The sequence below is a fragment of the Synechococcus sp. W60.3 genome, from assembly GCF_047502615.1.
Taxonomy (GTDB): Bacteria; Cyanobacteriota; Cyanobacteriia; order Thermostichales; family Thermostichaceae; genus Thermostichus.
The window spans coordinates 2,463-54,736 of sequence record NZ_JANSHJ010000017.1 but is presented as its reverse complement, the minus strand read 5'-3'; the positions used below and the strand labels follow the sequence as shown (position 1 = coordinate 54,736).

Sequence of the window (52,274 nt, the reverse complement as noted above, 5' to 3'; positions counted from 1 at the left end):
GTTGATCAGAGCCGCCAGCAACGCGGTTACAAAAGTAACTTCATAGGCGGAGAGGGCCACGGGAGCCGTCGCGATCCGCCAAAACTCCGCCCAGCCCACGCTGCTGGACTTGGCAATCAAGGCAGCCAGCGGCAGAATCAACATCAAGAAGAGATAGCCCAGGGTCAGCCGCCACGGCCAAGACAGTTGAGACAAAGCTTGCAGCAACGTTTCTCAAGCTCCCACCGGCATTGCGGTCATCTCGGTTTTTTTGACGGGAAAGGCTTTCACCACCTTGGGGCGCACATAGACCTGCTGCCCCACCTGCAGGGGTTGGTTGGCATATTGCTCGCGGCTGAGATGGGCCCACAGGGATCCGCCGTCGCTCAGAACCAGCTCTGCCTGAATCTCCCGCCCCAGGTGAATGATCTCTTTCACCCAAGCAGAGACGCCGCTGCTACTGGGGTTAACTTCAATCTGCACATCGTGGGGGCGCAAAAAAAGCTGATGCGGGCCGGCCTGCACCTCGGGAAGCTGGCAAAAGAGTTGGGAGCGGGGAGAAAGCTCGTTGACCGGGCCGACAAAGCTCATCACAAAGGGTGTAGCTGGATGGTCATAGATTTCTGCCGGGGATCCCACCTGTTCGATCCGCCCCTGGTTCATCACCACGATCTGATCCGCCACCTCCATGGCTTCCTCTTGATCATGGGTTACAAATACCGTTGTCACATGCACCTCATCGTGCAGGCGCCGCAACCACTTGCGCAGCTCTTTGCGGACTTTGGCATCCAGGGCCCCAAAGGGCTCATCCAACAGCAACACCTGCGGCTCCACCGCCAAAGCGCGGGCCAGGGCCACCCGCTGCCGCTGCCCCCCCGAGAGTTGAGAGGGGTAGCGATCCCCGAACCCCGATAGCTGCACCAGCTCCAGCAGCTCATCCACCCGTGCCCGAATCTCGGCCCGTGAAGCCTTGCGGATCTCCAAGCCAAAGGCGATGTTCTGCCGCACCGTCATGTGCTTGAACAGGGCGTAGTGCTGAAAAACAAAACCAATGTTGCGCTCCTGGACGCTGGCATGGGTAGCATCCCGCCCGGTGAGGGAAATCCGCCCCGTATCCGGCTTTTCTAGGCCGGCAATCAGGCGCAGCAGGGTGGATTTGCCAGAACCCGATGGCCCCAAGAGGGCAACCAGGGATCCCGTGGGAATGGTGAGATCGGTGGGGTGAAGGGCCTGAAACTGCCCAAAACGCTTCGATACCCCTTCGATGGTGATACCCATAGGTTCTGCCTAGCTAGTGGTTTGCCTGAGAAGTTGCTGGATGGTTGCCGGCTGAGTCTTCTGGAGAGGGTGAGGGCAGTTAAACCCGCGGCTAATCTACGGTAAACCTGTCAACAAACCGTTGATATAGCTCCCAAGATAACTTAGAATGGGGATCCAAAACAAGGGAGACTCCCTACAACTGAGCTTGGATGCGGTCAAACAAGGCCCCATCGGCAAAAAAGCGGCTTTGGACAACCTCCCAGCCTCCCAGGTCGGCGACGGTAACCCGCTTCTCAACAGGAGGGTAACGCCAGGCAAACTCTTGGGCCACCGTCGGCTCCACCGGGCGAAAGCCCACCTCGGCAAAAGCCCGCTGCGCTTCTGGGGTGAATAGGTAGTCCACAAAGGCTTCGGCCACGGCACGGGTACCTTTGCGATCCACATTGGCATCCACCACGGCTACGGGGTTGTCGATGGAAATGTTGGGGTCGGGCACCACATAGGACAGGGATTGGCCGCGCAAGCCCGCCAGGATCACCTCATGTTCGTAGGTAATCAGGGCATCCCCTTGCCCTTTCTGGAAAAAAACATCGGTGGCCTCTCGTGAGTCCCGCGGCAAAATGCGGACATTCTTGTAGACCTGGGTGGTGAAGGCCAGAGCCTGGGGTTCAGGGACAGCGCTCCAGAGGGCTAAAAAGTTCCAGCGGGCGCCCCCTGAGGTCTTGGGGTTGGCGGTAACCACCTGCAAGCCGGACCGAGCCAGATCTTGCCAAGAGCGGATCCCCTGGGGGTTGCCCTCCCGCGTTACAATTACTGCCACCGAACGGGTAACGATCCCTTGGTTGGGGGTACGGGCTTCCCACCCCGGCTGAATGAGACCGGCAGCCACGATGCGCTCCACATCCAAAGCCAGGGCCAAGGCCACCACATCGGCATCCAGCCCCTCGATGACCGCCCGCGCTTGCGTTGCCGAGCCAGCGTAGCTGCTTTCTACACGCACCCGTTGTCCAGTCTGGGCCAGCCAGTGGGCCTCAAAGGCAGGGATGATCTGCCGGTAGGCATCGCGGGTCACTGCAAAAGAAGCTAGCAGAATCCTCACTTCCCCCTGGGATCCCGCCCCGCCGCCGCAGCCACCCAGCCCCAGCAGAAGTCCCAGGAGCAGGGATCCCAGCCCCAGCCACCGCCCCACTCTCGCCGACCAGGCCACCGCGATGGGTAATCTGTTCACAGCCATCCCCAAAAGCTTCTCACCCCCAACCCCTCTCCCCAAAGGCGCGGGAAGGTTGGGCGTCAGGGATCTATTCTACGGTAAGCCGGTCGGTAAACCGTTTTTAGAGCCAGGGCTCCCTAGGCAGGGCGTGGGGAGCGCTGCATCGGCAGCAAGATCCAACGTGGCCCTGAGGAGGCCGGGATCCTCTGGGGAGGGGAGCAACTGGAACCCCAAGCGCCTACACAGGCGGCGCATGCCCTCGTTTTCGCTGAGCACCTCGCCGGCCAGGCGCTGGATCCCTTCGCAGCGGGCCACCTGAATGAGGCGGGTCAAGAGCTCCGTGCCGATCCCCTGTCTTTGGTAGGGATCCGCCACCAGCATGGCAAACTCTGCTTCTTGGGGAAAGCCATGTTTTCTGGAGAGGCGGCTGATGCCGAGGATTAAGGACTTCGTCCCGCTGACGCGATTGGCCTCTGGCTCCTGTTTTTCTGCTACTAAGGCAATCTCGCGGTCGTAATCGTTAAAGCAAATGCGGGTAAGGCGCTCGTGGGCGATGCGGGCGCTGTATTGGATGGGGTGGAAGTAGCGCAGATAGACGCTGTAATCGGAGACGTGGCGGTGAAAATCGATCACCAAAGGCTCGTCTTCGGGACGGATGGGGCGGATGGTGATGCCGTCGCGGAAGGGCCAGATGTACTGGCTGGGGTAGGGGCGGATGGCCAAGGGCACCTGGGGATCCTGCTCGGTTCGCAAAATGACGCGGGCATCCAAAGCCAGCAGGCCCTCGCTGGAAGCCAGCAGCGGATTGATGTCGATCTCTTTAATCTCCCGCTGCTCGGCCACCAGTTGGCTAAAGCGCACCAAGAGCTGTTCCAGGGCCTCCAGATCGACGGCTGGGCGTCCCCGCACCCCCTTGAGGGCTTTGTAGATGAGGGTATTCTCCATCAAGCGCCGCGCCAAGGTAGTGTTGAGGGGGGGAAGGCCGATGGAGCGATCTTGAAACACCTCCACCAGTTGGCCGCCGCTGCCAAAGAGCAACACCGGCCCAAATTGGGGATCCTCGCTGCTGCCCAGGATCAGCTCGTAGCCGTTGGTGGGAACCATGGGCTGCACCGTCACCCCTTGAAAGTGCTGGGATCCGGCTTTTTCGGCAACATTAGTCTGGATCTGCTGGTAGGCCCGCCGCATGGCTTCGGCATCGGGCAGGTTGAGCTGCACGCCGCCTACGTCGCTTTTGTGGGTGAGGGTGTGGGAGTAAAGCTTCAGCACCACCGGGTAGCCTATGGCCTCAGCAGCTTCCACCGCCGCTTCCGAACTTGCTGCCACCCGCGTCGGCACCACCGGGATCCCGTAGGCGGCTAGGATCTCCTTGGACTCGACCTCGGTTAAGAGCGTGCGACCTTGCTGCCGGGCTTGGCTGAGGATTTGGTGCACCCTATCCCGCTCGACCGCTCTTGCAGGGGGCAAAGTGGGAGTTTCGTAGAGGGCCTTGAGGTTGTCGCTAAAGCGCCACAAGTAGCTAAACACCCGTGCCGCCTGGTCTGGGTAGCGGTAGGTGGGGATCCCGGCCTGGTTGAGGATCTGCTCGCCGGCATCCACCAGGGCTCCCCCCATCCAACTGGCCAGGATGGGTTGGCGGGATCCGCTGCGCCGCCAGGTCTCCACCACTTTCTCAGCCGTGGCCGTGGGATCCGTCATGGCTTGGGGGGTGAGGATCACCAAACAGCCCTGGCTAGCGGGATCCCGCAGCACCACTTCCAGCGCCTGGGCAAAGCGCTCCGGGCCGGCATCGCCCAGGATATCGATGGGGTTGCCGTGGCTCCAGTGGGGCGGCAGGATCTGGTTGAGCTGCTCCAGGGTTTGGGGAGAAAGCTGGGCCAGGGATCCGCCGGCGCGGATGAGGGCGTCGGTGGCCAGCACCCCCGGCCCGCCGGCATTGGTGAGGATGGTGAGGTGGGGCCCTTGGGGACGAGGCTGTTTGGCCAGCACCTCCGCCATGTCGAAGAGATCTTCAATGCGATCCACCCGCAGCACACCACAACGGCGAAAGGCCGCATCCAAAACCGCGTCGCTGCCGGTGAGGGATCCCGTGTGGGAGGCCGCCGCCTGGGCCGCCGCCTGGGTGCGCCCCGCCTTGATGACGATGATGGGCTTGCTCAGCGCCACCTCGCGGGCCGCCGACAAAAACGACCGCGCATCCCCGACGGATTCCATGTAGAGGACGATGCTGTGGGTATGGGGATCCTGGCCCAGGTAGTCGATGAGATCCCCCCAGCCCACATCCAGCATTGATCCCAGGGAGATGAAGGCGCTAAAGCCCACATTTTCCCGCAGGCTCCAGTCCAGGATTGAAGTGCAGAGGGCCCCGCTTTGGCTGATAAACCCCACGTTGCCGGGTCGGGCCATCTGGGCGGCAAAGGTGGCATTCAAGCCAGTGTGGGGGTTTTGGATCCCCAGGCAGTTGGGGCCAATTAGGCGCAACTTGCCGCGGGCGGCCTGTTGGATGGTCTTTTCCAGGGCCAACCCCTCCGGGCCGATTTCCTTAAAGCCTGCCGAGAGGACAATGGCCCCCTTGACTCCGGCCTCGACGCATTCTTGGATAACCGCCGGCACCCCCGCTGCCGGGATGGCGATGATGGCCAGATCCACCGGCTCGGGCAAGGCGGAAAGCCGCTCGTAGGCCCGGATGCCCAACACCTGGTGCCGCTTGGGGTTGACCGGGTAGACAGTGCCGCCAAAGGGATGGCTAATGAGGTTCCACAGCACCGTGCGCCCAACACTGCCCTCGCGCTCTGTTGCCCCCACCACTGCCACCGAGCGGGGCAGAAAAATGGGAGCTAAGGGGTGGGATCTGGCCTTCCAGATGTCGAGGCTGGGATCGGGGCGGTGCAGCGTAGCCATAGCCGTTGCCAGGGTGGGGGTCACGTTTTGGCTGGGAGCAGAAAGGCGGCTCTTAGGCCAGAGCCGGCTCCGGCTGGTGGTAGAGAGCAGCCTCTACCCGGCAGCCCCGATAGGCCAAGATGTACAGCTCCTTCATGTCCTGGATGAGGGGGTAGCGGGGGTTGGCGCCGGTGCATTGGTCGTCAAAAGCCTGCTCCGCCATCGCTTCCAGACGGTCGTAGAACGCCTGCTCGCTCTCGCTGAGGGCCTCGCGAATGCTGGCCGGGATCCCCAGCTTCCGCTTGAGCTCCTCGATAGCCTCAATGAGGCGCATGACCTTTTCATCATCATTGGCTCCGCCCAACTGCAGGTAATCGGCAATCTCGGCATAGCGGTGCTTGGCGTTGGGGTAGCGGTATTGGGGGAAGATGGCCTGCTTAAAGGGGGCGTCGGTGGCGTTGTAGCGGATGACGTGGGTAATCATCAGGGCATTGGCCAGGCCGTGGGGCAGGTGGAAGGTGGATCCCAGCTTGTGGGCCAAGGAGTGGCACACCCCCAAAAAGGCGTTGGCAAAGGCCATGCCGGCAATGGTGGCGGCGTAGTGGACTTTTTCTCTGGCTTCTGGATCCTCGGCGCCCTTCTCGTAGGCCCGCGGCAGGTAGGTCATCAGCAGCTTAATCGCCTGCAGCGCCAGCCCATCGGTAAACTCGCTGGCCATCACCGAGACATAGGCTTCCAGGGCATGGGTAAGGGCATCGAGGCCGCCGTAGGCGGTTAGCTTCTTGGGCATCTTCAAAGTGAGATCCGGATCCACGATGACCATGCTGGGGGTGAGGGCGTAGTCCGCCAGGGGGTACTTGATCCCCACCCGGTCATCGGTCACTACGGCAAAGGGCGTCACCTCGGATCCCGTCCCGGAAGTGGTGGGGATGCAGACCAGTTGGGCCTTTTGCCCCAGCGGCGGCAGCTCGTAGACCCGCTTGCGGATGTCCATAAAGCGCGTTGCCAGGCCTTCAAACTCCAGCTGGGGCTGCTCGTACATCAGCCACATCACCTTGGCCGCGTCCATGGGGGATCCGCCGCCCACGGCGATGATGACATCCGGCTGAAACTGGCGCAGCTGCTCCAGGCCGCGGTTGACGGCGCTGAGGGTGGGATCCGGCTCCACGTCGTGGTAGACATCCCACTTGATCTGCAGTTCGTCCAAAACCCGGGTAACCGCCTGCAGCACGCCCAGCTCGAAGAGGGGCCTATCGGTAACCAAAAAAGCCCGTTTTTTGCCGGCCAACTCCCGCAGCGCCACCGGTAGACATCCCGGCTTGAAGTAGATCTTGGGCGGCACCCGAAACCAGAGCATATTTTCCTGCCGGTAGGCCACCGTTTTAATGTTGAGCAGGTGGCGCGGCCCCACATTGTCCGAGACGGAGTTGCCCCCCCACGTGCCACAGCCCAACGTTAACGAGGGATCCAGCCTGAAGTTGTAGAGATCCCCAATCGCCCCCAGCGAAGAGGGGGTGTTGATCAGCACCCGCCCTGTTTGTAGGGCATTCTCAAAGTAGGCAATATCGTCCCGATTGGCTGGATCGGTATACAAAACAGAGGTGTGACCCCGCCCACCGAAATTGACCACTTGGACGGCAATATCGACAGCGCTGTGGAAATCCTTGGCGCGGTAGAGGGCCAAAACAGGGGCCAATTTTTCGTAGGAGAACGGCTCCTCAGGCCCCACCTTGTCCACTTCTCCAATCAGGAGCTTCGTGCCTTCGGGTACTTGGATCCCGGCCAGAGCGGCAATGGTCTGCACCGATTGGCCGACAATAGCCGGATTGAGGCGGCCGTCTTTGAGGAGGAGGCAGCGCACCGCTTGCGTCTGTTCCGGATCCAAAAAGTAGGCCCCTCGATGGCAAAACTCCGCCTTCACCTGCTCATAAACGGCCTCCACCACGATCACCGCCTGTTCCGAGGCGCAGATCATGCCGTTGTCAAAAGTTTTGCTGAGCAAGATCGAGCTGACGGCTGTGGGAATGTCGGCGCTGGCGTCGATCACCGCCGGCGTGTTGCCCGCCCCCACACCCAGGGAGGGGTGGCCGGAGGAATAGGCCGCCTTGACTAGGGCGGGGCCGCCGGTGGCCAGGATCAACTTCACCTCCGGATGTTGCATCAAAGCCTGAGACAGCTCGATGGTGGGCTCGTCGATCCAGCCGATCAACCCCACAGGCGCACCGGCTGCCTCAGCCGCCTCCTTGACCACCTTGGCCGCGGCAATGGTGCATCGTTTGGCGCGGGGGTGAGGGGAAAAGATGATGGCGTTGCGGGTTTTCAGGGTGATGAGAGCTTTGAAAATGGTTGTCGAAGTGGGGTTGGTGACTGGCACAATGCCCGCCAAAAGCCCCACCGGCTCGGCAATGCGCTCGTAGCCAAAACTCTCGTCCCGCTCGATGACGCCACAGGTTTTCTCGTGTTTGTATTTGTTGTAAATGTATTCAGAGGCAAAGTGATTTTTGATCACCTTGTCTTCCACAATCCCCATGCCGGTCTCTTCTACGGCCAGCTTGGCAAGCGGGATCCGTTCGTTGTTGGCAGCCAGGGCAGCTTTGTGAAAGATTCGATCCACCTGTTCCTGGGTGAAGGTGGCATACTCAGCCTGGGCAGCTTTCACCTGTTGGATCAAAGCTTCCAGTTCCTCGAGATTGGTGACAGGCATAGATGGATCCCTCCAAAATCACATCCATACTGTTGAGAGTTAAGGCAATAGTTAGAAATTGCTGGAAGACTCAAGCGGGCTCACTGGCCGGCTAAGCGCCAACAGACGTAAGGATCTGGATCTCGGCGGTCATTTTTGGGGGATGGGTAAGGGTGTTGTGGATAATGCAAGCATCAACAGCTTTTTCCAGAACCCTTTGATGCCTTATGTCTTGGCCTTGGTTGACCAAAGGCTGATCGCTGAGGGTGTGATGGTCGCAGCTTTCGGCTTGAAATTGAATGCCATTTTGGTAGATTACGCGCACCCCCCTGGGGATCGCTCTCCCTCTATTTTGCGACTGCCAGAGTTGGCAAGCTCTTAGCCTGCTAAGTTCAACTAAGTTAAACCTAGCGCTACTTTGGAGGCAGCCTAAGAATTTTAGAGATAACTTTGGGATCAGGCTAATGCAAGTCACGATTGGCTCCGGTTTTGTTGCTGTCGCCACGGCGATAAACTAAACTGCCACCAATCCCCGCTCACGAAAGATCTGCAAAGCGTGGTTGATCTGTTCAGGAGTAGGCGGCTGAACATCGCTGAGGGTATAGGGCAAACCCAACTGCTGCCATTTGTATTCCCCTATCTTGTGAAAGGGCAAAACTTCCACCCGCTCCACGTTGGATAGGGTGGCTACAAACTCAGCCAATCCCTTAATGTTTTCCTTGGGATCCGTCAAGCCGGGAACCAGCACAAAACGAATCCAGGTAGGCTTGTGGATCTGGTCTAAATAGCGGGCCAGATTAAGAGTGGGTTCTAGCGAAACGCCGGTAACCTTTCGATACAGCTCCGGCAGATAAGACTTGATATCGAGCAACACCAAATCTGTATGATCCAACACAGGTTTTGCCGCTTCCAGTTGAACATAGCCAGAGGTATCCAAAGCCGTGTGCAAGCCCAACTCATGGCAGCGGCGGAAAATCTCAGCCACAAAGGTGGGCTGCATTAACGGTTCTCCCCCGCTGGCCGTTACTCCCCCGCCTTTGAGGTAGTAATTGCGGCAGCGCTGGATCTCCGCCATGAGGGAGTCCACTGTCACCACCTGGCCAGCATTGGGATCCCGACAGTCCGGATTGTGGCAGTACAGACAGCGCAGAGGACAGCCCTGCAGGAAGATGACAAAGCGGATCCCTGGCCCATCTACCGTGCCACAGGTTTCAACCGAGTGAATGCGGCCGGTCACCGGCCTCGAGGGGTTGAGGGAGGTACCCATAACTTCTATTCTCAATGGCTTTTGCAAAATATCAATTAATCTTGAGGTTTTCTTCCAAATTGCTGGCTACGTTGCCCACCCCCTGGCTTTGACTTTGGGTTTACCTGGGCTGGGTTTTCTTAAGTTGAAAACCGATGGAAAGACCCCAAAGGGCCTACTGGGAGACACCTGACGAGATGTTGTGTAGGCGATGCGCCTTCGGATCAAAGCCCGCTGGGAAATGGGTATAGGCATCGTAATCGGCGTGATCCAGCAAAGCCCCCTCCAAGAGGGCACCGCGGAAATCGGTGCCGAAAAGCAGGCATCCCCGCAGATCCGCTCCCGATAGGTTGGCGCCGGTGAAATCGGCAAAGCTGAGGTCACACCCCCGCAGGTTGGCGCCTGCCAGGTTGGCCCCGCTGAAGTCGGCAGAGCGCAGGTCGGCACCGGCTAGGTGGATCCCTTGTAGGTCGGCCTGGAGCAGCTCGATCCCTTGGAAATCTCGCTGTCCTGCCGCGTAGTCTCTAACCAAGTCCAAAGCGCTATAGCTCATCGAACCTCCTTGCTGGGGGATCCCTTCCCTCGACCCTGCTACGGGCAGCCTTCCGGGATCCCCCACTCCGCCGTTTTCCGTTAGAAGTGTTGGTGGAAGGTGCGGTTAATCACATCCAGTTGTTGCTCGCGGGTGAGCTTGATAAAGTTCACCGCGTAGCCAGACACTCGGATGGTGAGCTGGGGATAGAGCTCGGGGTGCTCCATGGCCTGCAGCAGGGTCTCGCGGTTAAGGACGTTGACGTTGAGGTGAAAGCCGCCATCCCGCATGTAGCCGTCCAGCAGCCCCACCAGGTTGGCAACCCGCTCCTCGGCGGTGCGACCTAGGGCCGCCGGCACAATCGAGAAGGTGTTGGAGATGCCATCCAGAGCGTCGTCGTAGGGCAGCTTGGCCACCGAAGCCAGCGACGCCACCGCCCCCTTGGTGTCCCGGCCGTGCATGGGGTTGGCCCCTGGGGCAAAGGGCTCGCCCGCTCGCCGCCCGTCGGGGGTGTTGCCGGTTTTCTTGCCGTAGACCACGTTGGAGGTGATGGTGAGGATGGACTGGGTGGGGATGGCATTGCGGTAGGTTTTGTGCTTGCGCAGCTCCGCCATGAAGGTCTGCACCAGTTGCACCGCAATCTGGTCAACCCGGTCGTCGTTGTTGCCGTATTTGGGGAAGTCGCCCTCCACCGCGTAATCCACCACTAGGCCCCGCTCATCCCGGATGGCCCGTACCCGCGCGTATTTGATGGCGGATAGGGAGTCGGCTGTTACCGACAGGCCGGCCAACCCAAAGGCCATGGTGCGCATCACGTCCCGGTCGTGCAGGGCCATCTCCAGGCGCTCGTAGCAGTACTTGTCGTGCATGTAGTGGATGATGTTCATGGTGTTGACGTAGGTTTTGGCCAGCCAGGCCATCATCTGCGCCATGCGCGGCCACACCTCGTCGTAGTCCAGGACATCGGCGGTGATGGGGGCGAAAGCAGGAGCCACCTGCTCGCCGGAGATCTCATCCCGACCGCCGTTGATGGCATAGAGCAGGCACTTGGCCAAGTTCACCCGCGCTCCAAAAAACTGCATCTGCTTGCCGATGCGCATGGCCGACACGCAGCAGGCAATGCCGTAGTCATCTCCCCAGTAGGGGCGCATCAAGTCGTCGTTTTCGTACTGGATGGAGCTGGTTTCAATGGAGACCTTGGCGCAGTAGCGCTTGAAGGCTTCCGGCAGCCGCTCCGACCAGAGCACGGTCAAGTTGGGCTCGGGCGCTGGGCCAAGGTTGTAGAGGGTATGCAGCATGCGGAAGCTGGTTTTGGTAACCAAAGGCCGCCCATCCAGGCCCATGCCGCCGATGCACTCGCTAACCCAGGTGGGATCCCCGCTGAATAGCTCGTTGTACTCGGGCGTGCGCAAAAACCTGACCATGCGCAGCTTCATGACAAAGTGGTCGATGAGCTCCTGGGCCTCTTCCTCGGTGAGGATCCCGGCCTGCAGATCCCGCTCGATGTAGATGTCTAGGAACGTGGAGACCCGCCCCAGGGACATGGCAGCGCCATTTTGCTCTTTGACGGCTGCCAGGTAGGCCAGGTACAGCCACTGGATGGCCTCGCGGGCGTTGCTGGCCGGACGGCCCAGGTCAAAGCCGTAGCTGGCCCCCATTTCCTTGAGCTCGTGTAGGGCTTTGATCTGCTCCGAGAGCTCCTCCCGCAGGCGGATGGTTTCTTCATCCATCGTGTCCAGGTCGAGGCTGGCTTTTTGCGCCTCCTTGTCCTCAATCAGCCGATCCACCCCATAGAGGGCCACTCGCCGGTAGTCGCCGATGATGCGGCCCCGCCCATAGGCGTCCGGCAAGCCCGTGATGATGCCAGAGCGGCGGCAGCGGCGCATCTCCTCCGTGTAGGCGTCGAAAACCCCGTCGTTGTGGGTCTTGCGGTACTTGGTAAAGATTTCCTTAACCTTTGGATCCAGCTCGTAGCCGTAGGCCTTGAGGGCCGTCTCCACCATGCGGATGCCGCCGAACGGCATAATGGCCCGCTTCAGGGGCTTGTCGGTCTGTAGGCCTACAATTTGCTCCAGCTCCCGGTCGATATAGCCCGGCGGGTGGCTGGTGATGCTGGAAGGAAGGTCCGTGTCGGCATCCAAAACCCCCCGCTCCCGCTCCAGCGCCATCAAATCCTTAACCTTGGCCCACAGCCGCTGCGTGCGTTCGCTGGCCGGCGCCAAGAAGCTTTCGTCGCCGGTGTGGGGAGTGTAATTGCGCTGAATAAAATCTCGGACATCAATGCAGCGTTGCCACCGTCCCGGCAGAAAATCTCTCCCAATCGTTTGATCGGATACTTTGCGTTCTGTGGTTTTTTGGGCCTTCGATTCTGTAGATAAAGCTACAGAACGCTGCGCGCTTGCTATCATAACAATCCTCCCGGCTATTACGCCTAACAACTCCGCCAATAGGCTGGCGACAGGGCGAGGCGACGCCTCAGCAGCTGCCAAAAGCTACAACAATCTTTGCAAAAGGGAAGGTCTAGCCACTCACTTGAGGGAGAGCTTTTAGCAACTCTGCTGTTTCTTTTTTTAGATGTTGGCCCTACACCTCGCCCACTTCAATTTTAGTCTCTTGCCCTGGGAAGATGTTTTTGTGGGCGCATTTTTAACCGTGTTTTTTAATGTTGTCTTAAGAGTTTGCTGGAAAGAGTTTTGACCTTTTCCCTCGCCGAAGGGCCGACCTATGCTGAGGTAGGGCAGCCCCGGTTGCCCCACCAGAAGACCTGGTGTTCGCGTTAGCAGTGCGTTTTCTATGAAGTTTTCTATGAACCCGTCCATTCGAATTGTCCAAGGGATCCACCACCTGCACTTCTACCTTTGGGATCTGCCCCGTTGGCGGGAACACTTTTGTCGGGTTTGGGGCTTCCGGGTGGCAAGCGACGCCGGCAACACCCTGGAGCTGGAGCAGGGATCCCTGCGCTTGCGCCTGTCTCAGCCGGCACGGGCGGGGGACGAGGTGGACCGCCATTTGCAGCGGCATGGGCCGGGGGTGGTGGATGTGGCCTTGGCGGTGGGAGAGCAGGAGCTACCGGCCTTGGCGGAGCTGTTGCGGGGCCGAGGCGCCCAACTGGCGTGGATCCCGGCAGCAGCGGCGCTCTGCCTCCACACCCCCTACGGGATCCGGCATTCTCTGATCCCTGGCCCCTTGGATGCCGCCCCTGCCGAAGCGGGCCTGTTTTCCCACTGGGATCACGTGGTGTTGAACGTGGAGCAGGGATCCCTGCAGGCGGCAGCCGACTGGTATGGGCGGGTGCTGGGCTGGCGGCGGCTGTACCGCTACAGCATCGGCACCGCCACCTCCGGCCTGGAAAGCGTGGTGGTGGGGGATCCGGAAGCGGGGATCCAATGGGCCATCAACGAGCCCACCTGTGCCGCTTCCCAGATTCAGGAGTTTTTGCATGCCCATGGCGGCCCGGGCATTCAGCACGCGGCGCTGCACAGCTCAGACATTGTTGCCAGCCTGCGCCGGTTGCGGCAGGGGGGAGTGGACTTTTTGCAAGTGGCGCCGCAGTACTACACCAGCCTGGAAAGGGAGCTGGGGTTGGCGCTCCGTTCTGCCCTTGGGCAGGCCATCTCCTGGCAAGACCTGGTGGAGCAGCAGATCCTTCTGGATGCTACCCTGCCCGCTTCTGATGGCCAGGATCGCCCCCTTCTGCTGCAGACCTTTACCCAGCCCCTCTTTGGTCGGCCCACCTTTTTCTTTGAAGTCATTCAACGGCTAGGCGGGGCCACGGGCTTTGGCGAGGCCAATTTTCAGGCTTTGTTCGAGGCCCTGGAACGGCAACAGCGACAGCGACACCAGGCGCTGACCCCTTAGCTACAGCCGGCAGGGATCCGGAAAACTTTTCTCGGTTCCCTGGAAGTTTTATCCCAATAGTAAATGGCTATAGCTAAGAGTTCAGAGCAGTTGGGCGGCGATTGCTCTCAACAGGTGATTTTGGTCGATGGGCTTGGTTAAGTAGGCATTAGAGCCAAGCCGCAGCCCTTCTTCCATGTCTTCTCGGCTGGTTTTCGAGGAGAGAAAGACAAAGGGGATGTGGGCAGTGGACCGATCCCATCTCACAGCATCTAACACTCCATAGCCGTTCAGCTTGGGCATGACCACATCGCACAACACCAAATCCGGCAGGAGAGCGTGCACCATCTGTGATCCTTCCTCCCCATCGCTGGCCGCGACAGTGTCGTACCCAGCTCGTTGCAACACTTTCTGCAAATAGGTGCGGATGGCGGGTTCGTCTTCAATCACCAAGATGCGTTTGGACATGTGGCTTCGTAAAAAAGCAAACAAGAAACCCCCAATCCCTTGGGCTGGCCGTCGGCTTCCTGGAACAACCGAGAGCCGAGTTGATGCGGGAACGAACAGGGAAGCTACAGAGACAGCATAGAAAAACTCTGGGGAAAAAAGCTCCGCCAAATGGCTCATTCTGGTACCCTAACCCTCTGCAAAAATCCTGATACGGTGCAGAACCCCTTTCCTCATCCGCGGATTTGCGGCTATGGTCATTTCAAATAGCAATGCAACGTTTATCCCTAACTCCCCTCTCCCAGAGGGAGAGGGGCAGGGGGGTGAGGGTCTTATTCCGAGGTGAGTTGTCGCTCCATCAGCCTGGCCAGGGCAGCAGTGGGGGTGGTCTGTCCTTGCAACAACCGATGCACCTCCTGGGTGATAGGCACCCGGATGTTGTGTTGGGCGGCGATCTTGACCACGACAGGAGCGGTGTAAACTCCTTCGGCAGTGCCCTCGATTTCAGCCAGAACCTGGGACAAAGGCCTACCTTGGCCCAACCCGTAGCCCACCTGGTAGTTGCGGCTCAGAGGACTGTGACAGGTGGCCAGCAGATCCCCCAGGCCTGAGAGGCCGTTGAAGGTCTCAGGCCGCGCCCCTAAGCGGGATCCCACCCGGATCATCTCTGCCAAGCCGCGGGTAACCAGGGCAGCCCGAGCATTGGTGCCCAGGTGCAGCGCATCACACACCCCCACGGCGATGGCGATAACATTTTTCAGGATGCCTCCCAGCTCCACCCCCAGCGGATCGCTGCTGGTGTAGAGGCGAAAGCGCTCTGAAGCCAGGGCATGCTGCACCTGCACGGCTGCCCAGAGATCCCGGCTGGCTACCACTGCTGCTGCCGGCAAACCCTGGCGGATCTCGGCGGAAAGGTTAGGCCCGGAGAGCACCACCAACGGCTGGTTGGGGAAGGCAGCCCCCCAGATTTGGGCAGGAGTCAAAAGTTGGAGCGGATCCAGTCCCTTAGTGGCTGAGACCAAAATAACCTGCGGTGGGATCCCCACCTGGCGCACAACCTCGGCCACGGGGCGCACCCCTGCCATCGAGACTGCCGAGATGAGGATTTGGGATCCCTGGAGCACCTCTTTGAGATCCAGATCTTTGCGCCGGTCCCAAACCTGCACTCGGTGCCCCTGGGCCTGGGCCAGCAGAGCCAGCGTACTTCCCCAGGCTCCCGCCCCTAGAATGGCGATCTTCTGGGGGGATGTTGTGTTAGTTTTCATCTGACCTTTGCAGCCGCAGCTTCTCTCCCAGGATGCCTTAAACTCCCCGTTAGCAAGAGAGCGACAAAGGTTAGTATGGTTGGATACCAAATCATGGGTTCGGCCAAAGAGCAGACGAGATGACAGAAGCAGGGATCCGACGCCTTCCTGCTGAGGTAGCCGCCAAGATGGGGAGCTGGCGGCACGGCTATGCCCTCACCAATGGTATTCAACTGCACTACGTCACCCAGGGGGAAGGGGAGCTGGCCATCTTGCTGCATGGTTTCCCGGAGTTTTGGTACTCCTGGCGGCACCAGATCCCGGTGTTGGCGCAGCGGTTTTGCGTGGTGGCCCCCGATCTACGCGGCTACAACGATTCCGACAAGCCGGATCACGGCTACGACCTAGATACCCTCACGGCGGATGTCCGCGGCCTCCTGGATCACTTTGGGGCCAAGAGGGCGGTAGTGGTGGCCCACGACTGGGGAGGAGCCATTGCCTGGCACTGGGCGCAATTTTTCCCCGACGAGATCCGCAAGCTGGCCGTGCTCAACTCTCCTCACCCAGCTTGCTTTCGCCGGGAGTTCCTGACCAATTTGGACCAGATGCGCCGCAGTTGGTACTTGTTTTTCTTCCAGTTGCCCTGGCTGCCGGAGTGGGTGCTCCAGTGGAACTTGGGCGATTGGGTGCAGCGCATCTTCCGAGAGACCTCGGTGCGCAAGAGTGCCTTCACCCGACACGACCTGAAGATCTACCAAGAGGCTCTCGCCAAACCCAAGGTGCTCACCTCTGCCCTTAACTACTACCGCCACCTGTTTAGCCTGCCCACTCTGCAGAACCTGTTTTTACAGCCCCTGCGGCAGATCCTCGCCCCCACCCTGCTCATTTGGGGAGAGGAAGACTTTGCCCTCAGCCGCGAGCTGACCGAGGGAATGGATCCCTTTTTCCCCAACGGCATTCGCAAAGAATACATCCCCGAGTGCGGCCACTGGGCGCAGCAGGAGGCGCCGCAAACCGTGAATCGGCTGCTGATGGAGTTCCTCTAGGTGTCAAGTTGGGAGAGCTTTACCAGCCCCAGGGGTTCACCCTAGAATAATCCACTGAATTCTAGCAGGGGAAACGGCATGGCCCTGGAGTATCCGCCCCATCTGCGCTATGTGGACACCCACGAGTACATCCGCGTTGAGGATGACATTGCGGTGATTGGGATCACGGCTTATGCCGTCGATCAGCTCGGGGATATTGTCTTTGTCGGCCTGCCCGAGGAAGGAACAGAGATTGAAAAGGGCGAAAGCTTTGGCTCGGTGGAATCCGTTAAGGCGGTCGAGGATCTCTATGCCCCTGTTTCGGGGGAAGTGGTGGCAGTGAACAAAGCGGTGGTGGACAGCCCAGAGAGCATTGCCGACGATCCCTATGGCGATGGCTGGCTGATCAAGGTGCGCATGACCAACCCGGAAGATCTCGACGACACGATGAGCGCCGAGGCCTACGCCAGCTTGGTAGAAGGATCCTAAGACCTACAGCAACACTTCCCGGCTGCCCCCCTGCCTTTTGGCCTGGTAGAGGGCTTGGTCGGCTGCCGCTAGGAAGCTTTGTGCAGAAGTCTCTGCTGGAAGCCGGAGCAAAGAGGCGACACCGATGCTACAGGTGAGGGGAATTCCCCCCTGTAGGGGAAGGGATTGGACGGCCTGCTGCAGGCGCCCGGCCAACTGCAGGATCTGAGAGTCTGGGATCCCGCGCACCAGGAGAGCAAATTCGTCGCCCCCCATGCGGGCCAGCAGATCCTCTTGGCGAACCTGATCCTGCAGTTGGCGGGCCACCTGGATCAGGGCTTGATCCCCGGCCAAATGCCCCCAGCGGTCGTTGATGAGCTTGAAGTTGTCCAAGTCCAGGTAAAGCAAGTGGAGGGGAAAGCTATGGCGGCGGGCAAAGGCCATCTCCCTCTGCAGGTGCTCTAGGAAAAACCGACGGTTGTGCAGCCCCGTGAGCGGGTCGTAGAGAGCGGCGGCAGCGACCTGGAAAAAGAAAGCCTCCTCCAGCCGGTCATAGTAGGCAAACTGCAGGAGGCTATTCCCCAGCTGGATGCGATCCCTATCGGCCAAGGGAAGGCGAGTTACCCTCTGCCAGTTGACATAGGTACCGTTGAGGCTGCCTAGGTCGGTGAGGATGTAGGTTCCCCCTTCTCTCTCCAGCCGACAGTGCTGCCGAGAAACGGCGTGATCCCAGAGCTGAATGTCAGCCTGGGAGCTGCGCCCCACTACCGCTGTTTCCCCCAAGGGAAAGGTCATGCCCATATTGGCCCCCCAGAGCACGGTCAAAAAGGCGCCCACAGGCTCTCTCTCCACTCCCAGCCCATAGCACTCCAGGGAGATGCAGGTGGTCGGCTCTTCGAGAGACAAAGGGTAAGTATCCAAAGTTACAGGGATCCCACCTAGGCAGAGGTTATGGAAGGCTTAAGACGGCCTCTCTCCGTATTATGACGGTTTTGTCGAGCTCTGCCCACCCTCCTGCCTGCCCCGCCAGGACAAGAGGGATCCTCTACTCCAGGCCCAGCCGGCGGCGAAAGTAGGGGATAGTCAGCTCCAGGCCAAGCTGCAGAGGAATCTGGGGATCCCAGCCCAGCAGGGCGCGGGCCTTGCCGATATCGGGCCGGCGCTGCTTGGGATCATCTGTGGGCAGAGGCCGGTGGACGATGGGAGAAGAGCTGCCGGTGAGGGCCAAAACCTGCTGGGCCAGCTCCAGGATGGTGAACTCTTGCGGGTTGCCCAGGTTAAAGGGGCCGGGATAAGGGCTGTTCATCAGGCGCACCAGGCCCTCGATGAGGTCGGAGATGTAGCAGAAGCTACGGGTCTGGGATCCATCGCCATAGACGGTGAGGGGATCGCCGCGCAGCGCCTGGACGATGAAGTTGCTGACCACACGGCCATCGTCTTCCCGCATGGCGGGCCCATAGGTGTTGAAGATGCGGGCCACGCGGATCTCCGTCTGGTATTGCCGCTGCCAGTCAAAGGTTAGGGTTTCGGCCAGGCGCTTGGACTCGTCGTAGCAGGCCCGCGGGCCGATGGGGTTGACATGGCCCCAGTAGTCCTCCGGCTGGGGATGCACCTGGGGATCCCCGTACACTTCCGAAGTGGAGGCCAGCAGGAACCTGGCCCCCGTTTTCTGGGCCAGCTCCAGCAGGTGGTAGGTGCCCCAGACGCCGGTGCGGATGGTGCGGATGGGATCCGCTTGGTAGTGGGGGGGAGAGGCAGGGCAGGCCAGGTGGTAGATTTGCTCGATGCCAGCTTTTTCCAGCTCCGGCGGCAACGGCTCGGCCACGTCGTGCCACAGCAAGGTCAAGGCAGGGTTGTTGCGGTGGGCCTGCAGGTTCTCCTCCCGCCCCGTGTAGCCGTTGTCGAGGCAGATCACCGTGTGGCCCTCCTGCAGCAGACGGCTGACCAGATGGGAGCCGATAAACCCCAAACCACCCGTAACCAGGATCTTCACCAGCCCACTCCAATCAGGGTAATGCCCGCCTGCTGAACGGCCTGCCGGTCAAGGCAGTTGCGGCCGTCGAGGATGAGGGGCCGCCGCATCAGCTCGGCAAGGCGCCGGTAATCCAGCGACAAAAACTCCGGCCACTCGGTCACCAGCACCAGGGCGTCGCAATCCTGGGCCAGGCGGAACACGTCCGTTTCCACCACCACGTGGGCCAGGCCCTCCCGCATCCCCGAAGCCGACACAATGGGATCATAGGCTTTTACCTTGGCCCCCAGCCGGTGGAGCTGCTCGATGAGGGTCAGGGACGGCGCATCCCGCAGGTCGTCGGTGTGGGGCTTGAAGGTGAGGCCCAGAAGGCCGATGGTCTTGCCCTTGAGCACCTTGAGGGCCTGCTGCAGCTTTTCCAGCAGGCGCTGCCGCTGCTCGCGGTTGACCTCGACGGTGGCCCGCAACAGCTTGGCCTCATAGCCGTAGTCGGCTGCCGTCTGGATCAAAGCGGCCAGATCCTTGGGAAAGCAGCTCCCTCCCCAGCCTAGACCAGCGTTGAGGAAGGCGCGGCCAATGCGCTTATCGAGGCCGATCCCTTCGGCCACCTGGGTGATGTCGGCGCCAGTGCGCTCGCAGATGTTGGCGATCTCGTTGATGAAGCTGATCTTGGTGGCCAGGAAGGCGTTGGCCGCATATTTGATCATCTCGGCCGAGGCCAGGTCGGTGACCAGCAAGGGCACGGGATCCCCGCCCAAGCCTTGCTGGCGGCTGAGGATGGGCTCGTAAAGTTGCCGCAGGATCTCGATGGCCCGGGGGCTGTTGGAGCCAATCACGATGCGGTCGGGGTAAAAGGTATCGTGGATGGCGCTGCCCTCCCGCAAAAACTCGGGGTTGCTCACCACGTCGAAGGGCGGCACCCAGGGAGACTTGTCCAGGGTGGCCAGGGAGGAGGGGGTGGGATCCCCCCCAGCCAGGGCCATCTGTTGGCTGCTTAGGCGCTGCTGGACAGCCTCGGCGGCGCCGTCGAGGATGAGCATGCGCACCCAGTCGCCGGAGCCGATGGGCACGGTGGACTTGTTGACGATGACGCGGTAGCGGTTGTCCAGGTGCTGGCCGATCCCTCGCGCCACGGCCTCTACGTAGCGCAGGTCTGGCTCGCCGCTGGGCAAAGCCGGGGTGCCCACGGCAATGAAGATCACTTCGCTGGCCTTCACCCCCAGGCCCAGGTCGGTGGTAAAGTGCAGCCGGCCAGCCTCGGCGCCTTCCCGCACCAGCTCTTCCAGGCCGGGCTCGTAGATGGGCAGACGACCTCGCTGCAGGTTTTCGATTTTGACAGGGTTGTTGTCTATACAAATAACGCTGTGGCCCAGGTGGGCCAGACAGGCGCCGGTTACCAACCCCACATAGCCAGCTCCCACGACCGCCATGTCCATGGCCGCCTCCCCCTCGCGTCAGTGCTTGGTTCTAAAATACCCCGCCGGCCCGCATTCCCTATCCCCTCGAAGAAGGTCGGCCCCTAGGGGGAGTCGGTGGCAAAATAAAGCTGAACCGGCTTGGTCTGAGGCTCCCCAGCGGTGAGCTTCCCCGATTCTGCTGCCATAGCCAGCCGCCGTCAGCGCCAGGTGCAGAGGGTGCTCTATGTCACCCTAGGGCTCAATCTTTTGGTGTTTTCGGTCAAGTTGATCCTGGGATTGGCGACGGGATCCCTCAGCTTGGTGGCCGATGCCCTGCACAGTGTTACCGACAGCGCCAGCAACATTCTTGCCCTGCTGGCAGCCCGCTTTTCCTCGCCAGAGCCGGACGAAGACCATCCCTATGGCCGCAGCAAGTTTGAGGCCATTGGAGCGCTGGGGATCGCTGCCCTTTTGGCCATGGCCAGCTTCGAGATCCTCAGCGCAGCGGTGGGGCGGTTTTTTGCACCCCAGCCGCCGCAGCTCCGGATCGAGGGGTTGACCTTGACGCTGATGCTGGGCGTGCTGGGGATCAACCTCTTCGTGGCCGTCTATGAACGTTTCTGGGGCAGGGCGCTGGCCAGCTCGCTGCTCTTGGCCGATGCCCGCCATACCCTCAGCGATGTCTGGGTAACCCTGACGGTATTGCTGGGTCTGGCCGGGATCCATTTCTGGGGGATCCCTTGGCTGGACCAGGTGCTGGCGGTGCCGGTGGGGCTGCTGGTGTTCTGGAGCGGCTGGGAAGTGCTGCGGGAAAACGTTCCCTTCTTAACCGACCGGGTGGCTATCCCCCCCAAAACCTTGCGGGAGCTGGTTCTCAGCCTGCCCGGGATCCTCGACTGCCACGACATCACCTCCCGCGGCATCCCGGGGCAGATGATCTTTATCGAAATGCACATGGTGGTGGAGCCGCTGGATGTGGAGTCGGCCCATCGCCTTACCGAAGCGGTGGAGCAACTGCTGCAGCAGCGCTACGGGCCGGTGCGGGTCACCATCCACCTGGAGCCCTACTCCCACATCGAGGGATCCCGTTCCTAGCCACAATGGGCCTTGCATTCCTTGCTCTGCGTGGGTTTAATGGGGGTAGATTTCCCCCTTCGGGGGGATTCCTAGAAAGTGGAAAGAAAGTGGAAAGCCCGTCCTCATAGCCAAAAGCTCGGTAGTAGCGGGGAAACTCTGCCAATGCCTCGGGCTGGGGCACGTCGTGGTTGCCGGGCACCACAAAAGCCGGAAAAGGTAAACGGGCCAGCCGCTCTGCCAACCAAGCGTGGTTTTCTGGCTCCCCGTGCTGGGTCAGATCCCTCGGCAGCAGCAAAAAATCCAAGAGCAACTGCATCCGGTGTTGCAAAACCTGCTCCAGAGCCGGGATGCTTAGCTTCACCAAATGAAACCGGTTGAGATGATCCCAAAGGACAGATCCGGCGCAAGGCCCGATTGCCCCTGGGGGGATTCCGGTCTTTTGGCAGAGGATCTCCGGGATAACCTCGGCAAGGCCACCTTACAGGTGACGGCTGGGGAGGCCGACGGGGAGCAAATCGAGCTGAAAAAGCCCAATCTCTAACTCTGATTACCAACTTCGGCCGCGAGCCGGAGCAGCCTCAGCAGCCGAAGCCCACCCTGCCTGGGATTAGGGCCGGCTCTAACAGCAAGGGCTAGAAAGTGCCTCGGGATCTCGATCCACCACGTCGGGATCCTGTTGTGCTGAGCCGGCAGAGGGAAGGGAACCCGAGGTTTTACCGGAGTGAAGTGGGCTACCTCGCCTCTAAAGCTGTGTTAAGATTTTGCGTAACTTCAAGAGAGCTGGCGCCTTTCAGATCCGGTAGGGGATTTCGTCAGCGGTGCGTAGCACTATGGGCAAGGTTTTGGTTTTAAATGCCTCCTACGAGCCGCTCAACATCACCAGTTGGCGCAGAGCTGTTGTCCTTTTGCTCAAGGGCAAGGCCGAGCAAATCGAGCACAATGGCAAAGTAGTCTACGGCAACATCCCTCTGCCCACCGTCATCCGCCTGCGCCACTACGTTCACGTTCCCCACAAGGAGATCCCCCTGACGCGGCGCAATGTCCTCTACCGCGATGGGCACCGCTGCCAGTACTGCGGCTGTTACGGCGAAGACCTAACCCTGGATCACGTGATCCCGCGCTCCCGCGGCGGTGAAGATACCTGGGAGAATGTAGTCAGCGCCTGTGTGCGCTGCAACGTGAAAAAAGGGAATCGCACCCCTTGGGAGGCCGGCATGCCCTTGCTCCGCCAGCCCCGCCGCCCCCACAGCACCCTTTACTTTGAAATCTCCAAAGCCGTCGGCAGCGGATCCCATCGGGAATGGCTGAAGTACGCCATCGGCCTGGAAGGGGATCCGCCGCCGGAGCTGGCAGTCAAGCCCGCCTAGCTCCCAAGGCTAAGGATGCAGGTCTGAGACCGGCGCTGCTTTGGAAAGGGGAGGAGAGGTGGTGGCCGGGATCCCCAGCTCGATCCAGCGATGGATCAGGGCGTTGACCTCTTCGGGGCGCTCATCGTGAGGGCAGTGGCCGGCCTCCAGGAAGTATTCCACCGCCTGAGGGTAGTGAGCCCGGTAGAGCTTAGAGCGCTCGCGGACCCGCATCCAGGGATCCCGTTCGCCCCAAATCAACAACAGGGGGCGCACCAAGCTGCGCAGCAGCTCGTCCACATAGCGCCCCTTCTGCCCGCCCCGCATCAGGGCCACGAACACATCGGCAGCCCCCGGATCCCGCGTGGGGCGATGAATGTCTTCCACCAGTTGATCCGTCACTGCCGCCGGGTCGTAATAGACCTGCTTCAGCTTGGAGCGAATCACCCGCGGCTGCCGCAAATACTGAAACAATAGGTAAGACACCAGGCGCTGGCGCAGGCCCCAGCCTACCAGGCCACCCAGCCATTGCCGCCAGCCAGATGGGGATCCCTTAACCGTGGAAAAGCCGCCTGCCCCGTTAAGCAGCACCACCCCCCGCACCCACTCCGGCCACTCTGCCGCCAGGCTGAGCACCACATAGCCGCCCAGGGAGTTGCCAATGGCCACCACAGGCCGCCGGATCACCTGTTGACAGAAATCCCGCAGTTGATCCCGCCAGATCTCGGCGCGATAGTCCCAGTTGGGCTTGGCCGAACGGCCAAAGCCGAGCAAATCGATGGCATAGACCTGGTAGTGTTGAGCCAATTCGGGAATGTTTTTACGCCAGTGGTCGGTGGAAGCCCCAAAGCCGTGCACCAAAAGCAAAGGCTGCCCCTGCTCGCCCTGTTTGACGTAATGGACGGATTGCCCCCGCCAAATCCAGCGTGCCGAGATAGGAGTGGCCGATGCCGATGTTGAAGCCATAGAGGTCGCTTGTAAGCTTTTGTTATTTAAGCTTTTCTTATTCTAGATTCTTTTAGATTCTGCTCGGCCGACTCTGGAGCTGTAGCCGAGCAGCGTATCCTAAACACGGATTGGACTCGCAGCATGATCGCGTTTTTGAGCGGCCACCTCGTCGCCATCGAATGGGGAGAGCGCAGTAGCCTCACCGTTGAGGTGCAGGGGATCGGCTATCGGGTCAAGGCCCCGGCGCGTTTTCTCAAGCAACTGCCCCCCATCGGAGAGCCCGTGCGGGTGTTTACCCACTTGGTGGTGCGAGAGACCGAGCTGGTGTTGTACGGGTTTGGCTCGCCAGCCGAGCGGGACTTGTTTGTGGAACTCATCAAAGTCTCGGGGGTGGGGCCGGCTTTGGGCTTGGCCCTGCTGAATACCTTCAGCCTGCCGGAGCTGGTGCAGGCGGTGGTGACCGAAAACGTGCGCCTGCTCTCCCTCACGCCGGGGGTAGGCCATAAAACGGCCCAACGGCTGGCCCTGGAGCTGAAAACCAAGCTGGCCCACTGGCGACAGGGGGTGGGAGTTGCGGATCAACCCTTGGCCGGAGGGCCGCCCATGCCCATCCGAGAAGAGGTGGAAATGGCCTTGCTGGCCCTGGGCTACAGCACTCAGGAAATTCAAGCTGCCCTGCAAGCTCTGCCCACCCACCGCCGCCCAACAGAAGATTGGCTGCGGGATGCCATCACCTACCTCAGCCGGCAGCCATGAGCCCTCCGGATCCCCAGCAGCGCCGCATTGGCATTCTGGGCGGCACCTTCAACCCCGTCCACCACGGCCATCTGATCATGGCGGAGCAGGCCCTCTGGCAGTTCAACCTGGATCAGGTGCTGTGGATGCCGGCAGGGGATCCTCCCCACAAGCCCTTGGCCGCCGGCGCCAGCAAAGCCGATCGCCTGGCCATGGTGAAGCTGGCCATTGCCGACCACGAGCGCTTTGCCTGCTCCGACCTGGAGATCCGCCGTCCCGGCCCCTCCTACACCATCGAGACGCTGCGCAGCCTGATGCAAGAGCAGCCGGATACCCAGTGGTATTGGATTATCGGCGTGGATGCCCTGCGGGATCTGCCCCAGTGGTACCAGGCGGAAGAATTGGCCCGCCTCTGCCATTGGATTGTTGCCCCCCGTATCGATGCCGGCGACGCCGCCCAAGTGCTGCGGTCGGTGGCCGCAAAGCTGCCCATCCGGGCAGCAATCCTGGACGCCCCCACCCTAACGCTCTCTTCCACCTACCTGCGCCAGCAAATCCAAAAGGGGGGATCCATCCGCTACCTGGTGCCCCCTGCTGTGGAGCACTACATTCGCCAACACCGGCTCTACCTCGACCCTTGAAGAAAAAAAGAGGAGGGATCCCTCCTCTCCGATAAACCCGTTCACTAGAGCAACAGCCCGCCCAACTTTTTCCCAGCCAGGAGGGGCTGAAGAGAGGCTGTTTCGCTGAAAGTAGGAAGGCTTGTCTCAAATGAAAATTGCAACCCAACCTGCCGATGGCTTAGTAAGCCAAGCCCATGCTGCGGGTGGTTTCGGGGCCAAGGTAGACGCGGATGCTCAAGAAGTCCGTGGGGCAGGCAGTCTCACAGCGTTTGCAGCCAACACAGTCTTCGGTGCGGGGGGCTGCGGCAATCATGCCGGCCTTGTTGTTCCCCTTCCAGGGCACCATTTCCAACACATCAGTAGGGCAGGCCCGCACACACTGAGTACAGCCGATGCAGGTGTCGTAGATCTTGACCGTGTGAGCCATTAGCGTTCTCCAGTCGAGCTGTTTGAAAGATTAAAAAAAGGTTTACCGAAGGGCGTGGCAGCAACACCACTGCACGGGTGCCTTCAGTGTACTGTAGTCCTGCCAAACCACCCCGATCTGCGATCCAAATGTTCAAACAAAATTTACATCCCCAGGGATCCCTTGCCGCGCCGACGGGAAGGTCGCCCTCGCGGTTGGGCTAGGATTGCCTGAGGAAGGACAGGGCAAGGATCCTACGAATGGGACGCTCGCTGCGGAATTGGAGAAGGCAAACTCGAAGCCAAATGCACCGCCTGGGGCCCGTTTTGGCCGGCATTCTCCAGGAAATCTATGCGGAGAACATACCTCGCCTGCGCCGCTGGGATCGGCAGCTCACCGACTGGGTGTACAGGCGTGGCTGGAGGGTGGATCCTTCCTTGCCCAAGGTGGCCATCTACGTGTTGGGCGCAGTGGTGATCCTGGCGATTCCAATTCTCACCTTGGCAGTTTTAGTGGCTCTCGCGGCCTTTCTTGCCATCCAAATAGCCCAAAAGTGGCCCCAGGAAGCCCGCCGTTATCTTCCCAGCGCCGACGAGGAAGACGACTCCGATCCCCGCCAAGGGGACTGGGACTATTGACAGGCTAGCCGTCCCTGCCCTAAAGCGGGGCATCGCCCTCGGGCGGACGGGGCGAGTCTTTTTGGCTGCTAAGGCGCTGCTTCATCCGTCTGACCAGCTTTTGCTGGGAGTGGCTTTCCAGCCTGTTGAGGCCGAGGGCGCCGGCCAGGATCCCTAACTGTAAGGCCAAGCTGGGCAGGGTGGTCTCCAGATCCCGCCCTGCCAAGGCTCGAAAGAAAAATACAAATGCCCCGATGGTGGCCGAAAAACCCACCGCCAGGTAGACAAAGCGCCGCAGACTGCGGTAGGGGGCGGCCAGTTCCGTGAGCAGCCTCACCCGATCTGCCGCTGGATCCCGACCTGGGGGCAGGGGCGAGCCAGGTTTTGGGGAAGGTTTGGGCTCCGATGTTGCCACGGCTACACCTCCTCGGGCAATAGTAGGGGATCCCGGCCAGAAATCGCCGCCAAGCTTTCCTCGGCAGCCCGACAGGCAGCCAGAATATCTTGCTCTTCCCCGCCCAAGTAGACGCGGCCAAAGCTGCCAAAGGGCATCACTTCGAGGATGTTGATGCGGGCCGATTTTTCTGCCTCGTTGGCGGCCAGGGGGGCATAGCCTGCCGGCTGCACCTCCAGGATGTAGAGGGTTTGGCCGGCTAGGAGCATCTGGCCGCGGCGGAAACGGTTGATCAACTGGGTTTGGTGGGGATCGATGTTGCGAATGATCTGGCTGGAGATGATGCGCGGCCTGAGGCGCTCCTTTTCGCTCACCCCCAAAGCCGCCAGGATGGCCCGACCGGCAGTGCGGGTATCCCCCTGGTTGCTGGAGTGTACCTCCAAAAGGCCGTAGAGGCGCTCCACCACCTGCAGCCCCGGCCTTACCGAGGTGGCTTTGAGGGCGATGTCCATAACGCGGTTGATCTCGATGCCGGGGGAAATCTCGACCCAGAGGGAAGTATCCCCTGGCAGAGGCAAAAAGCCCTGGGCCACCGTGCCCAGATAAGCAGCGTACTGGGGCTGGAGCCGATCCAAAAACACGTAACTGCGCAGGTCAATCCCCAAAGGAGTTCTCCCCCCTGTCTGTTGGGCTGGGTTGGACGTCGGACGACGGGGCCGGCATTCCTCCCTTTCTAGTCTCACGCCATCTCTTGGCTTTTGGGGAGAACAGCAGTTCGGTATCCCAACTTTCCCCTGCTACAGGTCACCCTGAGCCACTACCTTCACCGTTGTCAAGGCTTCCAGGTCGATGGGCCCGCGCACGTGCAGCCGCTGGGTGGAAATGCCCAAAGACAGGTCGCGAAACGCTCCCAAGGTGGGGATCCCGGCTCCCCGGCCTGCCGAGAGGGGAGAGGTGTTGATGTGGATCAGGGCGGCATCCACCTCCTGGAGAAAGCGCTGGGCTGCCGATTGGCTGTCGGTGAGGATCGTCTCCGATTGACGACAGCCATTTTTGTTGATCCAGGCGATCGCCTCCGTCAGGTCGGCAACGGGCTGGAGGCGCAGATGAGGCCGTTCTGTGGAGTCAAAGCCTTCCCCCAGCGGCTGAAGCTGGGGGAATCGCTCCAGAATGGGGGCTGCTGCCTGTATATCGATCCCTTGACCCAGCAAGTCTTCAATCAGGGCGGTCAGATGATGGGCGGCCCAATCGGTGTGGATCAGCAGCCAAAGGGTGAGGGGCTGATAGATCGGGATCCCTTCTGGGCCATAGCGAGCCAAGGGATCCAACAAAACCGACTTCACCAAAGGCCAAGGAGCGGTGCGATCCACATAGATGTGGCCGTACCCCAGATGCGTGACCAGAGTCGGCACTTTGCTGGCCTGCAACAGGAACTCCACCCAGCCGGGGCGACCGCAGGGGATCACCAGATCCACATAGCGGGTTTGCTGCAACAACAGCAACAGTGGGGAATCGGCCTGGGGATCGGTCGCTTGGTCTTGGGCGGGGAGGGTTTGAATGGCCCCTTCCGGGATCCCGTGCTCGTAGGCGGTCTCTGCCAACAGGTTGACCAGGGCCTGATGGGTTTTCTGGATGGGGCCGCTGCCGGCCAAGATCACGCCATTGCTCGTCTTGAGACACATGCCAATGCCATTCAAGGCAAACTCGGGGTAGATCTCGTAGACCAAGGCGATCAGCCCCAAAGGGACGCGGTAGCGGCCAATAAACAGCCCGTTGTCCTGACGGCACCCCCTCTCCAGGCTCCCGATGGGATCCGGCTGTTGGGCCAGGAGAGCAAGCAACTGGGCGGATCGCTGCAGGCGCTCGGGGGTAAGCTTGAGGCCGTTGAGGATCCACTCCGGCAGGGTTTGCTCGCGGCAGCTTTCCAGGTCGAGGGTATTGGCCTCCAACAGCAGATCGGAGCGCTCCAGCAAACGGCGCGAGAGAGCCAGCAGGGCCTGGCGTTTGGTTTCGCCGCTCAAGCGCTGGAGCTGAGGCAGCAAGCGGCGCACCTGGCGCAGGGTGGTGCTGAGGTCAAAGGCTGAACCAAAATCGGTCACTCGCTTCCCTCCTGCCCGGCTGACCGACGACAGACCTGCTCCTGACCACTGCTAACAAGAAATGGCTAGATCCACAAGGGCTGAAACTAGGGATCCCTGGCAACGATCCCAAGCATCTCAAGGCCGCCGCAGCAGCAGGATCGCCGTCACCATCAACAGCGTCAGCAACAGGCAAAGAATCAGGAACCAACTGAGCAACTGGGCTTGGCTGGGGAAGAGCAACACGCCCAGAAACCCCACCGCCAAAGCAACCCCCAGGCTGAGGGTGAGGCCCAAGAGCGCAGATCCCTGGAAAGTGCTTTGCCGGTGCAACACCCACTGATGGCCGTTCCAGAACCAGATTTTACGGTAGGGGTAGGAGACGGCCAGTTGCTCAATGTGCAAACGGTCGGGGGTGATGGCGAAAATATGCTGGCAACGGCTGCAGCCAAAAGCCTCAGTCAGGGTAATCAGGCGCAACTGACCTTGGTGGCAACAGGGGCAGGGGTAAATTTTGGTGGGCTCGATGGGCTGAGCCACTCGCAGGGACGATTTCTGCCGAGGCCACTTGTGGGGAGAGGAAAACGCCACAGCTCTCAGTCGGTGAGAAGTCGGGATCCCTCACATCCTATCCTCAAGAAAGCAGGGTCAAGCCACCCAGAGATGGTGGACGTAGCGCCAGGTCAAGATCTGGTTGAGGACGAGGAAGATCAGGCCCAGAAGCCCATAGCCCAGCTTGAGAACTCTGCTTAGGTGGGGGCGCGCCCACAGGGGAAGGAAGCCGAAATCTGTGTGCTTGGCCCAGTGCAGGAGGGCCAGCACTTGCACGAGGTGAACCGGTAGGCAGTAGCGAATCATGCTTCGCTGGCCTAGGGGACTCATGCCGGCTACAGCGATGTAGAACATAGCCCAGGCAGCTAGGTGAAACCCCAGCCGCTCCTGCCAGCGCCGGCTCTTACCGGCCACGACACTCAAACCATCCAGCAAGCCTGTAACAACTAGGGATCCCAGCGTAACAGACACAAACAGTTGGCTGAGAGCATCAGACCACAGGCCAGGATCCTGCAGCGGTGCAGAAGGAGAGAGCAAGACCTGCCATCGCTCAGGGGAAAGAACATAGGTATGAGCCTGGAAAAGGGCTTGGTAATTGGCCTGGACGCCGGTAAAGTAGCGCTGCATCTCCATGTAGAGATCCCAGCGACCGAAGCGGAGCTGACAGTAGAGGAAAAAACTCAGCCCCCCCAACAAGGCCAAAACAACGGCGCCTGCCGTCCAAAACCAACGGCGGGATCCCTCCCCCAGGCGCAGCAGAGGAAGCAACGCCACCGGCAGGCCCACAATGCGAGTGGCACTCATCGCCAAGCCGTGGGCCCCAGCCAAAAGTGCCGCCCGGAGAGAGTTCAAGTCCATTGACCAGTAGAAAAAACCTAGCAGGCTGGCTACGAACAGAGACTCGCTGTAACCTACTACCAAGTAGAAGCTACTAGGATAAACCAAGATTATTAGACTTGCCAAAACCTGCCAAAGAGTGGGGATCTGCCAGCGGCGGTAAAGCAGGAAAAGGTAAATCCACATCAGCCAGCAAAAGAGCTGGGCAGTAAGATAAAGCCCCAGCTCCGGCTCAACTCCTAACAGGCGGCTCATGATGGCCACCGCCAGAGGATAGCCCGGAAAGAAAGCCACATTGCTCTGCTCGTAGGCGATCTTGTCAAAGCCCACAAACTGATAGCCCCGCCGCACAATGCTCAGGTACCAGTAGCTATCGCGCTGGGTTAAACTCTTGAAGATGGAAGCATAGTCATCCTCCTGGCTCCAAAAGGAGATCAAGAAAATCTGCAGCAGCGTCAAAGCCACAGCGGGAAGCAAAACTTGGACGGCAAAAGAGACCAGATGCTGCCGGCTGTGCTGCAAGAGGTGGCTAGGAGGGAAGCTCATTGTCGCACCTTTGCGGGTGGGGATGGCACTTTAATCTCCTCTTGGTAATCGTCATCGGAGTTCACCTGCCAGAGATCGTGGCTGCCGGGTTGGAGAATGTTCTCAGCAGCCAGCAGGCCCATCAGCAGGCTGTGATCCTGGTTGTTGTACTTAAACGAGCCATAGCGGCCCACCAGTTGCAAGTTTTCAAACTGGCCGAGGTACCTTCGCAAAATGGCCAAGTCTTCTTTGTAGCTGCCGGCGTAGATGGGATAGGTGCGGGGCAGGCGCACCACAAAGCCACCGCAGATCTTCTGATCCTGGAGCAGGCCAATTTGGCGCAGCTCCCTCTCAGCCAAAGCCAGCAATTCCTCCTCAGGGGCTTGCCACAAGGGATCCTCAAAGTTGCACCAATACTCACAGCACAAGGGGGTTTGTTCTCGGTTGGGGAGCATAGCCGGCGACCAATTGGCAAAATTGGTTACCCGACCAACTTGTACTGTTGGTTCATTGATATACAGCCAGTTATCGGGGAAAAGCTGGGATCCCTCCACAATCAGATAAACCAAAACGGTGTTGCGAAACTTGAGGTTGCGGGCTGCCTGCAGTACCTCTGGAGGAGGCAACTCCTGTAGGCTCTGCACCAAAACTGTCAGAGGGATCGAGGAGATGACGTGGGAGGGGGAGACCCATGTTTCACTTCCATCCTGAAGATTGCGCAATTGCAGCTTGACAATCCGGGATCCCTCATGCCTAAGGGCAATGACCTCTGTATTTAGCCAAACTTTTTGACCTTCGGCCAGCAAAAACTCCTGCATTTTTTCGTAGAGCTGGCCGGATCCCAGCCGAGGAAACTGAAACTGATCGATTAGAGATTTCACCAAACCTCGATTCCACCCCAATGCTTTTCGTATGGCCTCTCCAAGACTGAGACCTTTGATGCGCTGGGCAGCCCAATCAGCACTGATCTCGGTGCAAGGGATCCCCCAAAGCTTTTCTGTATAGCCTTCAAAGAAAATCTGAAAGAGTCGAGCGCCAAATTTTCCCTTGACCCAGTCGGCAAAGTTCTGGGGAGCTGGGTGCGGGATAAGTTGGGCCCAGAGGTAGGAAAGAACAATGAGCAGGCTTTCCCACCAGCCAACTTTGCGCAGGACTTCCCAGGCTTGAATGGGGTACTGAAAATAGTGCTTGCGGTAGTAGATGCGGGTAAGCCGCCGGACAGTCACTTGTTCGGATCCCAAAACCTGGTTCCACAGCTCCAGCACCGCTGGGATCTTGGTAAAAAAGCGGTGCGGGCCATAGTCGAGAATGAACCCCCGGTAGCAAATGCTTTTGGCCAAGCCCCCAACCCTGTCTTCCCGTTCCACTACCACCACAGGGAAGCCCAGTTGGGTCAAGCGGTAGGCAGCCGCCATGCCCGCCGGCCCTGCTCCCAGAATGTAGATGGGATCCCGCACGCCGCCCCTTCCCCACGATCGTCTTCAAGCGTTGCCGACATTGTACGGTAGTGCGAGAAACCCTTTCCTACACAACCCTGGGAAAATGGGTAGAGGTTAGACTGAGGAGGCTGCGGCTGGAGGCTGGCCTGTGCTGTTGACCAAGGGCTTTGAGGTAGAGATGTACACCGGCACCGCCGCCGGAGAAGTGGTGGGGTTGTCGGATCGCATCTGCCAGGCTTTGCCGGGGTTTGTGCGAGAACCAGATCGGCGCAACGTCGAGTACATCACTCCGCCCCTTCGCCGCTACGAGGATCTGCTCTGTGCCCTGCTGCGGCCTCGGCTGCAACTGCGGCAATTTTTGCGCCGCCTTGGCCCCTACACCCTGTTGCCGGGGAGCACGCTGGCTTTGGGCGGCAGCGACCACTTTGAGCGCTCGGATCCGGACAACCCCTACCACGACTACATCGAGCGCACCTACGGCACGCGGGTGGTAACTGCCAGCATCCACATCAATGTTGGCCTGCCGGATAGCGAGGCCATTTTTCTTGCCTGCCGTTTGCTGCGGGCGGAAGCTCCCCTGTACTTGGCCCTGAGCGCTTCTTCTCCGTTTCTGGACGGCCAGGTGACAGGCTACCATTCCAGCCGTTGGCAGGTGTTTCCCAAAACGCCGGCCCAGGTGCCCTTCTTCCGGGATCACGCCCATTACATCGCCTGGATGCGGGAGCAACTGGCCCTGGGCACGATGCAGAATGTGCGCCACCTCTGGGCCTCTGTGCGGCCCAACGGCCCAGAGCGGCCCTACCATCTCAACCGGGTGGAGCTGCGCATCTGCGACCTGGTGGCAGATCCGGTGATGACCCTGGCCATCACTGCCTTGGTAGAGGCCCGTCTCTGGCAGTTGCTGGCCCAGCCAGAAGCGCTGGATCCCTTGCGGGGGCCTTTGACACCGACGGAGCTGGAGAGCCTTTGCGAGGCCAACGAGCAGGCCGCTGCTCGCGAGTCCTTGCGAGCCCGTCTGGTCGATTGGCGCACGGGCCGAGAACGGGTGGCCCAGGAGTGGATTGAAGAGCTGCTGACCGAAGCGTGGCGCCTCGGCCAACCCCAGGGCCTGGGCTGCTTTTTGGCTCCCCTGCAAACTCTGCTCCAACAGGGCAACGAGGCCCAGCGCTGGCTGAAGCAGGTCGACCAGGGATCCACACCCGCCCAGGTGTACCAACGGGCCATTCAGGAGCTGGCCGAACAAGACCGAGAAAGACAAGAGACCCTCTGCCAGCTTGTTGGCTAAGCCTTTGCCCAACGGTGGGCGCTTCTCAGTCCGGTGCCTGCCCCCCACCAGATCCCCAGTTCAAACCTGACTTAGATTCGCCTAGACAGGCTCCACCACTTCCCCTAGGGCTTGCCGAGCCACACAAAAGGATAGCTTGGTAGCCCCGCACTTGAGTGCGGGGCGGAAAAGCCCGCTAGCCACTTTAGTCGCTTACCCATGATGGGGGTCGTTGATATAGTTTCATAGCTCAAACAACCTCTTCCTGACTTCTCCTACCAAGACCTCTTTCCTTCTCTTTAGCCAAAAAATAAGATAAACAACCGCTAGCCCCACACCATGGTTGTAGTGATTGTACCGTTGACTTTCCTCTCGCACTATCGCTTGCCCATGTCAGACTGCGGTTGTCATGCCGCTTGCCAACAATGATGGAGTACGGCTGTCAGCAGGTTCGAGTCAGGAACAGAGAGCTAGTCCCCCTATTAGTGTGTCAACAGTCTAATAAGCAACTGTGCTTTGTACTATGCGAGACAAGTCTATTTCAAAACGAAGCGATGGGCAAGCTATGGTGAGCTTTGCGCTGAGATGGTGAGAACCCAAAGCAAGCACTTCATCGCAATGTATGTTTCCGCCGCGCAACAGACCTGCAAGTCTGTAGCTGAAGTGGGTCTATGCCAAGCCTGCTCGACCTCAATCGCTGGATCCGAGAAAAGCTTTAGCAATTGACCACGGAGTAAACAACTGGCTTACGTGCGTTAGCAACTTAGGGCATAGCTTCATCATTGACGGACGCAAAGTCAAATCCTTTAACCAGTGGTACAACAAGGAGGTGGCTAGGCTTAAGACTGACAAGCCGCAGGGGTTTTGGTCGCAGAAACTTGAGCGAATTACGGAAAAAAGAAGCCGGAGGATGCGAGATGCAATTCACAAAGCTGCGCGCAAGGTCATTGACTTCTGTTTGCACCACTCGATTGGGAGAATCATCTTTGGTTGGAACAAAGAACAAAAGCAAGAATGCGGTTTAGGGAAGGTCAATAACCAAAACTTTGTTTTAATTCCAACAGGTTGGTTAAAGGAGCGTATTGCGGAATTATGTCAGCACTATGGCATTGAGTTTATCGAGGCGGAGGAGGCGTACAGTTCGCAGGCGAGCTTCCTAGATGGAGATGAGCTACCTAATTATGGTGAAAAACCCGACGGGTGGAGACCCTCTAGGCTGAGGCGAATGCTGCCACCAACCTACTTAAGAAAGTCAGCAGAACCTTGGGGCTTTGCGTGAAGGAACTGTCTAGAGGCGCTTTGACAACGCCGTTACGGGTTCTTTTGTGGACTGCGTAAGAATCCCCCGCCTTTAGGCGGTGGGAGTGTCAATTCTGGCTTTCCCGAACTCCTCTTCTTCCACCAAAATCACCGGGATGGGGCTGGTCTCCAACACCGCTTGCGAAGTGGATCCCAGCAATACTTGCTCCCAGCCGCGCTGGCCCCGCTTGCCCATGACTATATCAGTAACCTGACGCTCCTGGGCTAGGCCCACGATGGTCTCTGCCAAAGGCCCGGAGGCCAGGCAAAATTCGTGGCGAATGTCGGCCAAGAGGCGCTGGGCCAGCTGCCGCAACTGTTCTACTCTCTTCCCCTGCGGCTCGTCGGTAACATGGAGCACAATCACTTCCCCGTCCAGCCGCCGCGCCAGATCCGCTGCCTTGCGCAGCACTGACTCGGCCAAGGGAGAAGTATCGACGGCTGCCAAGAAGCTCACCTTGCCCTGGCTGCCCACCTTGGTGGGATCCACCTCCCCTTTTTCCAGCAGGCGAGGGGCAAAGACCTGGGTCAGCCAAGCCCCTAGGGGTGCTGTGGCCAGAATCGACAAGGCCGCTATGGCCAGGATGGTCTCTCCGCCAGGGATCCCTTGGGCCAAGGGGATGCCGCCGATGGCCGCCTGCACCGTGGCCTTGGCCATGTTGCCCGGCAGCAAAAAGAGCCGCTCCCGCCAGTTCCAGTTGCTCCCTACCGTGGAAAGCCACCAGCCCAGGCCCCGGCCCAACAGCAGGCTCAGGGTCAAAAGCAGCAAGCCGGGCAAGAGCAGGGATCCCAGTACCTGCAGATCCAAAGAGGCCCCCAGCAGGACAAACAGCACGATCTCCGCCACCGTCCAGAGGGCGTCGAACCCAAGCCGCAGCCGCCGCGCCAGCGGCCCATCCAGTTGGACGAGAAAAAACCCCAGGGCCATCACCGCCGGGTAGCCGGAAAAATAGGGCCACACCTGCGACGCCAACACCAGGCCCAGCGCCAGGCAGGCTGCCAGCAACACCTCTTGCGTGCTGTTGCGCGTCCAGTTCTGCTGCACCAGGAGCGCCACCAAAAGCCGCGCCCCCAGGTAGCCGATGGCCACCCCCAGCAGGATCTCCATCCCCACCTGGAACGGCAGCCACTGCAGCGGCGACAGCTCCAGGCCGAACAGGCGAAGGCCCTCTGGAGATCCCTGCCCCAAAAAGCTCAGCAACAGGCTAAAGCCCAACAGCAGCAGCACGTCGGAAAGGGCGCTGCCGGTCAAAATGGCGTCCGGGATCCCTTTGGCCACCCCCCAGCCCAAGCTCTTGAGGCGCAACATCCCCGGCACGATCACCGCCGGCGACTCCGCCCCGATTACACAGCCCAAAAGCAGCCCCGTCGCCCAGTCCAACCCCAGGATCCAGCGGCTCAAGAGCGCCACCGCCAGCGCCTCACAGGCTGCCGGCAAAAACCCCAGCCGCAGCGCCACGGATCCCTGCTGGGCCAGCTTTTCCCGATCCAGCCCCAGCCCGGCCTTCATCAGGATAATCGTGACGGCCACCAAGCGCAGATCCCCGGCTGCCGCCAACAGCTCTGGGGACAAGACCTCTTGCAACAGGATCCCGACCAGGATCATCCCCACTAGCGGCGGCATTCCCAGCCGGCCCAGGATCTGGCCGACAAAAAAGCCCATCCCCAAGATCCACAGCCAACTGCCCAGCATCAACAAAACCTCTCTCCTCGCCGTCCGCGTGTTGAAGGGCAGCCCAGGGAGAAAAAGCCGTTCGCGTTTCTGCGGGGTGAGAACTCAACATCAAAGACTCCCACCCCCTGGATCTGCCCAGAAGAGTAGGAGTCATCAGCCCCAGCTCTAAGTCTTAGAGAAACTTTATCCCTAGGATCTGCCTGAGGCGGTTGCGGCGAACCCCATCGCCCGTTGCCGGGAAGGACCAAGCAGCCTGCCCGCAACACATGTGCCCCTTACCATATCACGCCCCATCTTCCACCGCAACCAAGCGATAGGGGTGATGGGAACGGCCAATGGAGCCATAGAAATCGCTGCAGACATTGTGGGTAAAGCGATCGCTGAGGCCGCGGGTAACCTGCTGCACCACCTGGCTGCCCACTTTCTGAACCAACTTGCGCGGCAGAACCTGCAAAAACTTGGGCAAATGCAGCCGGATATTCAGCTGGAGATCCCAGTGGACGCGGGTGGTGGCCAGGGATCCCGGTAGTTCTTCCAGCCGGAAGCTGGCCCGACAATCCACCCAGTAGGGCAGGGCGGCATCCCCCGGCAGCTCAATGGAAGTCAGCCGAAACAGGTAATCTTCCTCTGGCCAGATCTTCACCCCAAAGCTGGGCTCCAGCTCAAACCCCAGCCCGCCCATGCGGAAAAACTGCAGCCTATAGATTTCGGCAGAGAGGGGCTCCACCTGGAGTGGCCGGAAGCAGCGCTGGATCCACTGGCCATGGCCGCGCAGGTAACGGGCCAAAGTCTCCCGGTCGGTTTCCAGATCCACCTGGCCCCGTCGCGCAGCCTGTAAATCTAGGTAGGTCTTGGCGGGGGGTTGCTCCATCTCCTCCAAAGGCAGCTCCCCCTCCTCGGACAGAGCACCTTCACTGAGGGGAACGGCGGGCTTGGAGCTGGCGATAGACATCCCGAATATCCACCTGATGATGAGCAAGAGCCACGAGGCAGTGGTACCAGAGATCCGCCACCTCGCGGGCCAGGGCCGCCTTGTCTCCCTCTTTTGCCGCCATCACCACTTCAGCCGTCTCCTCGCCGAGTTTTTTCAGGATGGCGTTGTCTCCCTTGGCCAGCAGGCTGCTGGTGTAGGAATCGGGCCGGGGATCCGCCTGGCGGGCCTTGACCACGGCAAACACCTGCGACAGGGTATCGGCTGCCGGAATGGGATCCCCTTCCTTCTCGGGGAGAGTGCGGAAGAAGCAGCTTCGCGCCCCTGTGTGGCAGGCCGCCTCTCCCACCTGCTCCACCAAGATAACCAGCGCGTCGCTGTCGCAGTCGTAGCGGATTTGCTTGACCCACTGCACGTGGCCAGAAGTTTCCCCCTTGGGCCACAGCGCCTGGCGGGAGCGGCTCCAGAACCAGGTGCGGCCCGTTTCCAGAGTCTTCTGCAGCGACTCGCGGTTCATCCAGGCCATCATCAGCACCGTCCCGTCCAGGTAGTCCTGCACGATGGCCGGGATCAAACCCTGTTCGTTGTAGCTGAGGTTGTCTAGATGGGCGATCTCCGCCGGCAGAAGAGTGCGGGGCAGATTTGCTGAAGCAAGAGAGGCCGAAGCAACAACCATCAAAGGCGGCAGAAAATCAGAAAGGTTAAAGATTCCTGAAAGCAGGATAGCAGAACTCGCCCCAGAAAGGATATCTCTCACTCCCCCCAGATCCCAACCCCGCTCGGCCACTTTCACGCGCAACAGTCGCGACCAGCCTGGCTTCTGCCGGGAGAAACTTCACCCTGCAAACCAGGGGGGCCTAGCCTGGCTTTGGCCTCAGCTTGAGGTTAAATCGCTGCGCTCACCAACTCTTTGCAGCTATGGCTGTGGGGAGTATGTCAATCCAGAGCCGCTCTCGGCAGCAGCTTCCGGGTCGGCTTGCGCTCCAGAGGCCAAGTTGGCCGCTCCAGACGGGTATCCACCAACACAGAGGCTGGGGCGAGATTAACCCGCTCCAGTAAGCGTTGCAGCAGTTGAGCATCGATGGCATCCACCCTAAGGACTCCGTCCCACGGACGCGATCGGGACAGGGTTGCCGTTCCCGCCACCAGGGGAGTGGGGGTTGTTTGCGGGGATCCCGTCTCACCGCCCCCAGCTAAGGACTCCGTCCCGCTGACGCGATCGGTCAACAGCAACTCTGCCACTGCCTGGGCCACCTCATTGCCATACACCCCATCGGGGCCAGAGGGGAGCAGATCCAGCCGTCCCTGCTGAGCGGCCAGGCGGCTTAAGCCCAGTTGCACCGCCACCACGGCCGGGCCCCGCTCCCCCCGCTTGAGGGTGCGCTGGCCGGCCAGGATGCTCTCCAGCTGCGCCTTGGCCACTTCCTGGTCGCCGCTGGGGAGCAACTGCACCAGCCCCTCCAGCCGGCTGCCGGGAGAGTTGGCGCTTGCCTGCTGCTGGGGATCCTCCCTCCACAAACGGGTTAGGTCGTAGAGCAAAATGGCATGGGGCACCGGGCGGCTGGGCTGGTTGGGGCCGGCATGGCCAGTGGCCAGAATTTCTCCTCGGTAAACCAACGAAGTGCTAAAGCCAGAGTCGAGCAGCACCGCCTCGCGGATCCCGATTTTGGGCAATAGGCTAGCCAGGATGGCGGCGTTGACGTGGGTTTTGGTAACTCCGATTACCACCTGATCCTGGTCGTCCACCCCAAAAAAGGCGCGGGGTCGGAACTCGGCGGCGCTAGAGAGGCGAAACGAGTCAATCTCCGCTGGCGAAAGGGCCCGGCCATCCTTGACCAGCCACAAGCCCGCCACAAACAGGTCCGTGACATCCGGCATGAGCTGGCGAAGGTTGTCGAGCTGAGTCATCGTGTCGGGATCAAAGGGCACAAAGCGGAGGCGATCCCTGCCCAGCAGCACCAGGGGGCGACCGCGCAGCACCTTGTCATCTTCGGGGCGACCGGGGATGAAGGTCTTGTGGTTGGCGGCCATCACCGGTCCCACCATGACGTTGCTGGCGGAGTTGATCCAGGGAATGGAGAAGAAGCTGCCATTGATGCCGGCATCGGCCTGGTAGCGCTGGGCCAACGTCCTGACTTCGTAGCGCCGTTCTGCGTGCACTGTGGCTGCCCGTCCGCCGCGGATGGTGAGGATCCTCACCCCGTCAATGACCTCATCGGTCGGGGCCAGAGGCTGCGTCACATCCAGCCAGTAGTCGAGGCTGCGGCTGAGGGTGAAGGTGCGGGCGCCGATGATGGCCTCGGTGATGCGAAACTGGTTAAAGCGCCGTACCTCCAGCAAGTTGGGCGACTGTCCCGTAAAGCCGGGATCCATCGTAAAGGCCATCCAGTAACCCGCCTCGGCCAGGTATTGCTTTACCCGCTCGTCCCGATTGCCTTCCGGATAGGCGAAGTAGTGGATGGGGTGGCCCAGCTCCTCTTCCAGCTTGGTCTTGCAGTCAAACACCTCTCGCCGCAGGCGGGCATCGTCTAGCACCCGTAGGTCAGGGGGATGGTTGACGGTGTGGGCAGCAAAGTCGATCAACCCGCTGGCATCCATCTCCCGCATCTGATCCCAGGTGAAGTGATCTTTGCTGGTGGGCACGCCGACAAAGCCGGTCTGCACAAAGTAGGTGGCGGGGTAGTTGTACTCCTTCAAAAGCGGGTAGGCGTTTTCGTAAAGCCCAAGGTAGGCGTCGTCAAAGGTGAGCAAAATGGCCTTTTCCGGCAAGGGATCCCCATCTCGCAGGTGTTTGTAAAGCTGGTCGATGTGGATGGGAATCAGCCCCGCCTGCTTGATGGCTTCAAAGTGCTGTCGCAGCTCCGCCGCCGTGGTGTCAAACCAAACCTCTTTGCGGCCGGCCACCACATCGTGATACATGATGGCGGGCACGTAGGAGAGGCTGGCCAAGGGATCCAACGCAAAGGGATCCCGCTGCAGTTGCGGCTGTTGGGGGAGGGGCGGGCGCTGTCGGGCTGCCTTGGCCTCGGCCCGAGGCGCTGGCAACTCGGCTGGGGGTGGCAGCAGCCCCGACAGGCGGCTCACCCAACCAGGATGGGCAGTGGCCCAGGCCACCAGGGCTCCCGTCCCAAATCCCAGCACTGTGGTCAACAAAGCCAAGAAGCGGAGCAGCCGGAAGCGCAACTGGGTTGGCGGTCGCTGCGCAGAGCTAGAAAGACTTCGGCCCAGGAAGGGGGATCCCCTTTTTGCCCTAGGAACTGGATGGCCGCCCCGGCGCGTCGGCGGCTGTCGAGACGTCATGTCCTCCTCCTCACCGGCAAAACCAACGTCAGCCTACCACCCCCATCTCTTGGTTGGGGATAGGGAAGCCCTTGCCCGTGGTTCCCTCCAAAACGCCCAGGGATCCCTTTCCTCGCCCAGGTAGCACCCCAGCCCATAGAAGTGGCAGCAGAGCCAAAGCCCACCGCCCCAGATGCCTTCCAGGCAAGTTAGTCGAGGTTGCTCAACAAATTGGACTCCGTAATGCTGACGATCTTGCCCCCCCTTTGGGTAATCCGCTTTACTTCTTGAGAAAGGCGGCTGAAGGGCACTTTGTACTCGACAACGCTTTTGCGCACGCCCCCTCCCACCAGACCGGCTACCTTGATGGTGAAGATCTTGTCGCTGTTGGGCAGGGACGAGGCTGCCGAAGGGGCAACCTGAGCAGGTTTGGTCGCCGGAGCCGCTTCCGCTTGCGGTGCAGCGGCACTCTCCCGCTCCAGAAGCAGCCGCCAACTGCGAGGATAGGCGGGAGCCAGACGATAAACCACCTTGTAAGAGCCGGTTACATGGTCATCTTCCGACTCCACCCTCACCACTGTTCCTGCTGGGATATCCAGTTTGGCGCCCTTGGACATGACTTTAATTCCAGGCCAATTGGTGGGCACATCCGTCAGCAGCTCAACTTCAAAGGACTGATCCCCCAACAACAACTTGGCCATGTGAATAACTCCGTTTTGCTCATCAGCAGGCGGCAGCCGAAGATCTGTGGCCGACCACGGCTTCACCGCTAGACATTTTACCGTTGCGGCTGCACCCCCTGAAGCTTCCCGCCGGCATCTGTCATCGAAAGTGGGTTTGTTGTAGATTTGTTAAGAAGTTGTAGTTGTCCCGAAGGTGGAGGGATCCCTATGCTGAGTGTGGCTCTGCCCGATCTGTCGGCAACTTCGGAGAGGTTGACGGCTGCCTTGCAGCCGGTGGCCCAGTTTTTTGCCGGCTTCAACCTGCCCCAGCCAATCGTGCAATGGGGACATCCTTTGATGATGGGCATTGTGGTAGTGGTCATGGGCAGCTTTGTCGGCCTGACCGGCTGGCGGGGGCGGGTCTTGCGCCTAGCAGCCGAGGGATCCCTGCCGGAATCGGCCCAAAAGCCGCTTTGGGATCACCGCAAGCTGGCCCCTTGGATGGCCACCTTCATTGCCCTAGGCTACACCGGCGGCCTTCTCTCCTTGGTCATGCAGGGCCAGCCCCTGCTGAGCAGCCCCCATTTTTGGACGGGATCCCTGGTGTTGCTGCTGTTGGCAGCCAACGGTGCCCTGTCCCTAAGTGGCTTTGGGGGCAACCGCGAGGCCCTGCGCACCACCCATGCCTACTTAGGCAGCCTCATCCTCTGCGTGCTCTTCGCCCATGCTTTGCTGGGACTGAAGCTGGGCCTATCTCTGTAGGCGATCCCGGCTTTCTTCCTTCCAGTGCCTGGGGTGGGGGCGTTGCTCAGCGAAGTAAGCAGAACCTTAGGGCTTTGCCCTAGAGAACTGTGTAGGGGCGTCTTGACAACGACTTGATGAGTCCGCTTGTGGACTGCGTAGGAATCCCCCTACTTTAGTCGGGGGAGTGTTTCGGGACAAAGAGACGGCCCCAGAAGTTGTAGCCGAGGGATTTTTCTGGAACTTCAAGGGAGATGAGGCTCTGTTCCCGCTGGTTTCCGAAGCCTAACGAATTCGTCTAGCCCACTTTTCAATCCCCTACTTCCAGTTCATACCTCCCTGGCGGAACCTCTGCCCTACCAGATTAGCGCCGTCTATGAAAAAATGCTGACGCGGCAGCCGCTGCGCTTTTTGCTGGCTGAAGATCCCGGCGCCGGCAAGAGAGTTATGGCGGGGCTCTTGATTCGCGGCAATCTGCACCGTTGTCTCATTGTCTGTCCTGGCAGCCTAGTGCTGCAGCGGATTGAAGCTGCGCGAACGGGAAATTTGTTTCAAGAGATCCCTTTGCTGATTGCCCGGCTGGATAAACTGAGCCGAGATGAGGCGCTGCAAGAAAAGCTGAAGGCAACAGATTGGGATTTGATTGCTGTCAATGAGGCTCACAAGCTCTCGGCCTCTTTTTTCGGCGGAGAAGTCAAGGAAACCAAGCGCTATAAGCTAGGTAAGTTGCTCTCCCAGCTAACGCGCCATTTCTTGCTAATGACAGCTACCCCCCACAATGGTAGGGAAGAGGATTTTCAGCTCTTCCTAGCCCTTCCGGGCGGGGATCGCTTTGAGGGAAGATTCTCAAGAAAGTGATGGCAATTATTGCGGAACAACCAGACTTCTACCTGTGGCAGTATCAAGAACTCTTGCGGGAGGGCTTAGCGATTGATGTGAGTACCGTCACGATACACAATCTCTTGAAAAAGCAAGGAATGACTCTAAAAAAAGACTTACCGCAGTGCGAGAGACCAAGAAGAAGAGGTGCAAAGAGAACGACTAGCTTATAGTCAAGAAGTCAGGGATATTCCAGCGGAGGATTTGATTGCCCTCGACCAGACAGGGGTGTGGGAGGGAATGAAACGGGGAGTAGCTCGGAAAAGAGGGCCTATGAGCAGGAGACAGGCACTGGCTAGAGCAGTTCTGGGCGGCTTAGCTTGTGTCGGCTTAGGTTTTGGGTGTGGTCGCGGCCCTTGGCTGCGCCAGTTGGGCACCCCTTCCTCTGACGAAGCCCGCGCCATCGCGATTGATGCCCAGGGAAATGTTTGGGTGGCAGGGGTAACCGAGGGAAACTTTTTTGGCCAAAGCTCGGCGGGGAGCAGCGATGTTTTCTTGCGCAAGTACACAAGAGGATAGCTTGGTAGCCCCGTACTTGAGTGCGGGGCGGAAAAGCCCTTGAGCAACTTTAGTTGCTTCTTTGTTATAGTTAGTACAGAGCTTCTCCAGGAAAACAACCTACTGCGGTGCAAAACCCGCGCGGCAATAACTAACCTGGAGGAACTTAAGTCCGAAGTAAGCAGAACTTTGAGGTTATGCCTCAAAGGACTGTCTAGGGGCGTCTTGACAGCGCCTTCGCGAGTCCATTTTGGGCTGCGTAAGAATCCCCTGGGTGGGAGTGTCAACCAGGGAACTTTCCCCGGCCAGACCAGCGCCGGCGGGCAGGCTGCTTTTGTGCTTAAGTACGGTCGCTAAGCTGAGGTGTACGCTGAGGAGAAGTTACTGGCGGAGCGCTTGGCGCTGGCTCTATGCATCGGATAGCCGCTTTGCCAGGGGGATGGGATCCTTCGCAAGGCGGGGTCGTTTTCCTGGAGCAGGATCCGGCCCCCATCGTTGTCCTGTCGGCAGCCGACACGGATCTGACGGCCTTGAGCGCGGCGATGCGGCTGCTGCCGGCTGATTTTCCAGCGGTGCGGGCGGCCAATTTGCTGCAGTTGCAACAGCCCCTGAGCATCGACGACTACGCCGAGAAAGTGTTGCGGCGGGCCCAGGTGGTGCTCCTTCGCCTTTTGGGGGGAAGGGCCTACTGGAGCTATGGCCTGGAGGTGGCCAAAGAGGTAGCGGCAGCAGCGGGATCCACCCTGATTGTGATCCCTGGGGATGACCGCCCCGACTGGGATTTGGTCAGCCACTCCACCGTGCCCCTAGCGGTGGCAGACCGGGTGTGGCAGTACTGGCTGGAAGGGGGGGCGGCCAATGTGGCGGCCTGCTTGAAACTCTTGGCCAGGGAGTTCCTGGGGCAGGAGTACGCCGTGCCGGAGCCGCAGGTGCTGCCCCGCCTGGGGATCTACCATCCCCCCCTGCCCAGGGATCCCCACGCCCCCAAGGTAGGGATCCTGCTCTACCGGGCCCATGTTTTGGCGGGGAATACGCAGCCCATAGATGCCCTGGCCGAAGCCCTGCAGGAGCGGGGGTTGCAGCCGCTGTGTCTTTATACCTACAGCCTGCAGGAGCCGGACTTGCCCCAGGCCATGCGGGAGCACTTCGGCGGCCAAATTGAACTTTTGTTGAACACCACCAGTTTTTCCCTCGCTCGGCTGGAGAGCGAGCAGCCCGATGTTCGCCTTTGGCAGGAGCTGGATGTGCCGGTTGTGCAGGTGGTCTTGAGCAGCGGGTCGCGGGAGCGCTGGGAGAACGCCACGCGAGGCTTGGGGGCGCGGGATCTGGCCATGAACGTGGTGCTGCCAGAGGTGGACGGGCGCATCCTCAGCCGGGCCATCTCGTTCAAGACGGTTCAACAGTGGGATCCCCGCCTGCAGACGGAGATCATGGCCTATGAGGCCGTGCCGGATCGGGTGGCGTTTGTGGCCGAGCTGGCGGCCAACTGGGTAAAGCTGCGGCGCACCCCTGCCGAGCAGCGCCGTCTGGCCTTGATTTTGGCCAACTACCCCAGCCGGGATGGGCGGCTGGCCAATGGGGTAGGGTTGGATACACCGGCAAGCTGCGTCGAGATCCTCAAAGCCCTGGCGCAAGCCGGCTACCGCGCCTGTCCACTGCCCCAGAGCGGAGATGAGCTCATCCGCTGGCTAACCCAGGGCCAAACCTATGATCCGCTGGGATCCCTACGCCCGGCGCGGCAGGTGCTGCCGGCTGCCCTCTATCGGGAGTGGTTTGCCCAGTTGCCTGCCGCTGTCCAAGGCGATCTGCTGCGGCAGTGGGGGGATCCGCCTGCCCACGACATCCCCATTGTCGGCCTGCAGTTGGAGCACGTTTTTGTCGGGATCCAGCCGCCGCGGGGCTACGACCGGGATCCCTCTTTGAACTACCACGCTCCGGATCTGGTGCCACCCCACGAGTACCTGGCCTTTTACCTGTGGCTGCGCCAGGTGTTCGGCGTCCACGCGGTGGTGCATGTGGGCAAGCACGGCAACCTGGAGTGGCTGCCCGGCAAGGGATCCGCCCTTTCCGCCACCTGCTACCCAGAAATTGCCCTAGGGCCTCTGCCCCACTTCTATCCTTTCATCGTCAACGACCCCGGCGAAGGATCCCAGGCCAAGCGGCGGGCCCAAGCGGTGATCCTCGACCACCTCACCCCGCCCCTGACCCGCGCCGAGCTCTACGGCCCCTTGGCAGAGTTGGAGCGGTTGATGGACGAGTACTACGAGGCCCAGCAGATGGATCCGGGCCGCTGCCCCCTGATTCGCGCCCAGATCCAAGAGCTGGTTCGCCGAGAGCAGCTGGACTGGCAGTTCAACCTGGAGAAAGAGGAAGACTGGGGCCGCCTCGATGGCTACCTCTGCGAGCTCAAAGAATCCCAGATCCGGGATGGGCTGCACATTTTTGGCCGCACCCCCACTGGCGAGCAACTGGTGGATCTCCTGTTGGCCCTGGCCCGCTACCCGGGCGCTGGCCAGTTGGGCCTCACCCAGGCCATTGCCCGCGACTGGGGCTGGGACTGGGATCCCCTAGCCGTTGACCTGACAGAGCCCTGGCCGGACAAACCGCCGGCTTAGTTGCAAGAAAACGCTCGTTGTCTCGATCCCCAACCCCCCTCTCCCTCTGGGAGAGGGGCCGGGGGTGAGGGGTTGACGTTTTAATAGCGAGTTAATAGCGAGATTGGAAGTTGCGCCGCCGCTCGCCGCCGTTACCAGAGCGGAAACCGGAGGTGGGGCGTTCTTCCCGCGGGCGAGCCTTGTTGACCTTGAGGTCGCGGCCCATCCATTCCGCGCCATCCAGAGCGGCAATGGCAGCCTGCTCTTCGGCCTCAGAGCTCATTTCCACAAACCCAAAGCCGCGGATGCGGCCCGTCTCGCGGTCGGTGGGGATCTGCACCCGCTTCACAGAACCGTACTCGGCAAACACAGCGGTCAATTCCGCTTCCGTCACCTTAAAGGAAAGGTTACCTACATAAATCGACATCGACGATCTCCGAAAGAGAGAGGAACAAGCGAGATATTCGGAGAGCCGTCTGCCAATACAAAACGTGAAAACCCGTCCAGACCGGAAGAACCGAACGCTACAACCGACATTTATCTCGAGCTAAGCCTTATCGTAACACAGAGATGGGGAATGGCCACTGCAATTTCGCAAAAATAGCCGGTGCCATTAAGCTCGAGGCTACGAAAGTCGGCTGCCCAGGGCAAGAGCCGCCAAGGAGAGCGCTCCCCACTGCTCTAGCCCAACTTTTCCATGCGGGCTTGCAAAAGCTGCATCTGGGCCTCCAGCTCCGCCAGTTGCTTGCGGCTAGCCTGCACCACGTCAGAGTTGGCGCGGCTCAAGAAGTTAGGGTTTTCCAGGCGAGTGCGGATCCCTTGGGCCTCTTTTTCCAGTTTGGCCAGGTCTTTTTGCAGTTTGGCCCGCAGCGCTTCCACATCCACCAGTCCTGCCAAGGGCATCAGCACCTGCACCGTGCCCACCACTGCAGCCGCCACCTGTTTGGGCTCCGTGGCCAGGGATCCCGTAATCTCCAAAGCCTCAGCCTTAGCTAGATCCCGGATGTAGGCTTGGGCAGCCCTGAGAATTTGCTGCTGGGTGGGATCGTCGGTAACCAGGAGGGCGGTGACGGCCTGCTGGGGCTTGAGGCCGGCTTCTGCCCGCAGGTTGCGCAGGCTGGTAATGGTTTGGATCACCAAGCCAAACTCCCGCTCCAGTTGAGGGTCGATCCAACTGGGATCTGGGGTGGGATAGGGCTGCACGGAGATAGAGGTGGTTTGGTTGGCCTGGGTGAGCAGCTGCCAGATCTCCTCGGTGATGTGGGGCATCCAGGGGTGCAGCAGCTTGAGAATGGTTTCCAAAACGGTGGCCAGCACCTGCTGCGCTGCGCGTTTGGAAGCCAGGTCTTCTCCCCGCAGCCGGGGCTTGACCAGCTCGATGTACCAGTCGCAAAAGTCATCCCAAATGAGAGAGTAGAGCAGGCGCGCCCCCTCGCCCAGGCCATAGGCTTCCAGCTCGGCGATAACTTGGGTGGCCGTGGAGTGCAGCCGCGACAGGATCCAGCGATCGGCCAGCTCCAGCGCTTCGGGGGCAGGGGATCCCAGTTGGGCAGGGGTTTGCCCCTCCAAGTTCATCAACACAAAGCGGGAGGCGTTCCAGATCTTATTGGCAAAGTTGCGGGCGGCCTCTACGCTGGCGCTCTCGCCGGTCTTGCGGTCATAGGCCAGGCGGATGTCTTGCCCTGCCCCCACCACCTCCTTGACCAGGGCATAGCGCAGGGCGTCGGTGCCGTATTTGTCCAGCAGCTCCAGGGGATCGATACCATTCCCCTTGGTCTTGGACATTTTGGCGCCGTGCTCATCCCGCACCAGGCCATTGATGTACACATCTTTGAAGGGGATCTGGCCGGTAAATTGGGATCCCATCATGGCCATGCGGGCCACCCAGAAGAAAATGATGTCAAAGCCCGTGGACATCAGGGAGTTGGGATAGTAGCGTTTGAAATCCTCGGTCTCTTCCGGCCAGCCCAGGGTTGAAAAGGGCCACAGGGCAGAGCTAAACCAGGTATCCAACACATCCGGATCCTGCTCTACCCTCTCAACTTCTGGGCCAAACTTTTCCCGTGCCTTGAGCAGCGCTTCCTCGCCGTTGCGGGCCACCACAAAAGCTTGGGGATCCTCGAGAAGCTGGCCATTGAGGACTGGATACCAAGCTGGGATCTGGTGCCCCACCACAGTTGTCGCGAGAAATGCACCAGGGGCGCAGCTTTTACAGCCAGCCCGTGTAGACTTTGGTCCAGCGCTCAGGGATAAAGCGGGGGCTATTTCGTTGGTATTCCTCTTCCAAACAGCGAGCCCCCATCCCCGAGACATCGCAAAACCACTGAATGGAAAGCAAAGGCTCGATGGGCACGCCGCCGCGGTCGCTGTGGGGAACGGTGTGGGTGTAGTCCTCCACCTTCTCCAGCAGGCCATGTTCGGCAAACCACTGCACCACCTTTTCTCGGGCCACAAAGCGATCTAGGCCGGTGAAAGGATCCCCGTTTTCGTTGAGGGTGCCGTCTTTATTGAGGATGTTGATGAAGGGCAATTGGTGCCGTTTGCCGATTTCAAAGTCGTTGGGGTCGTGGGCCGGGGTAATTTTCACACACCCGGAGCCAAAGGAGGGATCCACATACTCATCCGCAATGATGGGGATGAGGCGATTTTTAATCGGCAGGCGAATGAACTGGCCGATGAGATGGCAATAGCGCTCGTCTTGGGGGTTCACCGCCACCGCCGTATCCCCCAGCATGGTCTCGGGCCGAGTGGTGGCCACCACCAGATACTGGCTGGGATCCTCGGCCAAGGGATAGCGAAAATGCCACAGGTGGCCCTTGACCTCTTTGTCGTCTAGCTCAATGTCTGACACCGCCGACTGGGTGGCCGGGCACCAGTTCACCAGATATTCCCCCCGGTAAATCAGGCCCGCCTCGTACAGCCGCACAAATGCCTCGGTTACCGCCCGGCTCAACCCCTCGTCGAGGGTAAAGCGATCCCGCGTCCAGTCTAGGGATAGGCCCAGCCGCCGCAACTGGCTCTTGATGGCTCCCTGCGACTGCTCCTTCCAAGCCCAAGCTCGCTCCAGAAAAGCCTCGCGGCCCAGATCAAAGCGAGTTTTGCCTTCCTGACGAAGCTGATTTTCCAAAATGGTGTGCACGGCGATGCTGGCATGGTCTGTGCCGGGGAGCCAGAGCACGTTGTAGCCGCGCATGCGCTTGTAGCGCGTCACCACATCCGGCAGGGTAAAGGCAAAAGCATGGCCCATGTGCAGGTTGCCCGTCACATTGGGAGGGGGCAGCACCATGCTAAAAGCCTCTCCTGGTGCCTTGGGATCCGCCACGTAAAAGCCCTTCTCCTCCCAAAAGCGCTGCCACTTCGGCTCGGTCTCGAAGGGGTTGTACTGGCTGGGCAGGTTGGCGGAGGAAATTGCAGCAGTCATAGGGAGGATAGGCCAACGGCTGAGAAGGATGAATCACTTTGATGAATCACTTTTATAGAGTAGCAGTTCAACCCTTTGCCCTTCGGGGTAGAGTGGCCCATCGGTCTTGACCCTAATCACACGGCTAGAGAGGGATTTCGAGCTAGGGTACTACCATCCTCAGCTTTGGGTACGGCGTTATGTCCAGATCATTGACGGCAACGGTCCTGATGGCTCTGATGGCTCTATCCCCTGGGATCCCTGCCTTGGCGCAACAGGCCTGGAAGAGATCAGAGAGAGACATCCTACTTTGTCGTGGGGAGCCTTTTGAACCAGGCTCTCTGGCAGGTTATGAAGCTTGCTTCAGTGCTCGCCTTCATCCGGATGAACAATCCTGGCCGCCTCTACTACCCCTGATAGGGCTGTATTTTACCCCGCACTCTGACTACTCTTTTTGCTTTGTAGGTGCAGGAAAGCCCGGTAGCCTGGAGGCAATTCTCGTCGGTCGAAGTGGAGAGCTCATCTTTGGCCTAGATAGCCCCTCAACCCCTTCTGAACTAGAAGTAGAAACCCCCCAGATTATCCAGCGAAAAGCCCGCATTCTCGAGGTAGAGGTAGACAAACATCACACTTTCAGTATCAGCCAACTGGTGGTTTACGACGAAACCGAGTTGAACTTGGAGGGGTTCGTGCCTGTGACTGCGCCTCCAGGATACCTCATTTCGCCGGACGAGTTTTTAGAGGCTCCCCAGTGCCAAGCCATTTTGAATTGAGGACTCCTCCACTTGTAACTGGTGTGCGTTCTTGGGTTTTGGCAGGCTTACGAGATGGCTCTAGAGCCCAGAGTAAGCGTTGAGCCATTCCATGAAGTAAAACACCAGTGGCGCGGTGAACACATAGCTGTCTCCCCGATCCAAGATGCCACCGTGGCCCGGGATTAGATCCCCGGAATCTTTCACCCCTGCATCCCGTTTCATCAGAGATTCTGTGAGATCTCCCAGCAGGCTGGTTAACCCAATCAAAAACCCCAGAATGCCCCCACTCAACCAGCTCCACGGCCAGCCCAGGTAATAGGCTCCAACCACCGCAAGGGTCATGCTGGCGGCAATCCCGGCTACCGCCCCTTCCACCGTCTTTTTCGGGCTGAGGATGGAGAGCTTGGTGCGCCCAAAGGCCCGACCACACAGGTAGGCCCCTACATCTGCGGCGATCACGCAGCCAATGGCCAGCAGCGTAATCCATAGCCCTTCGCCAATGCCCTTGGATAAAGACAAAGCCCTGACCCGAATCCAAAAACTGGGCAGCAGAGCACAGTAAAACAGTCCCAAAATTGAGGTGGCAATATCGGCAATGGTGGCCACCTTGGGCTTAAAGAGCAAATAAAAACAGATGATGGATCCCGCCACGATAAAGGCAGGGCTGGTCCACTCCGGCCTCACCTGCTGCAAAATCACCAGCACCTGGCTGGAAAACATGGTGGTGCGCATGGCCGGCGCATTGCCTTTGGCTTGCACCAAGCGAAAAAACTCCAACTGGGCCAAAAAAATGATTAGCCCAATGGCTGCAGTAAAATACCAGCCCCCTAGCAGGGTGACCGCCAACGCAAACAACACCGCCGCAAAACCGCTAACCCAACGGGCTCCCATGGGCGCACCCCGTCACGTTGGCTGGCCAAATACCTCTTGCCCCCGGCTCCAGCAGATCGACGTCCAAGCCGAGAGCAGAAGAAACCCCCCCTCTGGTGTTCAAGATTCGCGTTTGCGGGACGGAGTCCTGATGCGGCTGCTGCAATGGAAACGCCTCTTGCCCTAGCCTTTCAGTTTAACTCCCTTGGCCTCGAAACAACCGCTTTCGGCCCTGCAGGATGGGATTTCCAGGTAAGGTGGCAGACAGACTGGAGCATGAGATAATGGGCAAACCGCAAAGCTCACTGCTGACCGCCTAAGATACCTCTGATTCGTTGCACCGCAGCATGGTTCAAGAACTCACTTCGCGCTCCACGACTGCTCGCATTTCTGCCGAAGAGGCTCGTCTTCTTTATGAAGACATGGTGCTGGGCCGCCTGTTTGAAGACAAGTGCGCCGAAATGTACTACAAGGGCAAGATGTTCGGCTTTGTGCATCTGTACAACGGCCAGGAGGCCGTCTCTACGGGGGTGATCAAGGCGCTCAAGCCCACCGACTACGTGTGCAGCACCTACCGCGATCATGTGCATGCCCTCAGCACCGGGATCCCGCCGCGGGCGGTCATGGCAGAGTTATTCGGCAAGGCCACCGGCTGCAGCAAGGGTCGGGGTGGTTCCATGCACCTCTTCTCGGCGGAGCACAATTTCTTGGGGGGCTATGCCTTTGTGGCCGAAGGGATCCCGGTGGCGACGGGGGCTGCTTTTTCTGCCAAATACCGGGGCACTGACCAGGTAACCGCCTGCTTCTTTGGGGATGGAGCCTGCAACAACGGCCAGTTTTACGAGTGCCTCAACATGGCCGCCCTCTGGAAGTTGCCCATCGTCTATGTGGTGGAAAATAACTTCTGGGCTATTGGCATGGCCCATGAACGCGCCACTTCCGACACCGATATTTACCGCAAAGGCCCGGCTTTTGGCATGCCCGGCTACCAGGTGGATGGGATGGATGTGCTAGCAGTGCGAGAGGCCGCCCAACAGGCCATCGCCCGCGCCCGTGCCGGAGAAGGCCCCACCTTGCTGGAGTGCATCACCTATCGTTTCCGGGGCCATTCTCTGGCCGACCCTGACGAGCTGCGCAGTCCTGAGGAAAAAGAGTTCTGGCGGCAGCGGGATCCCATCAAGCAACTGGAACGCTATGCCCTGGAGCACAACCTAATGACCGAGGCAGACTTCCAAGCCATCCACGCGGAGGTCAGCGCCGTGATTGAGGACGCGGTTCTTTTTGCTCTGGAAAGCCCAGAGCCAACCCTGGACGAGCTGCACCGTTTTGTCTTTGCCGAAGACGAGTAGATCCTGGCCACTTCCCCGGTAGCGGGGGAGTCGCTTGCCGGGGGATCCCCACAAGGTTCTCTGGCCAACTCGGGTGGCCCATCCACCTGGCGGAGTGCTGTCCTGCTGGATCCCTCGAGGCTCCTCGAGGATCGGCATCAGAGAAACTTTCTCGAGATCTGCGCGATGGCGCAGATTTTTTTGTAAATATCGCTTCCCATTTGTTTACACAGCTTCATATCATTGAGATATCGAGCATGAGTATTTATTCCCGGTCATGAGCAATTCTCTTGAGTTTCCCTGGCTGTCGGTGCTGGTGCTCTTGCCTCTGCTGGCAGCCTT

At 59.9% G+C, this 52,274-nt stretch carries 44 protein-coding genes, 4 pseudogenes and 1 riboswitch; of the genes and pseudogenes, 16 read left to right on the top strand and 32 right to left on the bottom strand.

Going from position 1 to position 52,274, the window contains the following annotated elements; translation table 11 throughout:
- From NW846_RS07695 to pflB, 9 genes and pseudogenes are all read right to left on the bottom strand, one after another.
- A pseudogene (locus NW846_RS07695) lies at positions 1-207 on the bottom strand (sulfate ABC transporter permease subunit CysT); the annotation flags it as partial.
- 6 nt (positions 208-213) lie between these two features.
- The gene (locus NW846_RS07690) at positions 214-1,257 is read right to left on the bottom strand and encodes a sulfate/molybdate ABC transporter ATP-binding protein (RefSeq protein WP_414515684.1); all 1,044 of its coding nucleotides are present in this window, start codon (positions 1,255-1,257) and stop codon (positions 214-216) included.
- A 175-nt stretch (positions 1,258-1,432) separates the two neighbouring features.
- Positions 1,433-2,467 (bottom strand): sulfate ABC transporter substrate-binding protein, encoded by a 1,035-nt coding sequence (locus tag NW846_RS07685; RefSeq protein ID WP_414515682.1) that lies wholly within the window; start codon positions 2,465-2,467, stop codon positions 1,433-1,435.
- A gap of 75 nt (positions 2,468-2,542) precedes the next feature.
- On the bottom strand, positions 2,543-5,350 hold the full coding sequence (locus NW846_RS07680; protein ID WP_414515680.1) for a GNAT family N-acetyltransferase: 2,808 nt from the start codon (positions 5,348-5,350) through the stop codon (positions 2,543-2,545).
- A gap of 52 nt (positions 5,351-5,402) precedes the next feature.
- Positions 5,403-8,033 carry a bifunctional acetaldehyde-CoA/alcohol dehydrogenase gene (adhE, locus tag NW846_RS07675; protein ID WP_414515679.1) on the bottom strand — a complete coding sequence of 877 codons (2,631 nt, stop codon included), beginning with the start codon at positions 8,031-8,033 and terminating at the stop codon, positions 5,403-5,405.
- Positions 8,034-8,124: 91 nt separating this feature from the next.
- A complete protein-coding gene (locus NW846_RS07670) occupies positions 8,125-8,337 on the bottom strand; it encodes a hypothetical protein (RefSeq protein ID WP_414411138.1) in 213 nt (70 codons plus the stop codon).
- Positions 8,338-8,526: 189 nt separating this feature from the next.
- Positions 8,527-9,279, bottom strand: coding sequence for a pyruvate formate-lyase-activating protein (gene pflA, locus NW846_RS07665; RefSeq protein ID WP_414348406.1), 753 nt, complete (start codon positions 9,277-9,279; stop codon positions 8,527-8,529).
- A 154-nt stretch (positions 9,280-9,433) separates the two neighbouring features.
- Positions 9,434-9,811: a pentapeptide repeat-containing protein gene (locus tag NW846_RS07660; RefSeq protein ID WP_414348404.1), complete on the bottom strand. Its 378-nt coding sequence runs from the start codon at positions 9,809-9,811 to the stop codon at positions 9,434-9,436.
- Positions 9,812-9,891: 80 nt separating this feature from the next.
- The gene (pflB, locus tag NW846_RS07655) at positions 9,892-12,198 is read right to left on the bottom strand and encodes a formate C-acetyltransferase (RefSeq protein WP_414515676.1); all 2,307 of its coding nucleotides are present in this window, start codon (positions 12,196-12,198) and stop codon (positions 9,892-9,894) included.
- A gap of 397 nt (positions 12,199-12,595) precedes the next feature.
- Here pflB and NW846_RS07650 point away from each other — a divergent pair, with 397 nt between their 5' ends.
- Entirely contained in the window at positions 12,596-13,648 is a 1,053-nt protein-coding gene (locus NW846_RS07650) for a VOC family protein (protein ID WP_011429385.1), read from the top strand.
- Positions 13,649-13,729: 81 nt separating this feature from the next.
- Here NW846_RS07650 and NW846_RS07645 read toward each other — a convergent pair whose 3' ends face one another.
- Together NW846_RS07645 and NW846_RS07640 are read right to left on the bottom strand one after the other, a co-directional pair.
- The gene (locus NW846_RS07645; RefSeq protein WP_414346858.1) at positions 13,730-14,095 is read right to left on the bottom strand and encodes a response regulator; all 366 of its coding nucleotides are present in this window, start codon (positions 14,093-14,095) and stop codon (positions 13,730-13,732) included.
- Positions 14,096-14,406: 311 nt separating this feature from the next.
- Positions 14,407-15,339, bottom strand: coding sequence for an NAD(P)H-dependent glycerol-3-phosphate dehydrogenase (locus NW846_RS07640; RefSeq protein ID WP_011429387.1), 933 nt, complete (start codon positions 15,337-15,339; stop codon positions 14,407-14,409).
- A 119-nt stretch (positions 15,340-15,458) separates the two neighbouring features.
- Here NW846_RS07640 and NW846_RS07635 point away from each other — a divergent pair, with 119 nt between their 5' ends.
- On the top strand, positions 15,459-16,364 hold the full coding sequence (locus tag NW846_RS07635; RefSeq protein ID WP_099812457.1) for an alpha/beta fold hydrolase: 906 nt from the start codon (positions 15,459-15,461) through the stop codon (positions 16,362-16,364).
- A gap of 78 nt (positions 16,365-16,442) precedes the next feature.
- Positions 16,443-16,832: a glycine cleavage system protein GcvH gene (gcvH, locus tag NW846_RS07630; RefSeq protein WP_099812456.1), complete on the top strand. Its 390-nt coding sequence runs from the start codon at positions 16,443-16,445 to the stop codon at positions 16,830-16,832.
- Positions 16,833-16,835: 3 nt separating this feature from the next.
- Here gcvH and NW846_RS07625 read toward each other — a convergent pair whose 3' ends face one another.
- The 3 genes from NW846_RS07625 to NW846_RS07615 form a co-directional block, all read right to left on the bottom strand.
- The gene (locus NW846_RS07625) at positions 16,836-17,717 is read right to left on the bottom strand and encodes a diguanylate cyclase domain-containing protein (RefSeq protein WP_414346857.1); all 882 of its coding nucleotides are present in this window, start codon (positions 17,715-17,717) and stop codon (positions 16,836-16,838) included.
- Between the two features lie 139 nt (positions 17,718-17,856).
- Positions 17,857-18,804 (bottom strand): UDP-glucuronic acid decarboxylase family protein, encoded by a 948-nt coding sequence (locus tag NW846_RS07620; protein WP_414346856.1) that lies wholly within the window; start codon positions 18,802-18,804, stop codon positions 17,857-17,859.
- Positions 18,801-20,219, bottom strand: a complete 1,419-nt coding sequence (locus tag NW846_RS07615; protein WP_414346855.1) for a UDP-glucose dehydrogenase family protein — start codon at positions 20,217-20,219, stop codon at positions 18,801-18,803. Before NW846_RS07615 ends, NW846_RS07620 begins: the two co-directional genes overlap by 4 nt.
- A 141-nt stretch (positions 20,220-20,360) precedes the next feature.
- Between NW846_RS07615 and NW846_RS07610 the strand changes: the two genes are divergently transcribed.
- Entirely contained in the window at positions 20,361-21,275 is a 915-nt protein-coding gene (locus NW846_RS07610; RefSeq protein ID WP_414346854.1) for a cation diffusion facilitator family transporter, read from the top strand.
- Here the strand turns inward: NW846_RS07610 and NW846_RS07605 are convergent.
- Positions 21,226-21,573, bottom strand: coding sequence for a metallophosphoesterase family protein (locus NW846_RS07605; RefSeq protein ID WP_228375496.1), 348 nt, complete (start codon positions 21,571-21,573; stop codon positions 21,226-21,228). The two genes, NW846_RS07610 and NW846_RS07605, sit on opposite strands and share 50 nt — an antisense overlap.
- 514 nt (positions 21,574-22,087) lie before the next feature.
- Here NW846_RS07605 and NW846_RS07600 point away from each other — a divergent pair.
- Complete coding sequence (locus NW846_RS07600) at positions 22,088-22,624, top strand: HNH endonuclease (protein WP_099812453.1); 537 nt, start codon at positions 22,088-22,090, stop codon at positions 22,622-22,624.
- Between the two features lie 9 nt (positions 22,625-22,633).
- Here NW846_RS07600 and NW846_RS07595 read toward each other — a convergent pair whose 3' ends face one another.
- Positions 22,634-23,569, bottom strand: a complete 936-nt coding sequence (locus NW846_RS07595; RefSeq protein WP_011429396.1) for an alpha/beta fold hydrolase — start codon at positions 23,567-23,569, stop codon at positions 22,634-22,636.
- Between the two features lie 123 nt (positions 23,570-23,692).
- On the opposite strand from NW846_RS07595, the gene ruvA reads away from it, so the two are divergent.
- Positions 23,693-24,307: a Holliday junction branch migration protein RuvA gene (gene ruvA / locus NW846_RS07590; RefSeq protein WP_414515672.1), complete on the top strand. Its 615-nt coding sequence runs from the start codon at positions 23,693-23,695 to the stop codon at positions 24,305-24,307.
- Entirely contained in the window at positions 24,304-24,927 is a 624-nt protein-coding gene (nadD, locus tag NW846_RS07585) for a nicotinate-nucleotide adenylyltransferase (protein WP_011429398.1), read from the top strand. Before ruvA ends, nadD begins: the two co-directional genes overlap by 4 nt.
- Positions 24,928-25,087: 160 nt before the next feature.
- Here the strand turns inward: nadD and psaC are convergent, their stop codons facing one another.
- Entirely contained in the window at positions 25,088-25,336 is a 249-nt protein-coding gene (gene psaC, locus NW846_RS07580) for a photosystem I iron-sulfur center protein PsaC (RefSeq protein WP_011429399.1), read from the bottom strand.
- 239 nt (positions 25,337-25,575) lie between these two features.
- On the opposite strand from psaC, the gene NW846_RS07575 reads away from it, so the two are divergent.
- The gene (locus NW846_RS07575) at positions 25,576-25,953 is read left to right on the top strand and encodes a hypothetical protein (protein WP_011429400.1); all 378 of its coding nucleotides are present in this window, start codon (positions 25,576-25,578) and stop codon (positions 25,951-25,953) included.
- A gap of 19 nt (positions 25,954-25,972) precedes the next feature.
- Here NW846_RS07575 and NW846_RS07570 read toward each other — a convergent pair whose 3' ends face one another.
- From NW846_RS07570 to NW846_RS07545, 6 genes are all read right to left on the bottom strand, one after another.
- Positions 25,973-26,347 carry a DUF3493 domain-containing protein gene (locus NW846_RS07570; RefSeq protein ID WP_011429401.1) on the bottom strand — a complete coding sequence of 125 codons (375 nt, stop codon included), beginning with the start codon at positions 26,345-26,347 and terminating at the stop codon, positions 25,973-25,975.
- A 2-nt stretch (positions 26,348-26,349) separates the two neighbouring features.
- Positions 26,350-26,991, bottom strand: coding sequence for a hypothetical protein (locus tag NW846_RS07565; protein ID WP_011429402.1), 642 nt, complete (start codon positions 26,989-26,991; stop codon positions 26,350-26,352).
- A gap of 132 nt (positions 26,992-27,123) precedes the next feature.
- On the bottom strand, positions 27,124-28,425 hold the full coding sequence (locus NW846_RS07560) for a gamma-glutamyl-phosphate reductase (RefSeq protein WP_011429403.1): 1,302 nt from the start codon (positions 28,423-28,425) through the stop codon (positions 27,124-27,126).
- Between the two features lie 117 nt (positions 28,426-28,542).
- Positions 28,543-28,995: a hypothetical protein gene (locus NW846_RS07555; RefSeq protein WP_011429404.1), complete on the bottom strand. Its 453-nt coding sequence runs from the start codon at positions 28,993-28,995 to the stop codon at positions 28,543-28,545.
- A gap of 57 nt (positions 28,996-29,052) precedes the next feature.
- A complete protein-coding gene (locus NW846_RS07550; protein WP_414346852.1) occupies positions 29,053-30,339 on the bottom strand; it encodes a hypothetical protein in 1,287 nt (428 codons plus the stop codon).
- Positions 30,336-31,775: an NAD(P)/FAD-dependent oxidoreductase gene (locus NW846_RS07545; protein WP_414346851.1), complete on the bottom strand. Its 1,440-nt coding sequence runs from the start codon at positions 31,773-31,775 to the stop codon at positions 30,336-30,338. The genes NW846_RS07550 and NW846_RS07545 overlap by 4 nt, the downstream gene beginning before the upstream one ends.
- Before the next feature lie 130 nt (positions 31,776-31,905).
- Here NW846_RS07545 and gshA point away from each other — a divergent pair, with 130 nt between their 5' ends.
- Entirely contained in the window at positions 31,906-33,042 is a 1,137-nt protein-coding gene (gene gshA, locus NW846_RS07540; protein WP_041438083.1) for a glutamate--cysteine ligase, read from the top strand.
- Positions 33,043-33,267: 225 nt separating this feature from the next.
- On the opposite strand, the pseudogene NW846_RS07535 reads toward gshA, so the two are convergent.
- A pseudogene (locus tag NW846_RS07535) lies at positions 33,268-33,399 on the bottom strand (IS200/IS605 family transposase); the annotation flags it as partial.
- Between the two features lie 280 nt (positions 33,400-33,679).
- On the opposite strand from NW846_RS07535, the gene NW846_RS07530 reads away from it, so the two are divergent.
- Entirely contained in the window at positions 33,680-34,300 is a 621-nt protein-coding gene (locus tag NW846_RS07530) for an RNA-guided endonuclease TnpB family protein (protein ID WP_414515686.1), read from the top strand.
- A gap of 72 nt (positions 34,301-34,372) precedes the next feature.
- Here NW846_RS07530 and NW846_RS07525 read toward each other — a convergent pair whose 3' ends face one another.
- From NW846_RS07525 to NW846_RS07505, 5 genes are all read right to left on the bottom strand, one after another.
- On the bottom strand, positions 34,373-36,013 hold the full coding sequence (locus NW846_RS07525) for a cation:proton antiporter (protein ID WP_414348350.1): 1,641 nt from the start codon (positions 36,011-36,013) through the stop codon (positions 34,373-34,375).
- 119 nt (positions 36,014-36,132) lie between these two features.
- Positions 36,133-36,233, bottom strand: a riboswitch (Fluoride riboswitch).
- 45 nt (positions 36,234-36,278) lie between these two features.
- A complete protein-coding gene (locus NW846_RS07520) occupies positions 36,279-36,947 on the bottom strand; it encodes a DUF1997 domain-containing protein (RefSeq protein WP_228375414.1) in 669 nt (222 codons plus the stop codon).
- Entirely contained in the window at positions 36,907-37,602 is a 696-nt protein-coding gene (hisIE, locus tag NW846_RS07515; protein WP_414348347.1) for a bifunctional phosphoribosyl-AMP cyclohydrolase/phosphoribosyl-ATP diphosphatase HisIE, read from the bottom strand. The genes NW846_RS07520 and hisIE overlap by 41 nt, the downstream gene beginning before the upstream one ends.
- A gap of 260 nt (positions 37,603-37,862) precedes the next feature.
- Complete coding sequence (locus NW846_RS07510) at positions 37,863-40,226, bottom strand: polysaccharide deacetylase family protein (RefSeq protein ID WP_414515667.1); 2,364 nt, start codon at positions 40,224-40,226, stop codon at positions 37,863-37,865.
- Positions 40,227-40,414: 188 nt separating this feature from the next.
- Positions 40,415-40,906: a phycobilisome linker polypeptide gene (locus NW846_RS07505; protein ID WP_099812449.1), complete on the bottom strand. Its 492-nt coding sequence runs from the start codon at positions 40,904-40,906 to the stop codon at positions 40,415-40,417.
- A 189-nt stretch (positions 40,907-41,095) separates the two neighbouring features.
- Here NW846_RS07505 and NW846_RS07500 point away from each other — a divergent pair, with 189 nt between their 5' ends.
- From NW846_RS07500 to cobN, 5 genes and pseudogenes are all read left to right on the top strand, one after another.
- Positions 41,096-41,629, top strand: coding sequence for a DUF4079 domain-containing protein (locus tag NW846_RS07500; protein WP_011429413.1), 534 nt, complete (start codon positions 41,096-41,098; stop codon positions 41,627-41,629).
- A 363-nt stretch (positions 41,630-41,992) separates the two neighbouring features.
- Positions 41,993-42,466: a DEAD/DEAH box helicase gene (locus NW846_RS07495; RefSeq protein ID WP_414346979.1), complete on the top strand. Its 474-nt coding sequence runs from the start codon at positions 41,993-41,995 to the stop codon at positions 42,464-42,466.
- Positions 42,457-42,748: pseudogene (locus NW846_RS07490) on the top strand (IS630 family transposase); the annotation flags it as partial. The gene NW846_RS07495 and the pseudogene NW846_RS07490, both read left to right, overlap by 10 nt.
- A 12-nt stretch (positions 42,749-42,760) precedes the next feature.
- Positions 42,761-43,006 carry an SBBP repeat-containing protein gene (locus tag NW846_RS07485; RefSeq protein ID WP_071813496.1) on the top strand — a complete coding sequence of 82 codons (246 nt, stop codon included), beginning with the start codon at positions 42,761-42,763 and terminating at the stop codon, positions 43,004-43,006.
- 389 nt (positions 43,007-43,395) lie between these two features.
- A complete protein-coding gene (cobN, locus tag NW846_RS07480; protein ID WP_099812448.1) occupies positions 43,396-45,600 on the top strand; it encodes a cobaltochelatase subunit CobN in 2,205 nt (734 codons plus the stop codon).
- Between the two features lie 91 nt (positions 45,601-45,691).
- On the opposite strand, the gene NW846_RS07475 is transcribed toward cobN, so the two are convergent.
- From NW846_RS07475 to NW846_RS07465, 3 genes and pseudogenes are all read right to left on the bottom strand, one after another.
- Positions 45,692-46,006, bottom strand: coding sequence for an RNA recognition motif domain-containing protein (locus tag NW846_RS07475; RefSeq protein WP_011429415.1), 315 nt, complete (start codon positions 46,004-46,006; stop codon positions 45,692-45,694).
- 254 nt (positions 46,007-46,260) lie between these two features.
- Positions 46,261-49,000, bottom strand: a pseudogene (locus tag NW846_RS07470) (valine--tRNA ligase).
- An 812-nt stretch (positions 49,001-49,812) separates the two neighbouring features.
- Complete coding sequence (locus NW846_RS07465; protein ID WP_414409498.1) at positions 49,813-50,625, bottom strand: phosphatidate cytidylyltransferase; 813 nt, start codon at positions 50,623-50,625, stop codon at positions 49,813-49,815.
- A 326-nt stretch (positions 50,626-50,951) separates the two neighbouring features.
- On the opposite strand from NW846_RS07465, the gene pdhA reads away from it, so the two are divergent.
- Entirely contained in the window at positions 50,952-51,953 is a 1,002-nt protein-coding gene (gene pdhA, locus NW846_RS07460; protein ID WP_414329458.1) for a pyruvate dehydrogenase (acetyl-transferring) E1 component subunit alpha, read from the top strand.
- Positions 51,954-52,274 lie beyond the last annotated feature (321 nt).

Bases quoted from the DNA above. Each gene is read 5' to 3' on its own strand.
- NW846_RS07575 (WP_011429400.1), top strand. From the start codon at position 25,576: ATGGGACGCTCGCTGCGGAATTGGAGAAGGCAAACTCGAAGCCAAATG.
- hisIE (WP_414348347.1), bottom strand. From the start codon at position 37,602: ATGGTTGTTGCTTCGGCCTCTCTTGCTTCAGCAAATCTGCCCCGCACT.
- NW846_RS07650 (WP_011429385.1), top strand. From the start codon at position 12,596: ATGAACCCGTCCATTCGAATTGTCCAAGGGATCCACCACCTGCACTTC.
- NW846_RS07690 (WP_414515684.1), bottom strand. From the start codon at position 1,257: ATGGGTATCACCATCGAAGGGGTATCGAAGCGTTTTGGGCAGTTTCAG.
- nadD (WP_011429398.1), top strand. From the start codon at position 24,304: ATGAGCCCTCCGGATCCCCAGCAGCGCCGCATTGGCATTCTGGGCGGC.
- adhE (WP_414515679.1), bottom strand. From the start codon at position 8,033: ATGCCTGTCACCAATCTCGAGGAACTGGAAGCTTTGATCCAACAGGTG.
- cobN (WP_099812448.1), top strand. From the start codon at position 43,396: ATGCATCGGATAGCCGCTTTGCCAGGGGGATGGGATCCTTCGCAAGGC.
- NW846_RS07595 (WP_011429396.1), bottom strand. From the start codon at position 23,569: ATGGCTTCAACATCGGCATCGGCCACTCCTATCTCGGCACGCTGGATT.
- pflB (WP_414515676.1), bottom strand. From the start codon at position 12,198: ATGATAGCAAGCGCGCAGCGTTCTGTAGCTTTATCTACAGAATCGAAG.
- NW846_RS07600 (WP_099812453.1), top strand. From the start codon at position 22,088: ATGGGCAAGGTTTTGGTTTTAAATGCCTCCTACGAGCCGCTCAACATC.
- NW846_RS07645 (WP_414346858.1), bottom strand. From the start codon at position 14,095: ATGTCCAAACGCATCTTGGTGATTGAAGACGAACCCGCCATCCGCACC.
- NW846_RS07605 (WP_228375496.1), bottom strand. From the start codon at position 21,573: ATGCAGTTGCTCTTGGATTTTTTGCTGCTGCCGAGGGATCTGACCCAG.
- pflA (WP_414348406.1), bottom strand. From the start codon at position 9,279: ATGGGTACCTCCCTCAACCCCTCGAGGCCGGTGACCGGCCGCATTCAC.
- NW846_RS07680 (WP_414515680.1), bottom strand. From the start codon at position 5,350: ATGGCTACGCTGCACCGCCCCGATCCCAGCCTCGACATCTGGAAGGCC.
- NW846_RS07550 (WP_414346852.1), bottom strand. From the start codon at position 30,339: ATGAGCTTCCCTCCTAGCCACCTCTTGCAGCACAGCCGGCAGCATCTG.
- NW846_RS07500 (WP_011429413.1), top strand. From the start codon at position 41,096: ATGCTGAGTGTGGCTCTGCCCGATCTGTCGGCAACTTCGGAGAGGTTG.
- ruvA (WP_414515672.1), top strand. From the start codon at position 23,693: ATGATCGCGTTTTTGAGCGGCCACCTCGTCGCCATCGAATGGGGAGAG.
- NW846_RS07475 (WP_011429415.1), bottom strand. From the start codon at position 46,006: ATGTCGATTTATGTAGGTAACCTTTCCTTTAAGGTGACGGAAGCGGAA.
- NW846_RS07505 (WP_099812449.1), bottom strand. From the start codon at position 40,906: ATGGCCAAGTTGTTGTTGGGGGATCAGTCCTTTGAAGTTGAGCTGCTG.
- NW846_RS07660 (WP_414348404.1), bottom strand. From the start codon at position 9,811: ATGAGCTATAGCGCTTTGGACTTGGTTAGAGACTACGCGGCAGGACAG.
- NW846_RS07615 (WP_414346855.1), bottom strand. From the start codon at position 20,219: ATGGACATGGCGGTCGTGGGAGCTGGCTATGTGGGGTTGGTAACCGGC.
- NW846_RS07510 (WP_414515667.1), bottom strand. From the start codon at position 40,226: ATGACGTCTCGACAGCCGCCGACGCGCCGGGGCGGCCATCCAGTTCCT.
- pdhA (WP_414329458.1), top strand. From the start codon at position 50,952: ATGGTTCAAGAACTCACTTCGCGCTCCACGACTGCTCGCATTTCTGCC.
- NW846_RS07485 (WP_071813496.1), top strand. From the start codon at position 42,761: ATGAGCAGGAGACAGGCACTGGCTAGAGCAGTTCTGGGCGGCTTAGCT.
- gcvH (WP_099812456.1), top strand. From the start codon at position 16,443: ATGGCCCTGGAGTATCCGCCCCATCTGCGCTATGTGGACACCCACGAG.
- NW846_RS07640 (WP_011429387.1), bottom strand. From the start codon at position 15,339: ATGAAAACTAACACAACATCCCCCCAGAAGATCGCCATTCTAGGGGCG.
- NW846_RS07465 (WP_414409498.1), bottom strand. From the start codon at position 50,625: ATGGGAGCCCGTTGGGTTAGCGGTTTTGCGGCGGTGTTGTTTGCGTTG.
- psaC (WP_011429399.1), bottom strand. From the start codon at position 25,336: ATGGCTCACACGGTCAAGATCTACGACACCTGCATCGGCTGTACTCAG.
- NW846_RS07495 (WP_414346979.1), top strand. From the start codon at position 41,993: ATGCTGACGCGGCAGCCGCTGCGCTTTTTGCTGGCTGAAGATCCCGGC.
- NW846_RS07520 (WP_228375414.1), bottom strand. From the start codon at position 36,947: ATGTCTATCGCCAGCTCCAAGCCCGCCGTTCCCCTCAGTGAAGGTGCT.
- NW846_RS07635 (WP_099812457.1), top strand. From the start codon at position 15,459: ATGACAGAAGCAGGGATCCGACGCCTTCCTGCTGAGGTAGCCGCCAAG.
- NW846_RS07525 (WP_414348350.1), bottom strand. From the start codon at position 36,013: ATGCTGGGCAGTTGGCTGTGGATCTTGGGGATGGGCTTTTTTGTCGGC.